Here is a 57,671-nt window from a genome sequence, read left to right as displayed (position 1 = left end):
GTACGAGCTGCTCACCGGCCGCCCGCCGTTCGCCGGCGGCACCGCGCTCGAAGTCCTGCACCGGCACCTCAGCGAGGAGCCCCGCCGCCCCAGCACCGTCCCCGCGCCGCTGTGGACGGTCGTCGAGCGCTGCCTGAGCAAGGACCCGGACCGCAGGCCGAGCGCCGAGAGCCTGGCCCGTGCCCTGCGTACCGTCGCCGCCGGCATCGGGGTGCACGCGAACGCCGCACAGATCGCGGCCGCCGACGGCGTCGGGGCCCTCCTCGCGCCCGACCCGGCGCCCACCGCCGTCCCGGAGGTCCCCGGGGCGGCCGACCCGACGCAGGTGCTGCCGAGCAACGCGGGCTCGTACGACGCGGGCTCGTACGACCCGGGCGCTGCCACCAGCGTCCTGCCGCACAGCGGCGGCCCGGGCGCCGGCTCCCAGGCCGACCCGACCGCCGTCCTGCCGCCCGTGCCGCCGAACGACAGCGTCCCGCGCCCCGACGAACCGCACCCCTGGCAGTCCCAGCTCCAGGCCGCCCGCGACCGCAACGAGCAGACGCAGGTCCAGTACCTCGACCCGAGCCAGGACCCGCTGCGCCGCCGCCCCCAGCGCCAGCAGCCGCAGCCGCAGGCGCAACAGCAGCAGCGCCGGCAGCAGCAGTACCCCCAGCAGCAACAACCGCAGCAGTACCCCCAGCGCCAGCAACGGCAGCAGCAGTATCAACAGCAGTACCAGCCGCAGCCCCAGCAGCAGTACCAGCCGCCGCAGCAACAGCAGTACCAGCCCCAGCCCCAGCCGTACGCGCCGCCCCAGCAGCCCCAGCAGCCCGCGCAGCGCCCGCCGCGCGAGCCGAGGCAGCGCAGCGCCAACCCGATGAAGATCCCCGGGCTCGGCTGCCTCAAGGGCTGCCTGTTCACGCTGGTCCTGCTCTTCGTGGCGAGCTGGCTGATCTGGGAGCTGACCCCGCTCAAGGACTGGATCGGAGAGGGCCAGAGCTACTGGCACGCGATCACCGACGCCGTCTCCACGGTGAAGGACTGGATCTCCGGGCTGGGCGGCAGCGGCGGCGGAGCCTGACCGGGCGGCCGCCGGCCGGCCGGAGAACCCCGGCCGGCCGCGCAACTCTGTAGCTATGTCGACTTCCGCGGGCCAATTCCGAGGCAATTCGCCCGCAGAAGTGAAGGTTGGCGCCAACCACGGCGCACAGCCCCCCGATCGCCGCGTAACTTTGTCGATCGGGGGTTGTTGAGCGAGGGTCCATCGCCAGCCGCTGAGGGAGCAGTCTTGGCACGGAAAATCGGCAGCCGGTACACCGCCCACCAGATACTGGGGCGCGGCAGCGCCGGCACGGTGTGGCTCGGGGACGGCCCCGAGGGGCCCGTGGCCATCAAGCTGCTCCGCGAGGACCTCGCGTCCGACCAGGAGCTCGTCGGCCGCTTCGTCCAGGAGCGCACCGCGCTGCTCGGGCTCGACCATCCGCACGTCGTCGCCGTCCGCGACCTCGTGGTCGACGGCAACGACCTGGCCCTCGTCATGGACCTGGTACGCGGCACCGACCTGCGCACCCGGCTCGACCGCGAACGCCGGCTCGCTCCCGAGGCCGCCGTCGCCATCGTCGCGGACGTCGCCGACGGCCTCGCCGCCGCGCACGCCGCCGGGGTCGTCCACCGCGACGTCAAGCCCGAGAACATCCTGCTCGACATGGAGGGCCCGCTCGGCCCCGGCAACGCACACCCCGCGCTGCTCACCGACTTCGGCGTCGCCAAGCTCATCGACACCCCGCGCCGCACCAAGACCACCAAGATCATCGGCACCCCGGACTACCTGGCCCCCGAGATCGTCGAGGGCCTGCCGCCGCGCGCCGCCGTCGACATCTACGCGCTGGCCACCGTGCTCTACGAGCTCCTCGCGGGCTTCACGCCGTTCGGCGGCGGCCACCCCGGCGCGGTCCTGCGCCGCCATGTCACCGAGACCGTCGTCCCGCTCCCCGGCATCCCCGACGAGCTGTGGCAGCTGCTCGTCCAGTGCCTGGCCAAGGCGCCGGCCTCCCGGCTGCGCGCCTCCGAGCTGGCCGCCCGCCTCCGCGAGCAGCTGCCGCACCTGGCCGGCATCCCGCCCCTGGACGTGGACGAGCCGGACGACGAGCCGGAGACCCCGCAGGGCTACGACGAGCAGCACTACACCCCGGTCGGCGACGAGCCCCGCAGGCGCGGCGCCGTACCGCTGGTGCCGGGTTCGTCCCCGGACTCCAACCGGGACACCCACACGAGCATGCGCGTCCCGGCCCCCGACGAGCTGTCCGGCGGCCCCCGGGGCACCGCCCGCGCCCCGCGCGCCCCCGGCCGGCCCCGCCCCGGCTCGGCCCGCAACAAGTCGGCCGCCATCCGCAAGCGCCGCATCACGCTGGGCGCCGCCGCGCTCGTGCTGGTGGCCGGGATCGGCGTGGGCGGCTGGTTCGCGCTGAGCGGGGACGACGCGGGGGACGGTCCGCAGGACACCAGGAACTCGGCCCCGGCGGCCCCCTGAGGCCCCCCGGGCCCCGCGCCCCGGACGGCCCTGCGGGCGGTGATCGGGCGGCCCGAGGAACGTACGCGCCGACAGCCGTTACGCTGGACCCGTGGCAGTCGTCGATATTTCCGAAGAGCTGAAGTCCCTCTCCTCGACCATGGGGTCGATCGAGGCCGTCCTGGACCTGGATGCGCTGAGGGGGGACATCGCCGTGCTCGAGGAGCAGGCGGCCGCCCCGTCCCTGTGGGACGACCCGGAGGCGGCGCAGAAGATCACCAGCAAGCTTTCGCACCTCCAGGCCGAGGTCCGCAAGGCCGAGGCCCTGCGCGGCCGGATCGACGACCTCGGAGTCCTCTTCGAGCTCGCCGAGGACGAGGGCGACGCCGACGCGCAGGCCGAGGCCGAGGCCGAGCTGGAGGCCGTCCGCAAGGCGCTGGACGAGATGGAGGTCCGCACGCTGCTGTCCGGTGAGTACGACGCCCGCGAGGCGCTCGTCACCATCCGGGCCGAGGCCGGCGGCGTGGACGCGGCGGACTTCGCCGAGCGGCTCCAGCGGATGTACCTGCGCTGGGCCGAGCGGCACAACTACAAGACCGAGGTCTACGAGACGGCGTACGCCGAGGAGGCCGGCATCAAGTCGACCACCTTCGCCGTCGAGGTGCCGTACGCCTACGGCACGCTCTCCGTCGAGCAGGGCACCCACCGGCTCGTCCGCGTCTCCCCGTTCGACAACCAGGGCCGCCGCCAGACCTCCTTCGCGGGTGTCGAGGTGCTGCCCGTGGTCGAGCAGACGGACCACGTCGAGATCGACGAGTCCGACCTGCGCGTCGACGTCTACCGCTCCTCCGGCCCCGGCGGCCAGGGCGTCAACACCACGGACTCCGCGGTGCGTCTGACCCACCTGCCGACCGGCATCGTCGTCTCCTGCCAGAACGAGCGCTCGCAGATCCAGAACAAGGCGTCCGCGATGAACGTCCTCCAGGCCAAGCTCCTTGAGCGCCGCCGCCAGGAGGAGCAGGCCAAGATGAACGCCCTCAAGGGCGACGGCGGCAACTCCTGGGGCAACCAGATGCGTTCCTACGTCCTGCACCCGTACCAGATGGTCAAGGACCTGCGTACGGAGTTCGAGATGGGCAACCCGGAAGCGGTCTTCAACGGCGAGATCGACGGCTTCATCGAGGCCGGCATCCGCTGGCGCAAGCAGAGCGAGAAGTAACCGGCAGGCTGCTCCCCGCGGGCCGGATTGCGGAGAAGGTGTGGCGGGTGCGTCACAGTCCTGGCTCTGAAACGCCGTCAACTCCCCATGAAACCGGGCATACGGTCCCGGAACCGCCTTGACGTTCTCCTTAACTCTGGAAAGGGTGCTGGGGCAGCGTGTGTACGTCTGGACGGTTGTGAGCGGGGGCGGGCGGCATGGCCACGGCACCACGTGAGCCGGCGCTCGGAGCGAACCCTGCCGGACGACCACACCCGTATACCGCTGCTCCACTGACGAGAACGGCTACTGGGGGTAGCAGTACATGACGAAGAAGACGCGCGTACGTATCGCGCGGATAGCGGCGGGCGCGGTCATCGCGGCGGGTGCCTCGCTGGCCGCCGCAGGCGCGGCGCAGGCCGTCAACATCAAGGTTCCGGGCGTGGACATCGGCGTCCAGTCGTCGGCCGACGACCCGGGTGACGACGACGGTGACCCGTGCAGCCCGCTCGACCCGCGGTGCGAGCCGACGGACCCGCCCACGGACCCGACCGACCCGAGCGACCCGCCGACCGACCCGACGGACCCCTCGGACCCGCCCACGGACCCGACGGACCCCTCGGACCCGCCGACCGGCCCGACCGACCCGTCGGACCCGCCCACGGGCCCGACCGACCCGAGCGACCCGCCGACCGACCCGACGGATCCCACCACGGACCCGACGGACCCGACGGTCCCTACGGACCCCTCGGACCCGACGACGGACCCGACCGAGTCGTCGGACCCGACCACGGGCCCCACGGACGCCGGTGACGGCAGCGCCACCGCCGGCCAGACCGGCGCGTCCGGCGGCAACACCGACACCGACTCGGTCGGCAACCAGCCGGTCGAGCAGGGCAAGGGCAAGGACGAGCTCGCCGAGACCGGTGCGGCCGAGACCACGTTCCTGCTGATCGGCGCCGCGACGATGATCGCCGGGGGCATCGGCTTCCGCATCCTGCCGCGCCTGGTGAACAGCCGCACGGCCGCCTGAGGGCGCTGAGACTCAGCTACGAGAGGGGCCCGGACCGCGCGCAGCGGTCCGGGCCCCTCACGTGTGGACCGGTGGCAGGTGTTCGGTTAAACGGTCTGGTGGGCCAGCAGGGCCAGGGCGCCCAGGAGCACCACCATCAGGACGGCCAGCATCGCGGGGCTGATCCCGGCGAACGGGCCCTGCCCCTGCTCCCGCATCCGCTCACGGCTCGCCCGGCACACGCGGCAGCGGCCCTCGGCCACGGGCGCCGCGCAGTTCGCGCACACCAATCGGTCATAGGTCATGCGCTTTCCTCCTCCCGCGCGGCGGAGCCGCACAAGCCTTCTCTCCGCACAACGCTCACGGAAACGCAACCGTTCCCCTACCACTGTGCCAGCTCGCGAGCCATCCGGCCCGTCCCGCCGGGCACGCCCCGGCCCGTACCCCGCCGCGCCGCCCCGGAATCGGGGCCGTTTCACCGTAAATCACCCATCCCGGTACGCGTGCCTGCACGCGTCAGCCCGGTTCGCGTATGGTCACGCTCACCTACTCCCGGCCGACCGTGGTGCATCCGTGATCCGATTCGACAACGTCTCCAAGACCTACCCGAAGCAGAGCCGTCCCGCTCTCCGGGATGTGTCTCTCGATATCGAGAAGGGCGAGTTCGTCTTCCTGGTGGGCTCGTCCGGCTCCGGCAAGTCCACCTTCATGCGACTCATCCTGCGCGAGGAACGTGCCAGTACGGGGGCGGTCCACGTCCTGGGCAAGGACCTCGCGCGCATGTCCAACTGGAAGGTGCCGCACATGCGCCGCCAGCTGGGCACCGTCTTCCAGGACTTCCGGCTGCTGCCGAACAAGACCGTCGCCCAGAACGTGGCGTTCGCCCAGGAAGTGATCGGCAAGCCGCGCGGAGAGATCCGCAAGGCGGTGCCGCAGGTCCTCGACCTCGTCGGACTCGGCGGCAAGGAGGACCGGATGCCCGGCGAGCTCTCCGGTGGTGAGCAGCAGCGCGTGGCGATCGCGCGGGCCTTCGTCAACCGGCCCATGCTGCTGATCGCGGACGAGCCGACCGGCAACCTCGACCCGCAGACCTCCGTCGGCATCATGAAGCTGCTGGACCGGATCAACCGGACCGGCACCACCGTGATCATGGCGACCCACGACCAGAACATCGTCGACCAGATGCGCAAACGCGTCATCGAGCTCGAAAAGGGCCGTCTCGTACGCGACCAGGCGCGCGGCGTCTACGGCTACCAGCACTGAGCACCCAGCACTGAAAGGACGCCATGCGCGCCCAGTTCGTCCTGTCGGAGATCGGCGTCGGCCTCCGTCGCAACCTCACGATGACCTTCGCCGTCGTCGTCTCCGTCGCCCTCTCGCTCGCCCTGTTCGGTGGCGCGCTGCTCATGCGCGAGCAGGTCAGCACGATGAAGGACTACTGGTACGACAAGGTCAACGTCTCCATCTACCTCTGCGGCAAGGGCGACGCGGAGACGGTGGTCCAGTGCGCCAAGGGTGCGGTCACCACCCAGCAGAAGAAGCAGATCGAGAGCGATCTCAACAAGATGGACGTCGTGGAGAAGGTGATCTACGAGTCCTCCGACGAGGCGTACAAGCACTACCAGGAGGAGTTCGGCGACTCCCCGATGGCCGGCAACATCACACCGGACCAGATGCCGGAGTCCTTCCGCGTCAAGCTGCACGACCCGACCAAGTACAAGGTGGTCGCCACCGCCTTCGCCGGGCGGGACGGGGTGCAGTCGGTCCAGGACCAGAGAAGCATCCTGGACAACCTCTTCGGCCTGATGAACGGCATGAACGTCGCCGCGCTGTTCGTGATGGCGCTGATGCTCGTCATCGCGCTGATGCTGATCGTGAACACCGTCCGGGTCTCCGCGTTCAGCCGGCGCCGGGAGACCGGCATCATGCGGCTCGTCGGCGCCTCCGGCTTCTACATCCAGGCGCCGTTCATCATGGAGGCCGCCTTCGCCGGTCTGATCGGCGGCGTGCTGGCCTGCGTCATGCTGCTGGCCGGGCGCTACTTCCTGATCGACGGCGGACTCGCCCTCCAGGACAAGCTGAATCTCATCGACTTCATCGGCTGGGACGCGGTCCTCACCAAGCTGCCGCTGGTGCTGGCGATCGGCCTTCTGATGCCCGCAGTTGCCGCCCTCTTCGCACTCCGCAAGTACCTGAAGGTGTGATGTGCGCCCCGTGAGGCGCGTGGCCAACCCGCCATGCGCCCCCGGGACGTTGTCCTAGAATCGGCGCCATGCCGGACCCCGAGTGTCGCGTCGGGCCCCGCGGTCTGCGCCGCGGGGCGGCCCTGACGTTGGTCTTCGCGAGCGTTCTCGCCGCCGGGGCCGCGACCGGTGCGCTGCCCTACGGGGAGAAACCGGAACCCCCGGTGCACGCCCGGTCCGTGGCCGCCACCGCCGACCGCGACGCGGTGGCCGAGGCCGCCGCCGAGGCGGTCGCCGACGGCAAGTCCGGTACGGAGGCGGCCGAGGAGGTCGTCAGCCGCAGCGGTGACCGCTGGGGCGCCGTCTACGACGAGCGGGAGTACCAGGAGTTCGAGCAGGCCCTCGACGGCACGTACACCGGCGTCGGGCTCGCCGCCCGGCGCTCCGCCGACGGCCAGGTCTCCGTCTCCCGCGTCCAGCCGGGCAGTCCGGCCGAGCGGGCGGGCATCCGCGCCGGCGACCTGCTCCGCACGGTCGACGGACGCCGCGTCGACCGCCTGCCGGTCTCCGACGTGGTGGCCCTGCTGCGCGGTGACGCCACCGCCGCCACGGCGGGGAGCACGGTGCGCCTGGGCGTCCGGCGCGGGAGCGTCACCCGGACCGAGACGCTGCGCCGGGCCCGGCTCGCCGTCGAGGCGGTGACCGTGCGGCGGATCGGGGCGGAGGGCTCCGGGGCGTCCGGGGCCGTGCTGATCGAGGTCGGCTCGTTCACCAAGGGCTCGGGCGCGGCGGTGCGCGACGCGGTCCGCCGGGCACCGGCGGGCGCCGGGGTGCTGCTGGACCTGCGCGGCAACCCGGGCGGGCTCGTCACCGAGGCGGTCACCGCGGCCTCCGCCTTCCTGGACGGCGGCCTGGTCGCCACGTACGACGTGCACGGCGAGCAGCGCGCCCTGTACGCGCGGGCGGGCGGCGACACGGAGCGCCCCGTCGTCGTCCTGGTCGACGGCGGCACCATGAGCGCGGCCGAGCTGGTGACGGGCGCCCTCCAGGACCGGGGCCGCGCGGTCACGGTCGGCTCGCGCACCTTCGGCAAGGGCTCCGTCCAGATGCCGAGCAAGCTGGCCGGCGGTTCGGTGGCCGAGCTGACCGTGGGCCACTACCGCACCCCGGCCGGGCGCGGGGTCGACGGCAAGGGCATCACACCGGACCTGGCGGTCAGCTCGCGGGCCCAGGAACGGGCCGAGACGGTATTGAGTGGCCTCGGGGGCGGGTCTTAGTGCGAAAATGGCCGCACTATGGCTAAGGAAAAGGACACCGGGCGCAAGCTCATCGCGCAGAACAAGAAGGCGCGCCACGACTACACCATCCTCGACACCTACGAGTGCGGCCTCGTGCTCATGGGCACCGAGGTCAAATCGCTGCGTCTGGGCCGGGCGTCCCTGGTCGACGGCTTCGTCCAGATCGACGGCGGCGAGGCGTGGCTGCACAACATCCACGTCCCGGAGTACGTCCAGGGCACCTGGACCAACCACTCCGCCAAGCGCAAGCGCAAGCTGCTGATGCACCGGGCCGAGATCGACAAGCTGGAGTCGAAGGCGCAGGAGACCGGTCACACGATCGTGCCGCTCGCCCTGTACTTCCGGGACGGCCGGGTCAAGGCCGAGATCGCGCTCGCGAAGGGCAAGAAGGAGTACGACAAGCGTCAGACGCTGCGCGAGAAGCAGGACACCAGGGAGACGAACCGCGCGGTCGCGGCGGCCCGCCGCCGTCAGCGGAGCGCCTGAGCGGGACCCGGCACCGGCCGTCGGCCGGTCCGGCAGGAATACGCTGGCATCGTCGTGCGTTGGTCACGTACGATGGCACTGCACCCCAGCGAGGGTGTGTACCACCTTTGAAAAATCAACATGGGGATGATCGGTTTCGACAGCGGATGTCGAAGCAGGGGAAGCGAGTCGAGGAAGCGGCAATGATCTCGTAAACCATATGTCGCAACCAATAATCGCCAATTCCAAGCGCGATTCCTCCGCCTTCGCCCTCGCTGCCTAATCAGCAGCTGAGCGAAGACTCTGCGGAGTGTCAGCCCGGGGGTGATCCCGACCCGGATCCTGGCATCATCAAGGGATCTAAACTTCTGAGTCCGGTCACGGGTCTCTGAAGGAAATCAAACAGTGACTGGGCCTGTCGGAGGCTTGTCCGCGTGACCTCCGAGGCCGAGAAAAGCGCAGCGGACTGCACTCGGAGAAGCCCTGGTTCCGCACCGTTGGACGCGGGTTCGATTCCCGCCATCTCCACAATTCCCATGTGAACGAGGACCCCGTTGCCACCCGGCAGCGGGGTTCTCGCGTTGCGCGCCCGCGCGTCCGTGCCGGCCGGTCCGGCCCGCACGGCGTGAGGGAGTGCGCGCCCGGCGTGCGCGCCCGGGGCGCGCTCCCGCCGCTCACCCGCGGGGGCCGGTGGCCGCAGCACGGTTCGAAAACAGATGTATCTCTCATGACGAACAACACCGGTCAGCGGGCTCGGGCTGTCCCCGGCGTGCGCTACATTCATGGACCGGGTGCACGTGGTAAGGGGCTCGTGGGCAGGGTGGGGGCCGTCCGGAGACACACGACCGGTCAGTTGTGCGCACCCGGTCCTGAGTGGGGGAAGTGTGTACAACAGTGGAAACTTGGCGTGAAGGTGCCCATGCAGGGCACACACACGAGCCGAACGAAGTCACCATTCAGCTGGACGGCCTGGGGCGGCAGCTCTCCGAGCTCCTCCCGGAACCCAGCGCTCCGGATGGCTCCGACGGCCCCGTCTTCGTCGACGAGAGCGGCCGGCGCGGCAAGACGCTGCGCCGGGTCGGATGGGTCCTGGCCGCGGTCTTCGTCTGTTACGCGGTGACCCTGGTCATCGCCATGCTCGGCGGCAACTCAAGCGCGCCGTCCCTCCCGATCTCCGGCCACGAGGAGCACCAGAAGACGGAAGAGGTGCAGGCGCCCGCCTCGCCCGGCGCGAGCCCCAGCACCGGGGCATCCGCCGGCACGGGCACCAGCACCTCGCCGTCCGCCCCGCAGCCGCAGGGCAGCGCGGCCCTGCCCGGCGGAACCGGCACCGAACGCTCCACGGCCCCGGGGGCCAGCTCCTCCGCCTCGACCCGCGTCCCGCCGAAGGGCGACACGGGCACCGCCGGGAGCAGCGGCGGCAGCACACCGGCCGGGGAGACGACGGCCTCGGGGCAGCCCGCCGACGCCGGCACCCCGGTCACCGATCCGGACCCGCCGGCCCCCGGCACCACGTCTCCCACCGCCGAGTCCCCGGACCCGCCCGCGCAAGAACGAGAAGGCGCCAACTAGATGACCTCTCCTGCCCCCCGGGGCAGGCGCAACAACCACAGGAAGAAGCAGAACCGGCGCAGACTTCCCATGCGCTACATGCTGCCGCTCCTGTTTCTCGTTGCCCTGCTCGCCATGCTGATGCTGCGCGGCTACGTGCACAGCGAAATCCTCGCCGACCACCGCATCCGGCCGCCGGTCGCCACCGACCGGGTGCCCGAACAGGTGCTGGAGGGCGGGCCGGTCATCGACGCACGGAGCACCACCGAGCCCGCGAAGACCCTGCGCATCCCGGACCACAAGATCGTGCTGACCTTCGACGACGGCCCGGACCCGGAGTGGACGCCGAAGGTGCTGGACGAGCTGAAGAAGTACCACGCCCACGGCGTCTTCTTCGTCACCGGCACCATGGCCTCGCGCTATCCGGACCTGGTCGAGCGCATGGTCAAGGAGGGCCACGAGGTCGGGCTGCACACCTTCAACCACCCCGACCTCTCCTACCAGTCCACCGGCCGCATCGACTGGGAGCTGTCCCAGAACCAGCTGGTGCTCGCGGGCGCGGCCGGCATCCGCACCTCGCTGTTCCGGCCGCCCTACTCCTCGTACGCCGACGCCATGGACAACAAGTCCTGGCCGGTCACCCAGTACGTGGGCAGCCGCGGCTACCTCACCGTCGTCAACAACACCGACAGCGAGGACTGGAAGCGGCCTGGCGTCAGGGCGATCATCAAGCGTGCCACGCCCAAGCACGGCAAGGGCGCGATCATCCTGATGCACGACTCCGGAGGCGACCGGTCGCAGACCGTCACCGCCCTGGGGAAGTTCCTGCCGAAGATGCAGGAGCAGGGCTATACGTTCGCCAACCTGACCGACGCCCTCGGCGCCCCCAGCGCGCACACCCCGGTCACCGGGTTCGACCTGTGGAAGGGCAAGGCGTTCGTCTACGCCGTGGACGTCTCGGACCACATCACCGATGTGATGGTGGCCGGCCTCGCGGTCATCGGTGTGCTGGTCTTCGCCCGCTTCGGGCTGATGCTGCTGCTGTCCTTCGCGCACGCCCGCCGGGTCCGCGGACGCGGCTTCCGCTGGGGCGAACCGCTCACCCGCCCGGTGACCGTCCTGGTGCCCGCGTACAACGAGAGCAAGTGCATCGCTAACACGGTGCACTCGCTCGTGGCAAGTGACTATCCGGTCGAAGTCATCGTGATCGACGACGGCTCCACGGACGACACCGCGGACATCGTCCAGCGGATGCGCCTGCCGAACGTCCGGGTGGTGCGCCAGCGCAACGCGGGCAAGCCCGCCGCCCTGAACAACGGCATCGCGCACGCCCGCAACGACATCATCGTGATGATGGACGGCGACACGGTCTTCGAGCCGTCCACCGTCCGCGAGCTGGTGCAGCCCTTCGCCGACCCGCGCGTCGGGGCCGTCGCCGGCAACGCCAAGGTCGGAAACCGCGACTCGCTCATCGGCGCCTGGCAGCACATCGAGTACGTGATGGGCTTCAACCTCGACCGCCGCATGTACGACCTGCTGCGCTGCATGCCCACCATCCCCGGCGCGGTCGGGGCGTTCCGCCGGGACGCGCTGGACCGCATCGGCGGCATGAGCGAGGACACCCTCGCCGAGGACACCGACGTCACCATGGCCCTGCACCGGGACGGCTGGCGCGTCGTGTACGCGGAGAACGCCCGCGCCTGGACCGAGGCGCCGGAGACCGTCCAACAGCTCTGGTCGCAGCGCTACCGGTGGTCGTACGGCACCATGCAGGCGATCTGGAAGCACCGCCGCGCGGTCATCGAGCGCGGGCCCTCGGGCCGCTTCGGCCGCGTCGGGCTGCCCTTCGTTGCCCTGTTCATGGTCGTCGCCCCGCTCCTCGCCCCCCTCATCGACGTCTTCCTGCTGTACGGGATCGTCTTCGGCCCCACCGAGAAGACCGTCATCGCCTGGCTCGGCGTCCTCGGGGTGCAGCTCGTCTGCGCCGCGTACGCCTTCCGGCTCGACCGGGAGCGCATGACCCATCTGATCTCGCTGCCCCTCCAGCAGGTCCTCTACCGGCAGCTCATGTACGTGGTGCTGCTCCAGTCCTGGATCACCGCTCTCACCGGCGGCCGGCTGCGCTGGCAGAAGCTGCGCCGGACCGGGGTCGTCGAGGCGCCCGGTTCGGTGCCTTCCCAGAGCAGGCGCAGCAACGACCGGAGGCCCGTCGCATGACCCACCCGGACTACCCCTCCGCGTATCCGCAGCAGCCGCACGGGGAGCCGCACACCGTGCCCTTCCCGGCGCAGCGGCCGCAGGAGTGGGCGCGGCCGCCGGCCGACCCGGCGCCGTGGGCCCGGCAGCCCGAGCCCTGGGTCCAGGAGCCGGCACCGTGGGTCCAGGAGCCGGAGCCCCGGTTCCAGGAGCCGGCGCCCGCGGCGACGCTCGCGCCCGCCCCCGAGCCGGAGCCCGCCCCGGCGCCGGCCAAGGGCGGCCGGGACCGCTACCTCGACCTGCTGCGGGCCGTCGCGCTGGTCCGTGTCGTGGTCTTCCACCTCTTCGGCTGGGCGTGGCTGACCGTCGTCTTCCCGTCCATGGGCGTCATGTTCGCCCTGGCCGGCTCGCTGATGGCCCGCTCGCTGTCGCGGCCCGCGTGGAGCGTCATCCGCAGCCGGGTGCGCAGGCTGCTGCCGCCGATGTGGGCGTTCGCCGCGGTCGCCGTACCGGTGGTCTTCCTGCTCGGCTGGAAGCCGGTGCGGGAGGAGGGCATCTGGTGGTTCCTCAAGCTGGCCTGCTACGTCTTCCCGGTCGGCACACCGCCCTTCCCCTGGGAGAACGGCTCCGAGGGCGGCTTCCTGGAGACCTCCTGGGCCGAGCAGGCGATCGGGCCGCTCTGGTACATCCGCGCCTACCTGTGGTTCGTGCTGGCCTCCCCGCTGCTGCTGAAGGCGTTCCGGAAGCTGCCCTGGGTGACGCTGCTCGCTCCGATCGGGCTCACCGCCGTCATCGGCACCGGCCTGGTCACCGTGCCCGGCACGGCCGGTGAGGGGCTGGTCGACTTCGCGGTGTTCGGCTCCTGCTGGATCCTCGGCTTCGCGCACAACGACGGGCTGCTGAAGACCGTTCCGCGCTACCTCTCGGTCTCGCTCGCCGCGATCCTCATGGCCTTCGCCCTGTGGTGGGGCTCGGGCCACCTCACCGAGGAGGGCTGGAACCTGGACGAGATCCCGCTCGCCCAGGCCACCTGGTCGCTGGGCTTCTGCGTGATCCTGCTCCAGTACGCGCCCTCCTGGCGGGAGCTGCCGGGCCGGCTGGCGGCCTGGGACAGCCTGGTCACGCTCGCCAACAACCGGGCGGTGACCATCTACCTCTGGCACAACCTGCTGCTGATGGCCGCCTTCCCGATCATCGACCTGCTGTGGGACGTGCCGTGGGTCGGCGACCACCTCGGCACGTACATCGACGCCTCGTACAACACGCTGGCGCTGATCCTCATCTGGCCGCTGATAGGGCTGATGATCCTCGCCGTCGGCTGGGTCGAGGACGTCGCCGCCAAGCGCCGCCCGCGGCTCTGGCCCAACGGGGCGGCCAGGCCCCGCGCCCGGCACTGACCTCTTCTCACCGGGCCGGCCCCGGCCCGGTGAGAGCAAGGTTGCCCACCGGTCACCTCGCGGCACCGCACCGAAACGCGCGCTTCCCAGGTTCGGGACAACACCCCCGAGCACCCGGTGGAGGCGCGCGATGGCCGGCCATTGGATCGAGCACCGGGACCCGGAGGACGAGACCTTCTGGCGCCAGGGCGGCGAGCGGATCGTGCGCCGCAACCTCTGGTTCTCCGTCCTGTCCGAGCACATCGGCTTCTCGGTGTGGACCCTGTGGTCGGTGATGGTCCTGTTCATGGGACCGGAGTACGGGGTGGACCCGGCCGGCCAGCCCTTCCTGATCTCCACCGCGACGCTGGTCGGGGCCCTCGCCCGGGCGCCGTACACCTCCGCGGTGGCCCGGTTCGGTGGCCGGAACTGGACGGTGTTCAGCGCGCTCACCCTGCTGGTACCGACGCTCGCCGCCCTCGTGGTGATGAAGCCGGGGACCTCGTACGCCGCCTTCCTGGCCGTCTCCGCGCTCACCGGGCTCGGCAACGGCTCGACGTACAAGATGATCCCCGGCATCTTCCACGCCCAGGCCCTCGCCCAGGGGCTGCGCGGCGAGGAGGCGGCGGCCCGGGGGCGGCTGTCCGGGGCGGCGATGGGCCTGATCGGCGCGGTCGGGGCGCTCGGCGGGCTCGCCGTCAACCCGGCCTTCCGGCAGTCCTTCCAGACCTCGGGCGCGGGAACGGCCGCGTTCTGGTCGTTCCTCGCCTTCTACGCGGTGTGTTCCGCGCTCACCTGGGCGGTATACCTTCGCCCCGCCGCGACCGCCCCGGCGAAGCCGCAGCTCAGCCACGCCGAGGTGTGATGATGAACGGGCGGCGCCCGGCGCCGTAACGAGCGGGAAATACGGCTGAACCGGGTCTGTCACGCGGCGTTGGCAGGCTCGGTCCTCCGCACCATCGAGCAGCAGCGGGACGAGAGCCGGGTAGAGACCTTATGCACGACGACGCACAACACGACGACGGGCAGCACGGCGACGCGCGGCACGGGCCCCTTTCGGGCTTCACGGTCGGTGTCACCGCCGCGCGCCGGGCGGAGGAGCTGGACACGCTGCTGCGGCGCCGGGGCGCCACCGTGGCGCACGCCCCGGCCCTGCGGATCGTGCCGCTCGCCGACGACGGCGAACTGCTCGCCGCCACCGAGGAACTGATCGCCGACGCCCCGGACGTGGTCGTCGCGACCACCGCGATCGGCTTCCGGGGCTGGATCGAGGCCGCCGACGGCTGGGGCATCGGGGACCGGCTCCTGGAGACCCTGCGCGGCGTCGAACTCCTGGCGCGCGGCCCCAAGGTGAAAGGCGCGGTCCGCGCCGCCGGGCTGACCGAGGCATGGTCACCGGCGTCCGAGTCCATGGCGGAGGTGCTGGAACGGCTCCTCGCGGAAGGCGTCCGGGGCCGCCGCGTCGCCCTCCAGCTGCACGGCGAACCCCTCCCCGGCTTCGTGGAGTCGCTGCGCGAGGCGGGCGGCGAGGTCGTCGGCGTCCCCGTCTACCGCTGGATGCCGCCGGAGGACATCGCGCCCCTCGACCGCATCCTGGACCTCACCGTCGCGCGCGGCCTGGACGCGCTGACCTTCACCAGCGCCCCTGCCGCCGCCTCGCTGCTGGGCCGGGCAGAGAAGCGCGGGCTGCTGGCCGAGGTGGTGACCGCCCTGCGCGGCGACGTCGTACCCGCCTGCGTCGGCCCGGTCACCGCCGTGCCGTTGCAGGCGCGCGGCATCGACACCGTCCAGCCGGAACGCTTCCGGCTCGGCCCGCTCGTCCAGCTCATCTGCCGTGAACTGCCCGCCCGCGCCCGTACGCTGCCCGTCGCCGGCCACCGCGTCGAGATCCGCGGCCACGCCGTCCTGGTCGACGACGAGCTGCGCGCGGTGCCGCCCGCCGGGATGGCCCTGCTGCACACCCTGGCCCGCCGGCCCGGCTGGGTGGTCTCCCGCGCCGACCTGCTGCGCGCCCTGCCCGGCAGCGGTACGGACGAGCACGCGGTGGAGACGGCGATGGCCAGGCTGCGCACCGCGCTGGGGGCGCCCCGGCTGATCCAGACCGTGGTCAAGCGCGGCTACCGGCTGGCCCTGGACCCGGCGGCCGACGCCAAGTACGCCGGCTCCTGAGCGGGGCGCGCCGGTCGTCGCTGCGCCCGAGCGCGGGGGCGGCCGGCCGGCCGGCCCGGGTGGTGGTCATGGGTCCAGTGCGGCGGCGGGGCCGGGCCCGCTCCACAGCCGAGACGCGCAGCCGCCCACGCGAGCGTCCACGCCACCGGCCGCCCGGATAGCGTGCGGTCATGATCGATGACGTCCACCCGCTCGGCGCGGGGATACGGCTCCGCCCCACCACGATGGCCGACGCCGCTTCCCGCGCCGCCTCGCTGACCCGCAGCCGTGCGTACATGAAGCCCTGGGAGCCCGAGCGCCCCGAGTCCTTCTACACCGAGGAGGGACAGCGCGAGCGGCTGGCCGGACTCCTCGCGGACCGGGCGGCGGGGCGCGTGATGCCCTGGGTGCTGTGCGACGGCGAGGACCGGGCGGTCGGCGGGTTCAACCTCAACGCCGTGGCGCTCGGCCCGTTCCGCAGCGCGACCCTCGGCTACTGGGTGGACGTCGCGCACGCGGGCCGGGGCCTGGCGACGGCGGCGGTGCGGCTCATCTGCGAGCTGGCCCGGGACGAGCTGCGGCTGCACCGGATCGAGGCGGGCACGGTGCTGGACAACACGGCGTCCCAGCGGGTCCTCGCCAAGTGCGGGTTCGAGGAGTTCGGCATGGCGCCGGCTTACCTCCACATCGACGGCGAGTGGCGCGACCACCGGCTGTTCCAGCGCATCCTGCACGATGGTCCGGTGACGGGCGCGGAGGACTGAGGGCGGCGACAGTACGTGCCAGGCGTCGCCTGAGAGCGGCGAGAGTGCGTGCCAGGCGTCGCGGGCCCACGAAGATCCGCCGGACGGGGCCCTACGCCTCGCGCGTGTGGCGGTGGCCCTCGTCCTGGGCCCGCAGCCACTGGGCGCCCGCCGCCTCATCCGCCACGGGTGCGCGCGAGCCCGCCCGGATCGCCGGATCGCGGTAGGCGTCGAGCAGCGCCCCGAGATCGTCCGGCAGTCAGGGGCGGAGCACCAGGGAACCGGCCCGGAGCCGGGCATCGCGCGCATCGGCGTTCATCCGGTCATCGTACGAGGGGAGTTGGCGCGGCCGCCCCGGCACCGTCGGCGCGCCCCGGGGCCCCGTCACGCGATCGATATCCGGACGCGCCCCGCGCGGGCGGGGCGGCAGGTGCGCGAAGGCCCCCCGTCGCATAGGGTTGACGGCTGCCCAATGCACGTCAGAAGGGGGCCTCGGTGGCCGCGCAGGATGCCGCTGTCGATTCGTTGCGGGACCGGGAGATCGGTGTCGAGCAGGAACATCTCGACCGTGTGTACCACCGCCTTGAGGAGAAGATCCACGAGGCGGAATTTCTCATGAACGATGCCGTCAAACGCGGCCAGGTGGGGACGCCGGGGGCGCTCGCCGAGCGCGACGCCCAGGTGTTCCGCGCCGGAATCCACCTCAACCGGCTGAACAGCGAGTTCGAGGACTTCCTCTTCGGGAGGATCGACCTGCTGCTCGGCAAGGACGGCGAACGCGGCCCGGACGGCGCCTTCACCTCCGTCGAACCCGCCGACGACGTCGTACGCCCGGACGGCACCGCCGACATCGCCGAGACGCTGCACATCGGCCGCATCGGGGTCCTCGACTCCGACTACGCCCCGCTCGTCATCGACTGGCGCGCCCCGGCCGCCGCGCCGTTCTACCGCTCGACGCCCAAGGAGCCGGGCCGGGTGGTCCGCCGCCGCGTCATCCGCTCCAAGGGCCGCCGGGTCCTCGGCGTCGAGGACGACCTGATGCGCCCCGAGCTGACCGCGTACCTGGGCGGCGACAAGCTCCCGGTCGTCGGCGACGGCGCCCTGATGGCGGCGCTCGGGCAGGCCCGCAGCCACACCATGCGGGACATCGTCTCCTCCATCCAGGCCGAGCAGGACCTCGTGATCCGGGCGCCCGCCGCCTCCGTCACCGAGGTCTCCGGCGGCCCCGGCACCGGCAAGACCGCGGTCGCCCTGCACCGGGCCGCGTACCTGCTCTACCAGGACCGGCGGCGCTACGCGGGCGGCATCCTCGTCGTCTCGCCGACGCCGCTGCTGGTCGCGTACACCGAAGGCGTGCTGCCCTCGCTCGGCGAGGAGGGCCAGGTCGCGATCCGCGCCGTCGGCTCGCTCTCCGACGAGGCGGCGGGGCCCGAGGGCGCCACCGCCTACGACGAGCCGGCCGTCGCCCGGATCAAGGGCTCCTCGCGGATGCTCCCGGTGCTGCGCAAGGCGGCGCGCGGCGCGCTGGAGCAGCCCGCGGCCCGGCCGACCGCGTCCGGTGACGGGCAGCTGGAGTTCGGGGAGGAGGAGGCCCCGCAGCGGACCGGCACGCCCACCCGGCTGCGGGTGGTGGCCTTCGGCGCCCGCGTCGAGCTGCTGGAGGACGAGCTGCGGCGCATCCGCAACAACGTGCTCAGCGGCACCGCACCGGTCAACCTGCTGCGCCCGCGCGCCCGCCGGCTGCTGCTCGACGCGCTGTGGAACCGTTCCTCCGGCCGGGGCCGCTACACCGACCCCCAGCTGGCGGCCGAGCTGCGCTCCTCCTTCGACGAGGACGTGTCCACCGACACGCCGTTCCTCGCGTTCCTGGACGCCTGGTGGCCCGAGCTCACCCCGCGCGGGGTGCTCGCGGCGATGGCTGACGAGAAGCGGCTCGCCCGGTGGTCGCGGCGCACGCTGAACCAGGGCGAGGTGCGCCGGCTCGCGCGCTCCCTCAAGCGCCTGGACGAGGCGGGACAGGGGCCGCTCTCGGTCCATGACGTGGCGATCCTGGACGAGCTCCAGACGCTGCTCGGCACCCCCAGCCGCCCCAAGCGCAAGCGCGAGGCGGACCCGCTGGACCAGCTCACCGGCCTGGAGGAGCTGATGCCGAGGCGCGAGGAGACCCAGTGGGAGCGGGCCGAACGGCTCGCGGCCGAGCGCACGGAGTACGCCCACGTCATCGTGGACGAGGCGCAGGACCTCACGCCCATGCAGTGGCGGATGGTCGGCCGGCGCGGCCGGCACGCCACCTGGACGATCGTCGGGGACCCGGCCCAGTCCTCCTGGTCCGACCCGGACGAGGCGTCGGCCGCCCGTGACGAGGCGCTGGGCAACCGTCCGCGCCGGCACTTCACGTTGACGGTCAACTACCGCAACCCGGCGGAGATCGCCGAGCTGGCCGCGAGGGTGCTGGCGCTCGCGATGCCCGGCATGGAGTCCCCGGCGGCGGTCCGCTCCACGGGCGTGGTGCCGCGCTTCGAGACCGTGCGCGGCGGCGACCTGGCCGGCACCGTGCGCGAGGAGGCGCGGCGGCTGCTCGGCGAGGTGGACGGCACGGTCGGCGTCGTCGTGGCGATGAACCGGCGCGCGCAGGCCCGCGAGTGGCTCGCTGAGCTGGGCGAGCGGGTGGTGGCGCTGGGCAGCCTGGAGGCGAAGGGCCTGGAGTACGACGCCACGGTGGTCGTCTCGCCGGCGGAGATCGCGGACGAGTCCCCGGCGGGGCTGCGGGTGCTGTACGTGGCGCTGACCCGGGCGACGCAGCAGCTCACGGTGGTCTCGGGGGAGCGGGACCTGCCGGACGAGGACGGGGTGCCGGACCTGCTCAGGGACTGAGGCCCCGGGGCCGCTCGGTGGCCTTTCGCGGCCGACCCGCGCTGGGGGAATCACTTTTCCAGGTGGTTTGTTAGCCTGGTAGTGGCACCGGCTCGATCCAAGCCCCCGGGCCCAACCTTAGTCGCTTCGAGCGACCACTTGCCGCGAGGCGAGCATGGCGGGTCGGTGCCGTTCAACTGAAGAAGAGGCCCGCGTCACCTTCCGGTGGCGCGGGCCTCTTCGCGTTCCCGGGCCTCTTCACGCTCGCCTCTTCGCGTTCCCGGGCCTCTTCGCGCTCGCCTCTTCGCGTTCCCGGACAGGGGTTCCACTGCGCCCCCCACTTCTCGTATGGTGGAAAACAGTTTCCGCGCTGCGACAGTCATTAACGGCTACTCGTCGGTAGGTGCGAATATCGGAAGGCATGTCCGCTGCCGGGGGTTGCCCGGGTTTCGGACACGCATAGCAATGAAGCTAAGGAAAGCGAAGGACTCGGCCATGGCAACGGCGCCCAGCGTCTCGTACTCGATGACGGTCAGGCTGGAGGTGCCCGCGAGCGGCACAGCGGTCTCCCAGCTCACCACGGCCGTGGAGTCCTCCGGGGGTTCGGTCACCGGCCTCGACGTGACCGCTTCCGGCCACGAGAAGCTGCGGATCGACGTCACGATCGCGGCCTCCTCCACCGCGCACGCGGACGAGATCGTCGTGGGCCTGCGCGCCATCGAGGGCGTCGTCCTCGGCAAGGTCTCCGACCGTACGTTCCTCATGCACCTCGGCGGCAAGATCGAGATGGCGTCCAAGCACCCCATCCGCAACCGCGACGACCTCTCGATGATCTACACCCCCGGGGTGGCCCGGGTCTGCATGGCGATCGCCGAGAATCCCGAGGACGCCCGCCGCCTCACCATCAAGCGCAACTCCGTCGCAGTCGTGACGGACGGCTCCGCGGTGCTCGGCCTCGGCAACATCGGCCCCAAGGCCGCGCTGCCCGTGATGGAGGGCAAGGCGGCCCTCTTCAAGCGCTTCGCCGGCATCGACGCCTGGCCGATCTGCCTGGACACGCAGGACACCGACGCCATCGTGGAGGTCGTCAAGGCCATCGCGCCCGGCTTCGCGGGCATCAACCTGGAGGACATCTCCGCGCCGCGCTGCTTCGAGATCGAGGCCCGGCTGCGCGAGGCCCTGGACATCCCCGTCTTCCACGATGACCAGCACGGCACCGCCATCGTGGTCCTCGCCTCGCTGACCAACGCGCTGCGCGTGGTGGGCAAGGCGATCGGGGACGTGCGGGTCGTGATGTCGGGGGCCGGCGCGGCCGGTACGGCGATCCTCAAGCTCCTCATCGCCGCCGGCGTCAAGCACGCCGTGGTCGCCGACATCCACGGCGTGGTGCACTCGGGCCGCGAGGACCTGCGGTCCGCCGACCCCGACTCGCCGCTGTGCTGGATCGCCGACAACACCAACCCCGAGAACGTCACCGGCACCCTCAAGGAGGCCGTGGTCGGCGCGGACGTCTTCATCGGCGTCTCCGCCCCCAACGTGCTGGACGGCGACGACGTGGCGGCCATGGCGGACGGCGCGATCGTGTTCGCGCTCGCGAATCCGGACCCGGAGGTGGACCCGGCGATCGCCCGCCGCACCGCGGCGGTCGTCGCCACCGGCCGCTCCGACTTCCCCAACCAGATCAACAACGTGCTGGTCTTCCCCGGTGTCTTCCGCGGACTGCTGGACGCCCAGTCCCGCACCGTCAACACGGAGATGATGCTCGCCGCCGCCCGCGCCCTGGCCGGCGTGGTCGCCGAGGACGAGGTCAACGCGAACTACATCATCCCGTCGGTCTTCAACGACAAGGTCGCCGGAGCGGTAGCCGGGGCCGTCCGGGACGCCGCCAAGGCGGCCGGAGTCGCTGTGACGGGGCCCACGTCCGTCTGACGTACGGCGCGTCGCGGGTCGCGGTGCCCCAAACGCCCCTTTAGGGTGGGCGGGCGACGCGTCCCGCAGAGCCCCGCACCCGCTGCGGACGCTTTGGGGGAGTCGACGGGACGTCACCACGACGAGGCAGTGGCGCTTTTCGTACGGCTCCCGGAGGGTGCCGGATTGGCTTTCCCGCCGCAGGTGGGGGCAGGATGCTTCCTCAAGGACTACGTCCAGGGGAGACCCCACAGGGCGCGAGGTCTGGGACATCCGAAGGACAGACCCGGGTACGGGGACTGTCCGAGGGTCCTGGCAGCATCGGCTTCGATCTCACGCCTCACAGGCAAGAAGAACACGGGAGTAACAACATGAACCGCAGTGAGCTGGTGGCCGCCCTGGCCGACCGTGCCGAGGTGACCCGCAAGGACGCCGACGCCGTGCTGGCCGCGCTCGCCGAGACCGTCGGTGAGATCGTCGCCAAGGGCGACGAGAAGGTCACCATCCCCGGTTTCCTGACCTTCGAGCGCACCCACCGTGCCGCTCGCACCGCTCGTAACCCGCAGACCGGCGACCCGATCAACATCCCGGCCGGCTACAGCGTGAAGGTCTCCGCGGGCTCCAAGCTCAAGGAAGCCGCCAAGGGCAAGTAAGACCCCTGGGTACGACGGAGGGCGGTCACCCCGACCAGGGTGGCCGCCCTTCGGCATTCGGCTCGCCAGAGCCCTCAGCAGGCCGTGTGGCGGGCGACGGCGGTGTCCCGGAGGCCCGGGACCGGGGCCCCCGGAACAGCGCCGCTCAGACCAGTGAGCCGCCCGGCAGCTCCACCTTCGCGCCGAGCTTCTCCAGCTTGTCCATGAAGTTCTCGTAACCCCGGTTGATCAGGTCGATCCCGTGCACCCGGGACGTGCCCTGGGCCGCCAGCGCGGCGATCAGGTACGAGAAGCCGCCGCGCAGGTCCGGGATGACCAGGTCCGCGCCCTGGAGCTTCGTCGGGCCCGAGACGACCGCGGAGTGCAGGAAATTGCGCTGGCCGAAGCGGCAGTCCGAGCCGCCCAGGCACTCGCGGTAGAGCTGGATGTGCGCGCCCATCTGGTTCAGCGCGGAGGTGAAGCCGAGCCGGGACTCGTACACCGTCTCGTGCACGATCGACAGGCCCGCGGCCTGCGTCAGCGCCACGACCAGCGGCTGCTGCCAGTCGGTCTGGAAGCCGGGGTGCACGTCCGTCTCCAGCGCGATGGCGCTCAGCGCGCCGCCCGGGTGCCAGAAGCGGATGCCCTCGTCGTCGATCTCGAAGGCGCCGCCGACCTTGCGGTAGGTGTTCAGGAACGTCATCATCGAGCGCTGCTGGGCGCCCCGGACGTAGATGTTGCCCTCGGTCGCCAGCGCGGCGGACGCCCAGGAGGCGGCCTCCAGGCGGTCCGGGATGGCCCGGTGCGTATAGCCGTCGAGGCGGTCCACACCGGTGATCCGGATGGTCCGGTCGGTGTCCATCGAGATCATCGCGCCCATTTTCTGCAGGACGCAGATCAGGTCCTCGATCTCCGGCTCCACGGCCGCGTTGGACAGCTCCGTGACGCCCTCGGCGAGCACCGCAGTCAGCAGCACCTGCTCGGTGGAGCCCACCGACGGGTACGGCAGCCGGATCTTGGTGCCGCGCAGCCGCTGCGGGGCCTCCAGGTACTGCCCGTCCGCCCGCTTCTCGATCGTCGCGCCGAACTGGCGCAGCACGTCGAAGTGGAAGTCGATCGGCCGGCCGCCGATGTCGCAGCCGCCGAGCCCGGGGATGAACGCGTGGCCCAGGCGGTGCAGCAGCGGCCCGCAGAACAGGATCGGGATGCGCGACGAGCCGGCGTGGGCATCGATGTCGGCGACGTTCGCGCTCTCGACATGGGTGGGGTCCAGGACCAGTTCGCCCGGTTCGTCACCGGGGCGGACCGTCACCCCGTGCAGCTGGAGCAGCCCGCGCACGACCCGCACGTCACGGATGTCGGGCACGTTGCGCAGCCGGCTGGGCCCGCTGCCGAGCAGCGCGGCGACCATCGCCTTGGGCACCAGGTTCTTGGCGCCTCGGACGCGGATCTCGCCCTCCAGCGGGGTGCCGCCGTGGACAAGCAGGACATCGTCTGTGCCGGTCATGAATCTCGCGTTCCGGAGTGGTCGGGCAGGGGGCCAAACGAAAGGGTAATGGCCCCGCACCCCCCTTCCGTAAGGGAACGGGCGGTGTACGAACGTCGCGGAAGCCCCGAAACACGCTCTGCTGTGCGGCTCTTGCGGAGGGTCACCGTCCGGGTGGGCGGACCGGCCGTGCGCTCCTCATGCACCCGTGCGCCCTGAGCTGCGCTCGGGCACCGAGCGCGACGACCGGGTCACTTGGCCCCCGCGAGGTCCGAAGATGCGGGATCATTTCCGCCATGACCGAGGTGTCCTCGCTCACAGGGCGGCTGCTCGTGGCCGCGCCCGCCCTGGCGGACCCGAACTTCGACCGCGCGGTCGTGCTGCTCCTCGACCACGACGAGGAGGGCTCCCTCGGCGTGGTCCTCAACCGCCCCACCCCGGTGGGCGTCGCGGACATCCTGGCGGCCTGGGCCGGCCTGACCGGCGAGCCGGAGGTCGTCTTCCAGGGCGGCCCCGTCTCGCTCGACTCGGCGCTCGGCGTGGCGGTGATCCCGGGCGAAGAGGGGCCTTCCCCAAGCTCTCGGCTTCGCTCGAGCAGGGGAGACCCCATTGGCTGGCGCCGGGTGTACGGGGCGATCGGCCTGGTGGACCTGGAGGCGCCCCCCGAGCTGCTGGCCGCCGCCGTCGGATCGCTGCGGATCTTCGCGGGGTACGCGGGCTGGGGGCCGGGGCAGCTGGAGTCGGAGCTGTCCGAGGGCGCCTGGTACGTGGTCGAGTCGGAACCGGGAGACGTCTCGTCGCCGCGCCCGGAGGGCCTGTGGCGTGCGGTGCTGCGCCGCCAGCGCAGCGAACTGGCCATGATCGCCACGTATCCGGACGACCCTTCGCTGAACTGATGTCCCGTCTTTCAGTACGCTTGGCGGTTATGAGCACTCTTGAGCCCGAGCGCGGGGCAGGTACCGGAACCCTCGTGGAGCCGACGCCGCAGGTGTCGAACGGCGACGGCGACCACGAGCGCTACGCCCATTACGTCCAGAAGGACAAGATCATGGCGAGCGCCCTGGAGGGCACCCCCGTGGTCGCACTGTGCGGCAAGGTCTGGGTGCCGGGGCGCGACCCCAAGAAGTACCCGGTGTGCCCCATGTGCAAGGAGATCTACGAGTCCATGGGCGCCGGCGGCGACAAGGGCAAGGGCGGCAAGGACAAGAAGTAGGCGCAGCGGCCGGTACCGGCAAGAGCTGAACGACCCGGGAGAACCCCCGGGGCACGCGTCCGCGTGCCCCGGGGGTTCTCCGTCGTCCGGGGCCGGGTGCGTCCCGTTGCACGGGCTGCTCCGCCGGGTCACAGAGTGGTGGAGACCACTTGTCGCCGTCCGGGTCCGCACCTACTCTCCTGCCTGTTGTGCAGAACGAAACGAGCGTTGCGCATGCTGCAACGCCTACCGGTAGGGGTTCCCGGATGAAGCTTTCAGCCCGAATCGCCGCCCCGGCCGCGGCGCTCGTCCTGGCGGGCCTCACGGCCACCGCCTGCGCGCCGCAGACCTCCGACACCGGCGCCAAGGGGGACGAGAAGACCGGCACGCTGCGCGTCTGGCTGTTCCAGGAGGTCGGCAACAAGCCCAAGGAGAAGGTCGTCGACACCGCCGTCGCCGCCTTCAGGAAGGCGCACGAGGGCGCGAAGGTCGAGATCGAGTACATCCCGGTCGAGACCCGCGCCCAGCGCGTCAAGGCCGCCTTCAACGACCCGAAGAGCGCCCCCGACCTCATCGAGTACGGCAACACCGACACCGCCGGCTACGTCAAGGACGGCGGACTCGCCGACATCACGGCCGAGTTCGGCGCCTGGGCGGACGCCAAGGACACCGACCCGACCGCCAAGCAGTCCGTGACGGTCGACGGCAAGGTCTACGGGGCCCCGCTCTTCGTCGGCGTACGCGCGCTGTACTACCGCACCGACGTCTTCGATGACCTGGGCATCGAGGCGCCCAAGTCCCAGGCCGAGCTGATCTCCACCGCCAAGAAGATCCACAAGAAGAAGCCCGGCATGTACGGTCTCGCGGTCGGCGGCGCCTACACCTACGGCGCCATGCCGTTCATCTGGGCCAACGGCGGCGAACTGGCCGACCGGGACGGCTCCTCGTACAAGGCGGCCATCAACAGCGCGAAGGCCCGCAAGGGCATCGAGGCGTACACCTCGCTGTTCGGCGACAGCAACTGCCCGCCCGCCAAGTGCGCGGCCATGGGCGGCAACGCGACCGTCACCGCATTCGCCTCCGGCAAGGCCGCCATGGCCATCGGCGGCGACTTCAGCCACGCCGCCGTCGAGGCCGGCAGCGTCAAGGGCAAGTACGCGGTGGTGCCGCTGCCCGGCGTGACCGAGGGGTCCGTCGCCCCGGCGTTCGCGGGCGGCAACAACATCGGCGTGCTCAAGAGCAGCGAGCACCGCACCCTGGCCGTCGACCTGATGAAGGAGCTGACCGGCAAGGAGGCCCAGGCGCGGATGTTCGACGCGATGGGCTTCCTGCCGACCTACACCGACGTGCGGGCCGCCGCCGCCAAGCGCGAGCCGTTCGTCGAACCCTTCGTCAGGACGCTCGGCGCCGGCACCGAGTTCGTCCCCGCGTCCCCGGCCTGGGGGCAGATCGACTCCTCGCTGATCCTGCCCACGATGTTCCAGGAGATCGTCAGCGGCCGCAAGGACGTGGCGCGGGCCTCGGACGACGCCGCGAAGAAGATGGACGCGGCGTTCGCCGACGTGGGCTGACGATGACCGCGAACAGCACGGCGTACCAAGCGCCCCCCACCCCCGCGCCGGGCCGCCCCGCGCGCGGCCCGCGCCGCCGCCCGGTCTCACCGGCCCGGCGGCCGGGCTGGACCCCCTGGCTCTACCTGCTGCCCGCGCTCGTCCTGCTCGGCGGGCTGCTGGTCTACCCGATCTACCAACTGGGCCTGATCTCCTTCCTGGAGTACACCCAGGCCCAGGTCAGCGGCGGCGAACCGGCCACCTTCCAGGGCCTGGGCAACTACACCACGCTCTTCGGCGACAGCCAGTTCTGGCAGGTCCTCCTCGCCACCGTGGTCTTCGCCGCCGCCTGCGTCCTGGCCACCCTCTTCGTCGGCTGCGCCCTGGCCGTCCTGCTGACCCGGATACGGGCCGTGCCCCGGCTCGCGCTCATGATGGCCGCGCTCGGTGCCTGGGCGACGCCCGCGATCACCGGCTCCACCGTCTGGGTCTTCCTCTTCGACGCCGACTTCGGCCCCGTCAACCGGATCCTCGGCCTCGGCGACCACTCGTGGACGTACGGGCGCTACAGCGCCTTCACGCTGGTGCTCCTCGCAGTCCTGTGGTGCTCGTTCCCGTTCGTCATGGTGACCGTGTACGCGGGCATCCGGGCGATCCCCACCGAGGTGCTGGAGGCGGCCGCCCTGGACGGCGCCTCGCAGTGGCGGATCTGGCGGTCGGTCATGGCCCCGATGCTGCGGCCGATCCTGACCGTCGTCACCATCCAGTCGGTCATCTGGGACTTCAAGGTGTTCACGCAGATCTACGTCATGACCAACGGCGGCGGCATCGCCGGGCAGAACCTGGTGCTCAACGTGTACGCGTACCAGAAGGCGTTCGCGTCCTCGCAGTACAGCCTCGGTTCGGCGATCGGCGTCGTGATGCTGCTGATCCTGCTCGCCGTCACGCTCGTCTACCTGCGCCTCGTGCGGCGCCGTGGGGGAGGAACTGTGAGCCTGCCCAGCCTGTCGCGCGTCCGCCGGCCCGGCCGGCTCGCCGCCGAGGCGGCGGCCCTGCTGATCGCCGCCGCCGTCGCCTTCCCGCTCTACTGGATGGTGCTCTCCGCCTTCAAACCGGCGGGCGAGGTCCAGTCCACGCACCCCAGGCCCTGGACCCTGTCGCCGTCCCTGGACTCCTTCCGGCGGGTCTTCCAGCAGCAGGACTTCGGGCGCTACTTCCTCAACAGCCTGCTCGTCGCCGGCACGGTCGTCGTCGCCTCCGCGCTCATCGCCTTCCTGGCGGCGACCGCGGTCACCCGGTTCCGCTTCCGCTTCCGCACCACGCTGCTGATCATGTTCCTGGTGGCGCAGATGGTGCCGGTCGAGGCGCTGACCATCCCGCTGTTCTTCCTGATGCGGGACTTCGGTCAGCTGAACACGCTCGGCTCGCTGATCCTGCCGCACCTGGCCTTCTCGCTGCCGTTCGCCATCTGGATGCTGCGCGGCTTCGTACGGGCCGTGCCCGAGGCCCTGGAGGAGGCCGCGTACATCGACGGGGCGAGCCGCACCCGCTTCCTGTGGCAGATCCTCTTCCCGCTGGTCTTCCCCGGCCTCGTCGCGACCAGCGTCTTCTCGTTCATCTCCACCTGGAACGACTTCCTGTTCGCGAAGTCCTTCATCATCAGCGACACCTCCCAGTCGACGCTCCCGATGGCGCTGCTGGTCTTCTTCAAACCCGACGAGAACGACTGGGGCGGGATCATGGCAGCCTCGACGGTGATGACCGTGCCCGTGCTGGTCTTCTTCGTACTCGTACAGCGACGCCTGGTCTCCGGACTCGGCGGAGCGGTTAAGGACTGACGTCATGGACATGGAACTGATCCCGGCGCCCCTGCGCGCCGACGACCGGGGACGGTGCGGATTCGTCCTCGATCCGTCCACCACCATCGCGGCGGCCCCCGGAACCGCGACCACCGAACGCTGGCTGCGCACCACCCTGGGCGCCGCCTTCGGCCTGCCCCTGGCCCCCGGCACCGACACCACCCCGCGCGCGATCGTCCTGCGTACCGACGAAACCCTGGCGCCCGAGGGCTACCGGCTGACCACCCGGCCCGACGAGAGCGTCGTCATCACCGGCGGCAGCCCCGCCGGGGTCTTCTGGGGCGCCCAGACCCTGCGCCAGCTGCTCGGCCCCGAGGCATTCCGCCGGGCGCCCGTCGGCGACGCCACGACGACCGGTTTCGGGTCCGCCGACATCGAGGACGCGCCCCGCTTCGGCTGGCGCGGCCTGATGCTCGACGTGGCACGGCACTTCATGCCCAAGGACGACGTCCTGCGCTACCTCGACCTGCTCGCCGCCCACAAGCTGAACGTCTTCCACTTCCACCTCAGCGACGACCAGGGCTGGCGCGTCGAGATCAAGCGCTACCCGCGCCTGACCGAGGTGGGCGCCTGGCGGGCGCGCACGAAGTACGGCCACCGCGCATCCGAGCTCTGGGACGAGACGCCGCACGGCGGTTACTACACCCAGGACGACATCCGCGAGATCGTGGCCTACGCCGCCGCCCGGCACATCCGGGTCGTCCCCGAGATCGACGTCCCGGGCCACTCGCAGGCCGCCATCAGCGCCTACCCGGAGCTCGGCAACACCGACGTCGTCGACACCGCCGCCCTCACCGTCTGGGACAACTGGGGCGTCACCCCGAACGTCCTGGCCCCCACCGACCACGTCCTGCGGTTCTACGAGGGCGTCTTCGAGGAACTCCTCGGCCTCTTCCCGCCGGAGACCTCGCCGTTCGTCCACATCGGCGGCGACGAGTGCCCCAAGGACCAGTGGAGGCAGTCGCCCACGGCGCAGGCCCGCATCAAGGAGCTCGGCCTCGCCGACGAGGACGAGCTGCAGTCCTGGTTCATCCGCCACTTCGACACCTGGCTCACCGCGCGCGGCCGCCGCCTCATCGGCTGGGACGAGATCCTGGAGGGCGGCCTCGCCCCCGGCGCCGCCGTCTCCTCCTGGCGCGGGTACGCCGGCGGCATCGCGGCCGCCGAGGCCGGGCACGACGTGGTGATGTGCCCCGAGCAGCAGGTGTACCTGGACCACCGTCAACACGGCGGTCCCGACGAGCCGATGCCCATCGGGTACGTCCGCACCCTGGAGGACGTCTACCGCTTCGAACCCGTGCCGCCGGCCCTGAGCGAGGAGGCCGCCCGGCACGTCCTCGGGACCCAGGGCAACGTCTGGTCCGAGGTCATGCAGAACCGCTCCCGCGTCGACTACCAGGTCTTCCCCCGCCTCGCGGCCCTCGCCGAGGTCGCCTGGTCGGCCCTGCCCGCCCCCGCCGAGCGGGACTTCGCCGGTTTCGAGCGCCGGATGAACGCGCACTACGCCCGGCTCGACGCGCTCGGCGTCGGCTACCGGCCGCCGTCCGGCCCGCTGCCCTGGCAGAAGCGCCCCGGCATCCTCGGACGCCCGATCGAGGGAGCACCCCCGAACGTGTGAGCCCGGCCGCAACCCCCTCTCCCGCCACCACGGTCCCTGCGACCGTGGTGGCGGCGCCGTTCCACGGGGCGCCGCTCGGAACGGAGAAAGCCGTACGGGCATGCAGAAGACCGGCAAAGGGCACGCACCGCCGAACAGGCGGGAAACCGGGACCATTACCCTGACCGGGGACGGATGCTCCCTTCGCGGACCTGCGCGTCGGGCCGGTTGGAAGATGTGCCAGAGTTGCCACGTCCGGGCTTCGAGCACGTACCGTACGGCGAAACAGGCGGGAGCGCCGGGACACCGGGAAGGGGCAGCTGGGTTGACCACGCACGCACCGCAGGCGACGCAGTCCGTCACGCTGCCTGCCTCGCTGGACGAGGCCGTGGCGGCACTCGGCGCCATGCCGGCCGCCGTCCCCGTGGCAGGCGGCACGGACCTGATGTCGGCCGTCAACAAGGGGCTCCTGCGCCCCTCCGGCCTGGTCGGTCTCGGCCGGATCAGCGAGCTGCGCGGCTGGCACTACCAGGACGGCCACGCGCTGCTGGGCGCCGGCCTGACCCACGCCCGCATGGGACGGCCCGACTTCGCCGCCCTCATCCCCGCGCTCGCCGCGTCCGCGCGCGCCGCGGGCCCCCCGCAGATCCGCAACGCCGGCACGCTCGGCGGCAACATCGCGACCGCCGCCCCGACCGGCGACGCGCTGCCGGTGCTCGCCGCGCTGGAGGCCGAACTCGTCATCGCGGGCCCCGGCGGCGCCCGCCGCGAGATCCCGGTCTCCCACCTGCTGGCCGGCCGCGAGATGCTGGAGCCCGCCGAGCTGATCGGCTTCGTCCGGGTACCGCTGCTGCACGCCCCGCAGGTCTTCCTCAAGGCCACCGGCCGCACCGGCCCGGGCCGAGCCACCGCATCCGTCGCGATCGTCCTCGACCCGGCCAGGCGCGGGGTGCGCTGCGCGGTCGGCGCCATCGCGCCGATGCCGCTGCGCCCGCTGGAGGCCGAGCGCTGGATCGCCTCGCTGATCGACTGGGACGGGGCGCGGGGCCTGGCGCCCGACGCGCTGGCCGCCTTCGGCGAGTACGTCGCGGCCGCCTGCATCCCGGACCAGGAACCACCCGCCGACGGGGGCCAGGCACCGCCGCTGTCCCCCGCCGTTCTGCACCTGCGGCGCACCGTCGCCGCGCTGGCCCGACGCGCACTGGGGAGGGCACTGTCGTGAGCAAGGAGAACCCCGCCGAGCAGCACGGCGGCTGGGAGCCGACCCCGCAGGGCGGCGAGTACGACGGCGAGGCGACCGCCTTCGTCCACCTGCCGCCGGAGGACCTGGCGGACATCCCGCTGGCCGCGCCCGGCCACGGGTACGTGCCGCCGATGATCCTGCCGCTGACCCCCGCCGCCGGGCTCGACCCGGCCGCCACCGGCAACTGGGTCGTGCAGACCCCGGAGCCGCGGGCCGACCAGCACGAGCACGGCACGCGGGCGGAGCAGCCGGCGCCCGACGCGGTGCACTGGCCCGACCCGAACCAGCAGTCCGGCTACGGCTACCCGCACCCCGGGACGCAGCAGCACCCGAGTCCGTACCAGGAGCCGTACGCCGCCGACCCGGCCGCCACCGGCCAGTGGCCCGCCGACACCTCGGCGCCCTGGCCGCCCGCCCCGGCCGGCGAGCTGTCCGACGACTCCGGCGAGCTCTACACCGCCCCGCCCGCCGCCGACTGGTACGCGGACCGCCCGGCGACCCTGCCGGGCGGCGCGGCCGCCCCGTGGGCGACGTGGGAACCGGAGGCCCGGACCCCGGCGGTTGAGCCCTCGGCGGCGGAGGCCCCGGCGGCGGAGGCCCCGGCCGGGGAGCCCTCGGCTGCGGAACTTCCGGCCGTGGAGCTCCCGGCCGTGGAGCCGGAACCGGAAGCGGAAGCGGAAGCGGAACAGCCTGCCGAGGCCGGTCCCGAGGCCGGTCCCGAAGCCGTGCCCGAGGCCGTCGCGGACGCCCCCGCAGAGGTCCCCGAGGACGCCCCCGAGGACGCCCCCGAGGCGCGGCCCTCCGCCGATGAGCAGCCCGGCGCCGAGCAGGCGGCCCCCGTACCGGCGGGCGAGGACGTGCTCCCGGACCCCGGACCGGAACCCGCCGCGGAGGCGTCCGACGCGCCGCCCGCCGCCGGGCCCGCGCTGCCCAGCGAGCACCCCGCCGCCTCGTACACGCTGCATGTCAACGGCGTGGACCGGCCCGTCACCGACGCCTGGATCGGCGAGTCGCTGCTCTACGTGCTGCGCGAGCGCCTCGGCCTCGCCGGTGCGAAGGACGGCTGCTCGCAGGGCGAGTGCGGGGCGTGCAACGTCCAGGTGGACGGCCGCCTCGTCGCCTCCTGCCTGGTCCCGGCCGCCACGACGGCGGGCAGCGAGGTCCGTACGGTCGAGGGCCTGGCCGTCGACGGCGAACCCTCCGACGTGCAGCGGGCGCTGGCCTCCTGCGGGGCCGTCCAGTGCGGCTTCTGCATCCCCGGCATGGCGATGACCGTCCACGACCTCCTGGAGGGCAACCACGCCCCCAGCGAACTGGAGACCCGCCGGGCGCTGTGCGGCAACCTCTGCCGCTGCTCCGGCTACCGGGGCGTCCTGGACGCCGTCAACGAGGTCATCGCGGGCCGCGAGGCCGCCGCCGAAGCGGCCGCGCCCCCCGCGCCGGAAGCGGAACCGGACGAGGCCCGCATCCCGCACCAGGCGGCCCCCGGCGCGGGTAGTGTGCAGGCCCACCAGCAGGACGGAGGCATGGCGTGAGCAACGACGCGGCCACGGCGATCAGCATCCCGTCACTGGACGGCCCGGGCGGCCCCGCGGCCGAGCGGCCGCTGCTGGGCATCGGAGCCTCGCTGCCGCCGGCCGACTCCCGCGCCAAGACCGAGGGCACCTTCCCGTACGCCGCCGACCTGTGGGCCGAGGGCCTGCTCTGGGCGGCCGTCCTGCGCTCCCCGCACGCGCACGCCCGCATCCTGTCCATCGACACCTCGGCCGCCGCCGAGATGCCCGGCGTACGCGCGGTCGTGACCCACGAGGACGTTCCCGGCGAGGCCCTGTACGGCCGCAAGGTCGTGGACCGCCCGGTCTTCGCCTCCGACCTGGTCCGCCACCACGGCGAGCCGATCGCCGCCGTCGCCGCCGACCACCCGGACACCGCCCGGCTGGCCGCCGCAGCCATCGCCGTCGAGTACGAGGTGCTGGAAGCGGTCACCGACCCGGAGAAGGCGTTCGCCGCCGAACCGCTGCACCCCGACGGCAACCTGATCCGCCACATCCCGCTGCGCTACGGCGACCCGGAGGCGGCCGGCGAGGTCGTCGTGGAGGGCCTGTACCGCATCGGCCGCCAGGACCCGGCCCCGATCGGCGCCGAGGCCGGGCTCGCCGTGCCCCGGCCGAACGGAGGCGTGGAGCTCTACACCGCCTCCACCGACCCGCACACCGACCGCGACCTCGCCGCCGCCTGCTTCGGCCTCGAACCGGACCGGGTCAAGGTCGTCGTCACCGGCGTGCCCGGCGCGACCGGCGACCGCGAGGACCCCGCCTTCCAGCTGCCGCTCGGCCTGCTCGCCCTGCGCACCGGCTGCCCGGTCAAGCTGGCCGCCACCCGCGAGGAGTCCTTCCTCGGCCACGCCCACCGCCACCCGACCCTGCTGCGCTACCGCCACCACGCGGACGCCGAGGGCCGCCTGGTCAAGGTCGAGGCCCAGATCCTGCTGGACGCGGGCGCCTACGCGGACGCCTCATCGGAGTCGCTGGCCGCCGCGGTCGCCTTCGCCTGCGGCCCGTACGTCGTCCCGCACGCCTTCATCGAGGGCTGGGCCGTCCGCACGAACAACCCGCCCTCCGGCCATGTCCGGGGCGAGGGCGCGATGCAGGTCTGCGCCGCCTACGAGGGCCAGATGGACAAGCTGGCCGCCAAGCTGTCCATCGACCCGGCCGAGCTGCGGCTGCGCAACGCCCTGTCCACCGGCGACATCCTGCCCACCGGCCAGACCGTGACCTGCCCCGCCCCCGTCGCCGAACTGCTCGGCGCGGTACGGGACTTCCCGCTGCCCTCGCTGCCCAAGGACGCCCCGCAGGACGACTGGCTGCTGCCGGGCGGCCCCGAGGGCGCGGGCGAACCGGGCGCGGTGCGGCGGGGCGTCGGGTACGCGCTCGGCATGGTCCACATGCTCGGCGCGGAGGGCGCCGACGAGGTGTCCACGGCCACGGTCCGGGTCCACGACTCGGTCGCCACCGTCATCTGCGCGGCCGTCGAGACGGGCCAGGGCTTCACCACGCTGGCCCGCCAGGTCGTCCAGGAGACCCTGGGCGTCGAGGAGGTCCACGTCGCCTCCGTCGACACCGACCAGCCCCCGGCGGGAGCGGCCACCCACGGGCGCCACACCTGGGTCTCCGCCGGCGCCGTCGAACGCGCCGCGAAGATGGTCCGCACCCAGCTCCTCCAGCCGCTGGCCCACAAGTTCGGCATGTCCACCGAACTGCTCCAGATCGCCGACGGCAAGATCACCTCGTACGACGGGGTGCTCTCCACGACCGTCACGGAGGCGCTGGACGGCAAGGAGCTCTGGGCCACCGCCCAGTGCCGCCCCCACCCCACCGAACCGCTGGACGAGTCCGGCCAGGGCGACGCCTTCGTCGGCCTCGCGTTCTGCGCGGTCCGCGCGGTGGTGGACGTCGACATCGAGCTCGGCTCGGTCCGGGTGGTCGAGATGGCGGTCGCCCAGGACGTCGGCCGCGTCCTCAACCCCTCCCAGCTGGCGACCCGCATCGAGGCGGGCGTCACCCAGGGCATCGGCGCCGCCCTCACGGAGAACCTCCGCACCGCCCGCGGCCTGGTCCGCCACCCCGACCTCACCGGGTACGCCCTGCCGACCGCGCTGGACACCCCGGATATCCGCATCGTCAAACTGATCGAGGAGCGCGACGTGATCGCCCCCTTCGGCGCCAAGCCCGCCTCCGCGGTCCCGGTCGTCACCTCCCCGGCCGCGGTCGCCGCCGCGGTCCGCGCGGCAACGGGCCGCCCGGTCAACCGCCTCCCGATCCGGCCGCAGGCGGCGGTGGCGGCGCCGAAGGGCTGAGCCGCCCCGCACACGACACCGCCCGCCCCTCGTCGCGAGGGGCGGGCGGTGGTGTGGAGACCGTGACCGGATTCGAACCGGTGTAACTCGAGTTGCAGTCGAGCCCCTGAGCCTCTCGGGCACACGGTCCTGCGTGGCGTCGCTGAGACGACCGTAGGGGCGGGCCCGGGCGCCGCTCAAGGGTTCGGGGCGGTGTGCAACGCGACTGCCATACGGCGTTCACGTTCCACGCGGCGGGTCTACGACCAAGGGCGGAGCGCGGGGGCGACTTCCGACAGGGCTCAAGGCGGGTTTCGCCCCTTACCCTTGGCTCATGACCGCCCTGGAACCGCGTGACGCCGATGTCTCGCCCCTCATCGAAGCCACCGACGGCACCGGCCCCCTCGACCAGACGGACCACACCGGCCCCGCATCGCCGGAGGGGATTCTCGGGCGGACCTACCGGGCGCTGAGCATCGGCATCGTCTCCGTGGTGTTCCTGATCGCCTTCGAGGCGACCGCCGTGGGGACCGCGATGCCGGTCGCCGCCCGGGAGCTGCACGGCGTCCCGCTGTACGCGTTCGCGTTCTCGGCGTACTTCACCACCAGCCTCTTCGCGATGGTGCTGTCCGGGCAGTGGGCCGACCGGCGCGGACCGCTGGCGCCGCTGGCCACCGGGATCAGCGCCTTCGCGGCGGGGCTGCTGCTGTCCGGGACCGCGGGCTCCATGTGGATGTTCATCGCGGGCCGGGCCGTGCAGGGGCTCGGCGGCGGCCTGGTGATCGTCGCGTTGTACGTGGTGATCAGCCGGGCCTACCCGGAGCATCTGCGGCCGGGGATCCTGGCCGCTTTCGCCGCGAGCTGGGTGATCCCCTCGGTCGTCGGGCCGCTGGCCTCCGGAAGTGTCACCGAGCACCTGGGCTGGCGCTGGGTCTTCATCGGCATCCCGGTCCTGGTCGTCTTCCCGCTGGCGCTCGCGCTGCCCGAGATCCGGCGCATGGCGTCCGGGCCCGCCGACCCGGCGGCGCCCGTCGAACCGTACGACCGCCGGCGCATCGCGCTCGCGCTGGGCATCTCGGTGGGCGCCGGGCTGCTCCAGTACGCCGGTCAGGAGCGGAACTGGTTCTCCCTGCTGCCGGCCGCCGCCGGGGTCGCGCTGCTCGTCCCGGCGATCCGGGGCCTGCTGCCCCCGGGCACGGCACGCGCGGCGCGCGGACTGCCGGCGGTGGTGCTGCTGCGCGGGGTGGGGGCCGGGTCCTTCATCGCCGCCGAGTCGTTCGTCCCGCTGATGCTGGTCACCGAGCGCGGCGTCTCCCCGACCCTGGCCGGCCTCTCCCTCGCCGCCGGCGGCGGTACGTGGGCGCTGGGCTCCTACGTACAGTCCCGGCCGCGCATGGAACCGCACCGCGAGCGGCTGATGGTCGGCGGCATGGTCCTGGTCGCCGCCGCCATCGCGGCGGCCCCCGCCGTGCTGGTCCACTCCGTGCCGGTGTGGACGGTGGCGGTCGCCTGGGCCTTCGGCTGCTTCGGCATGGGTGTGGTCATCGCCTCGACCAGCGTCCTGCTCCTGAAGCTGTCCGCACCCGAGGAGGCGGGCGCCAACTCGGCCGCCCTCCAGATCTCCGACGGCCTCTCCAACGTCCTGCTGCTCGCCGCGGGCGGCGCCGCCTTCGCGGCCCTGGGCGGCGGCACGGTGGACGCGGCCCACGAGGCGGTGAGGGCCACCACCGCCGCCTCCCACCCGGCCGCGTTCGCGATGGTCTTCCTGCCGATGGCGGCGGTGGCCCTGGCGGGGGCGTGGGTGGCGGGGCGGGTGCGGACGTCGTAACTGGTACCGGTTCGGCCCCATGCGGTGGTAACCGTTTTGGTATGGCTATGAACGTGCGCCTCCGTGGACGACCAGACCGAAGCCCTCAAGCGGCGCGCCGAGCAGGAGGGCACGAGCATGCACGCCCTACTGCTCCGGGCCGTGGACGGCTACCTGGCCCGGACCGCTCAGCAGGCCATCGTCCGCCGGGCCGCCAAGGAGCAGGCCGCCAAGTGGGGCGAGCTCATGGAGCGGCTCAAGTGAGCTGCGTCTACCTGAGCTCCGAGGACATCCTCGTCATCGCCGAGCACGCCTGCCCCGACATGCAGATCGTGGTCCGCGACGCCGGCCTCCTGGAGTCGGCGGCCCACCGGCCGTCGGCGTCCATGTTCGGCCAGGAGGCATATACGGACGTCATCGACAAGGCGGCCGCACTTCTGCAGTCCCTGGCGATCAACCGCCCGCTCTTCGACGGCGACAAACACACCGCCTGGCTGTCCTGCGTCACCTTCCTCGCCATGAACGGGGTCGATCTCCGCCCCGATATCGACGCGGGGAACGCCTGGTCATCGCCGTCGCGACGGGCGGGACGGACGAGGTGAAGGTCATCTCCCAGGGCCTGCGCGACCTGGCGACCGGCCCCGTGTGAGAGCCGTCGCAATTCCGTGCGGGGCGGTGCGGTACGCGGCGGGGCGGGGCGCCGGCCCCGGTAGGGTGGCCCGGTTGTCGTATCGCGTGCGGGGCCGGCCCGGCCCGTGCGGACAGCGCCACACGTACCCGAGAGACCCGAACCGGAGACCGTGACTACTACCGCCTCCCACCACCTCTCACCCGCCTTCCCCGGCCGCGCCCCCTGGGGCACCGCCGGCAAGCTGCGAGCCTGGCAGCAGGGCGCCATGGAGAAGTACATCCAGGAGCAGCCGCGCGACTTCCTCGCGGTCGCCACCCCCGGCGCGGGGAAGACCACCTTCGCGCTGACCCTCGCGTCCTGGCTGCTGCACCACCACGTCGTGCAGCAGGTCACCGTCGTCGCTCCCACCGAGCACCTGAAGAAGCAGTGGGCGGAGGCGGCCGCCCGGATAGGGATCAAGCTCGACCCCGACTACAGCGCAGGCCCGCTGAGCAAGGAGTACCACGGGGTCGCCGTCACGTACGCGGGCGTCGGCGTGCGCCCGATGCTGCACCGCAACCGGTGCGAGCAGCGCAAGACCCTGGTGATCCTGGACGAGATCCACCACGCCGGTGACTCGAAGTCCTGGGGCGAGGCATGCCAGGAGGCGTTCGACCCGGCCACCCGGCGGCTCGCGCTCACCGGTACGCCGTTCCGGTCGGACACCAACCCGATCCCGTTTGTCGTCTACGAGGAGGGCAACGACGGCATCCGCCGCTCCTCGGCCGACTACACCTACGGCTACGGCAACGCGCTGGCCGACGGCGTCGTGCGTCCGGTGATCTTCCTCAGCTACAGCGGCAACATGCGCTGGCGCACCAAGGCCGGGGACGAGATCGCCGCCCGGCTCGGCGAGCCGATGACCAAGGACGCCATCGGGCAGGCATGGCGCACCGCCCTGTCGCCCACCGGCGACTGGATCCCCAACGTGCTCAGCGCCGCCGACAAGCGGCTCACCGAGGTCCGCAAGGGCATCCCGGACGCGGGCGGGCTCGTCATCGCCACGGACCAGGAGTCGGCGCGCGCGTACGCCAAGATCCTGAAGAAGGTCACCGGCGAGTCGGCCACCGTCGTCCTCTCCGACGAGAAGGCCGCGTCGAAGAAGATCGACAAGTTCAGCGAGGACGAGTCGCGCTGGATGGTCGCGGTCCGCATGGTGTCCGAAGGGGTCGACGTGCCGCGCCTGGCCGTCGGCGTGTACGCCACCACCATCTCGACCCCGCTGTTCTTCGCCCAGGCCGTCGGCCGCTTCGTGCGCTCCCGCAGGCGCGGCGAGACCGCGTCCGTCTTCGTGCCGACCATCCCGATGCTCCTCGACTTCGCCAACGAGATGGAGGTCGAACGGGACCACGTCCTCGACAAGCCCAAGAAGGGCAGCGACGAGGAGAACCCGTTCGCCGAGGAGGACCAGCTCCTCGCCGACGCCGAGAGGCTGGAGGACGAGGAGACCGAGGAGCAGTTGCCGTTCGAGGCGCTGGAGTCCGACGCGGTCTTCGACCGGGTGCTGTACGACGGCGCCGAGTTCGGCATGCAGGCGCACCCCGGCAGCGAGGAGGAGCAGGACTACCTCGGCATTCCCGGGCTCCTCGAACCCGACCAGGTGCAGCTGCTGCTCCAGAAGCGGCAGACCCGGCAGATCGCGCACAGCAGACAGAAGCCCTCGTCGGAGGCCGACCTGCTGGAGAAGCCGGCCCAGGACCGGCCGGTCGTCACGCACAAGCAGCTGCTGGGCCTGCGCAAGCAGCTGAACACCATGGTGTCGGCCTACACCCACCAGAGCGGCAAGCCGCACGGCGTCATCCACACCGAGCTGCGCCGGGTGTGCGGCGGGCCGCCGAGCGCGGAGGCCACGGCCGGGCAGATCGAGCAGCGGATCAAGAAGGTCCAGGAGTGGGCCACCCGGATGAGGTGAGTCGCCGTACGGCACGGGCACGCACCGGCCCGGGGCGGGGACAGCCGTCCTCGCCCCGGGCCGGCGTCATGCTGGGCCCGCTACCAGACGAACGGCGCGGACAGGGCGGACGTCGCCACGCACGGCACGGTGGCGGACGTCGGGGACGAGGCCACGATCTGCAGTGACCAGTTGGAGGTGCCCGGGGGAGCGGGCAGCACCACGGAATCGGTGCTGTCCCCGGCCGCGAGCGTGCCCGAGGTGAGCTTCAGCGGTCCGAGTGTGATCGGATTGCCGCCGCTGAGACCGGGGTTGGTCTTCGCGGAGAACTGCACCTGACTGGTGACGCCGCCCGAGGTCTTGGTGAGCTTGAGCGTCGTCGTGATGCTGTTCGGGTCGGCACTCGTGCCGGACGGCATCGTGATCGCCGTGGACGTGACCTTGACGGTCTTGCCGGAGGCGCCGTTGGCCGCGGTCAGGGTGGCCAGACCGCTGCCCCAGGAGCCGCAGTCGTAGGTGGCCGTCGCGGTGAGCGGGGTCACCGCCGAGGCCGTAGGGGCGGACAGGGCGAGCAGCGCTCCGGACGAACACGCCGCCGCCAGGACCAGCGGTAAGCGTCTTCGGCCCGGCGCTCTCGAAGCGCGTGAAGAGATCGACATGACGGGTGGAACTCCTTCCGGTTGAATTCCGCGGATTCGCCGTACGCGCCGTGTGCGATGCCTTGCTCGTACGTACGGATCTGCGTGCCGGGCCCGGCATGTCGGGTGCAGTGAAACGGTGATCTTCGAAGAAGTCAACAGGTGTGCGGGAAGCGGTGCGGAAACCAGTCGGAAATTCATTTCGGGGGACGGGTGGTGCGGGTCCGAAAGGATCAATTCGGTGTCTCTTGACTTCTCTGGACGCGGCCTCCTCAATGTGCGCAATCAATGGTCCAGGAAAGGGTGTCAGGTGATCCGACGACGAAGACCCGGAGTGACCGGGCTGCTCGCTGCCTGCTTCGTGCTGTCGCTGGGCTGCGCCGGAGCCTCGGCGTCCCCGCGCCCCGCGCCCGTCCCCGACTCGGCCGCCGGGACGGCCGCCCCGACCGTCCACTGCATCCTGCCGGCCGGTCAGGGCGAGGCGACCGGGCCGCAGCAGATGGACGTGGAGCTGTCGCCCGCCGTCGTGGAACCGGGCGGCAAGGTGCACGCGAAGGTGACCCTGGGCCCGTCCCCGGCCACCAGCGCCCTCGCCCTGGCCGACGTGCCGACCATCCCCAGCCTCGACCTCGCGATGTCGGGCGGCGCCACGGGCACGGTCACCGTGCGCGGCCCCGAGGTCGTCATGGACATCCCGGCCGGGGTGCCCATCGAGATCCCGGCGTACGAGGGCGACTTCCTGCTCCCGGCGGACGCGTCGGGAGACATCTCGTTCGCGGTGGTCCGCACGCTGACGCAGACCAAGGTACTCGGCTCGGTCTTCGAGACGCCCTGCGACATCGTCGGCGGCGAGGCCGGCGTCGGCACCGTCACGGCGGAGGGCTCCACCTCCGACCCCGCCACCCTCACCGCCCCCGCGGACCCGGTGCGCCCGCACACCGCGGTGAAGCTGAGCGGTTCGGGCTGGACCCCGGGCGCCTCGCCCGCCCCGTCGCTCTGCGCGGCCGGCGGCGGTGGCTGCGATCCGCTGAAGTTCACCTCGCACGCCCTGCGGATCGACGCCTACGGGACGCTGTCCGGCACCGCGACCCTCGGCGAGGCCGGGGCGGTGCCGAACGGCTCGTACCTCGTCAAGGTCAACGACGGTACGAGGGAGGCCACCGCCCCCCTCACCGTGGAGGCGGTCGCGGCCGGCAACCGGGAGATCGCGCTGACCCCGGACCGCGGCCCGGTCGGCAGCGTGATCACGGTCAGCGGCCGCAACTACAACCCGGACCGCTGGATCAACGTCATCGGCCTCGACGCCTCGGGCGCCGTGCTCGACGACAGCGCGGTCTACGTCAAGAGCGGCACGGACGGCGCCTTCGCCGTGGACTTCACCGTCATCTCGGACGACGTGGTGGCCGTCCAGGCGGACGAGGGCAACGACCCGGCGACCGTACGCACCGCCCCGTTCACCGTCACCACCGAGGGCGGCGGGGACGGCGGCGGCACGGCCGAGCAGCGCCTGACCACCGAGATCAGGGCCGGGACGCTGTCCATGACCCAGGACGGCGACTCCGTCGACTTCGGTACGACGGTGCTCGGCGAAGGCGGCGGGGTGCAGCGCGCCCGGCTCAACCGGGTGGAGGTGCAGGACGCCCGGGGCGTCAACAGCGGCTGGTCCCTGACCGGCACCCTCACCGCCTTCACCAGCGCGGGCGGGGACACCATCCCGGCCGGAGCCGTGCGCTGGGCACCGGCCTGCACCCCGCAGGACGGCAGCGTGGGCACACCGGTGGCCGGATCGCCCACCACGCTCGGCAGCGAGGCGGCGAGCCTGTGCCGGATGAATCCGGACGGATCACGTCCGTTCACCGGCGGAAAGTTCGACACCGACGCGGGCCTCACGCTCACCGTTCCCGAATTCACCCGCCCCGGAGATTACAGCGCCACGCTCACCCTGACCCTGCTGTAAAAGGGCCGCACCCCGGCCCGGGGAAAAGCCCGCCGACGCCCGCCTGTTCCGTCGCCCGTTCCGTACGGCAATGGAACGGGCGGGCGCCGTCATTTCGCCTCGCATTCGGGGGCCTTCGCATTCCCTTTCCCTTTGGAGGAGCCGTATGTTCGCGCACCGCAGACCCACCGGAGGCCCGGGCCGCCGACGCCCGGCCCTGCGCCGGGCCGTCGCCCTCGGCGCCGGAGCCGTCCTCGTCTGGACCGGCTCCGCCGTCGCCCTCGCCCCGCTCGCCCACGCCGGCACCATCACCCCCACCGTCCACTGCACCCTGCCCGCCGGTCAGGGCCAGGCGGACGGGCCGCAGCAGTTCGGCGTGGAGCTGACCCCCGACGTGGTCGACCCCGGCGGCAAGGTCCACGCCAAGGTGACGCTCGGCCCGTCCCCCGCCACCAGCGGGCTCAGCCTCAGCGACGTGCCGACCACCCCGAGCCTCGACCTCGCCATGTCCGGCGGCGCCACCGGCACGGTCACCGTCACCGGGCCGCAGATCAACCTGGACGTCCCGTCCGGGAAGCCGATCGAGATCCCGCCCTACGAGGGGGACTTCCTCATCCCCGCCGACGCGAGCGGCCCGATCACCTTCACCCCGCTGCGCAACCTCACCCGCACCAAGGTCCTCGGCTCCACCTACGAGACCGCCTGCACCGTCACCGCGGGCGGCGGGCCAGTCGGCACCGTGACGGCGGAGGGCAGCGCCGGGAAACCGGCCACCCTGATCGCCCCCACCGCGCCCGTCCGGCCGTCCACGGCCGTCACGCTGGCCGGGAGCCGGTGGACCGCCGGCGCCACCCCCGTGCCCTCGCTCTGCGCGGCGGACGGCGGCGGCTGCGACGCCGGGAAGTTCGCCGATTCCAGCCTCGCCATCGACGGCTCGGGGCAGCTCACCGGCAACGCCGTCCTCGCGGCGGCCGGTGCGGTGCCGGACGGCTCGTACCTGGTGAAGGTGGGCGACGGTACGAAGGAGGCGACCGCGCCCCTGACCGTCCGGGCCTTCGCCCCCGCCGGGCCCCGCACGATCGCGCTCTCCCGGAGCAGCGGACCCGTCGGCAGCGTCATCACCGTCACCGGCAGCGACTACTACCAGGACCGGTGGATCAACACGGTCGGCCTCGACGCCACCGGGGCGACGCTGGACGACACCGCCGTCTACGTGAAGAGCCGCCCGGACGGCACGTTCTCGGCCGACTTCACCGTCTCAGATCCGGCCGTCGCCGCGATCCAGGTGGACGAGGGCAACGACCCGGCGACCCTCCTGACCACGCCGTTCACCGTGACCGAGGCCACCGCGACACTCTCGGCCGGCGCCGCCAAGGTGAAGCCGGGCTCCACGATCGGGGTGTCCGGTGACGGCTGGCCCTCCGGCGTCACCCCCTCCGCCGCCCTGTGCGCGGTCGACGGCACCGGCTGCGACGCGGCCGGGATCAGCGGCTCCACCCTGCGGATCGCCGCAGACGGGACCCTCGCCGGTACGGTCACCCCGGCCGGATCCACCCCGCGCGGTGTCTACGCCCTCCGCGTCACCGCCGGCGTCTCCGAGGCGCTGACCCAGCTCACCGTCTCCCCGACGTTCGTCGTCCTCACCCCGGCGGCCGGGCCGAAGGGCACCGCGGTCACCGTGCTCGGCCAGGGCTTCGCGAAGGTGGCCACCGTGTCGATCACCGGGCTGCGCGCGGACGGCTCCAGGACCTCCGACCCGGTGCGGACGAAGGTCGTCGGGCTCGACGGGGCGTTCTCGCAGACGTTCACCGTGGGCGCGGCCGACACCGTGGCGATCCAGGTCCGCGAGGTCCTCGTCAACCCCCGCACCGAGACGGCCGCGTTCACCGTGCAGGACGGCACCGCCCCGGCCGGCGCGGCCTTCGCGCTCTCGCCGCCCGAGGGGCCGCCCGGCACGGTCGTCCAGGTCACCGGCAAGGGCTTCGCGCCCGTCGCCACGGTCTCCGTGACCGGCCGCACCGCCTCCGGCGCCCGGACCTCGGACCCGTACGTCACCCGGGTCATCGGTCTCGACGGCACCTTTGCCCTCAACTTCACCGTGCGGGACCCCGCGACGGCGTCGATCAGGGCCTGCGAGGTCCTCGTCAACGGAAAAGTCGTCCAGAAAATGTTCACGGTGAGTTAACGCCGGTTCACCTCCCGTCTACAGAGCGTCGCGGGGGAGTCGGCCGACATGGACGCGCGTAGATGCGCCATGATCGGCCGACGCCCCGCTGACCGGCCCTTATGCCCGCGTGGCGCAATCGCGTTTGTGGAGGAGACCGGATTCTGGACGAGGTCTTCCGCTGAGCGGACTCCCTCGCTACTGTCCAAAAATGTGAACGCCCCGTGGCAATGTGGCCGCGGAGCAGCCGGTGCCTTGGCCAGGCCGGCGGCCTCTCCGTGCGTCGCCGCTGGGACCGGTGGCGCACAACCCACGGGATCCAGCCGCCGCCGCTCACCACAGAGGAGAGGGCGTCGTGACCGCGGAGACCTCCCAGACGCTCGACCGAGGACTGCGTGTCCTCAAACTGCTCGCCGACACCGATCACGGCCTGACGGTCACCGAGTTGTCCAACAAACTCGGCGTCAACCGCACCGTGGTCTACCGTCTGCTCGCCACCCTGGAACAACACACCCTGATCCGACGCGACTTGGGCGGCCGGGCACGGGTCGGCCTCGGCGTCCTGCGCCTGGGCCGCCAGGTGCATCCGCTCGTACGCGAGGCCGCGCTGCCGGCGCTGCGCTCGCTGGCCGAGGACATCGGGGCGACCGCCCACCTCACGCTGGTCGACGGCTCCGACGCGTTGGCGGTCGCGGTCGTCGAACCCACCTGGACCGACTACCACGTGGCCTACCGGGCGGGCTTCCGCCACCCCCTCGACCGGGGCGCGGCCGGCCGTGCGATCCTCGCCGCCCGCCAGAAGCCGGTGGGCGAGACGGCCTTCACCCTCACCCACGGCGAACTCGAAGCGGGGGCCAGCGGGGCGGCGGCCGCGCTGATGGGCGTCACGGGGGTGGAGGGCAGCGTCGGCGTGGTCATGCTCGCGGACTCCGTCCCCGAACGGGTCGGCCCCCGCGTGATCGACGCGGCCCGAGAGGTCGCGGACGCGCTTCGCTAGCGCGGGCGTGGGGGCGGGGCTTTCCGCGGCGCGGGGCCGCGGCGGGGCGCGGGTTGTCCGGCGGCCCGGTTCCGCCCTCAATCGCCGGGCGGGCTTGATGGGTAAACCCAGCCTGTCCGGCGTTTGAGGGCGGAATCGGTGCGGGGGAGGGCCCGTGCCCCGGGTAAACCCAGCCTGTCCGGCGTTTGAGGGCGGAATCGGTGCGGGGGAGGGCCCGTGCCCCGGGTAAACCCAGCCCGTCCGGCGTTTGAGGACGGAACCGGTCATCGGGTGTTCCCGAGCCCTGGGTCCGGGCCCACGGAAGGGCGCCGGCCCCCGGCGAGCCGGTTCCGCCCTCAAACGCCGGGCGGGCTGGAGTTGCCGGGCGGGCTGGAATTGCCGGCGCCGGCCAGCCAGGTGCCGGACGGGCTGGAGACGGCGCCCGGGTTAGATTGGGCGGGTGTCCACACCCCGCACCCGCCCCCGCACCCTCGCCCTCTGCGCCCTCCCCGTCCTCGCCCTCCTCGGCGTCGCCGGCTTCGCGCCGTTGCCGTTCACGCTGGCGCAGCCGGGGACGACCGCGAATGTGCTGGGGGACGATCACGGCACCCCGGTGATCAGCATCGAGGGCGGCACGCCCACCCGGCCCACCAAGGGTGAGCTGCGGATGACGACGATCGTGGCGACGGGGCCCGAGGCCGACGTCGGTATCCGTGACGTGGTCGACAGCTGGTTCCGTACGGACCGGGCCGTGCTGCCCCGCGACTCCGTGTACCCGACCGGCGGCTCCGAGAAGGAGATCGAGAAGCACAACCTGGACGACATGGTGAAGTCCCAGGACGCCGCCGTCGACGCCGCGCTCAACTACCTGGGCAGGAAGCCCGGTTCGGTGGACGTGACCCTGCACCTGGCCGACGTGGGCGGCCCCAGCGCCGGCCTCTTCTTCGCGCTCGGCATCGTGGACAAGCTCGACGGCGACGGCTCGGGCGGCGACCTGACCGGCGGCCGCACCATCGCGGGCACCGGCACCATCGACGCGGACGGCGAGGTCGGCGCGGTCGGCGGCGTCTCGCTGAAGACTCAGGCGGCCCGGCGGGACGGGGCGACCGTCTTCCTCGTACCGAAGGCGGAGTGCGGCGAGGCGAAGTCCGAGCTGCCGGAGGGGCTACGGCTGATCCCGGTCACGACGCTGAAGGGCGCGGTGAACTCACTGCGGGCCCTGGATCACGGGGGCAAGGTCCCGAGCTGCTGACCGGGTCCGCCGATCAGCGCGGAGACGACGATCGGGAGCGTCGCGCAGAAGGCGACCAGTCCGGCCTTCCCCGCGCTGCCGGTCGTCTCCAGGACGAACCACGGGACGCCGATCAGGGTGAGTGAGGTCCCCGCCGTCGAGATGGAGTTGGCGGCCAGGACCGCGATGAGCGGCACCCGGTCGTGCGTGTTCTTCCCCCCGTCCACGGCGCTACGCCGTGCGAGGGGTGCGGGCGGGGCGGGCGACGCCGGCCGGTATCAGGCGCAGGCCGAGCCCGATCATGGTCCACCCCAGCCTGCTCCGCAGGGCCTGGCGCCGGGCGGCGCGGCGGGCGAGGCGGAGGGTCTCGGTGTGGCGGCGCAGTTCGGCGTTGTGGACGCGGTACATGGCGAGGTGGGTCTCGGGGTGCATGGCGGGTGGTCCCTTCAGTCGGTGGGGAGCATCAGTGGGTGGGGAGCGTCAGCGGGTGGGGAGCGTCAGTCGGTGGGGAGCGTCAGTCGGTGGGGCGCGGGAAGATGTGCAGGTGGGTGCGGACGACGGCCGATCCCTCGGTGTCCTCGGGTACACGGCCGCGGTAGCTGTTGATCAACTCGTGGACCTCGTCGGCGAGTTCGCGGGAGAGCTCAGGGGTGAGCCGCACCTTGAAGTCGCTGAGGTCCGAGCCCTCGTACCACTCCCGCGACCACTCGTGCATGGTGCCGAGCCAGGTGTTCAGCTCCTGTGCGTGCAGCGTCGCGATCTCGTGCAGGACGACGCCCATGGCGCCGCGCACCTCGGGGTCGGCGTCGTACAGGAACTGCGCGTTGAAGGAGGCGCCGGCGTGCACGGCCCGCCACCAGCGCTCGCGGCCCTTGCCGCGCGTCGGGTCGTCCTCGACGAAGCCGAACGAGGCCAGTTGGCGCAGGTGGTAGCTGGTGGCGCCGCTGGACTCGCCGAGGCGGTCGGCGAGGCCGGAGGCGGTGGCGGGTCCGTACTCCCGCAGGGCGCTGAGCAGCCGCAGGCGCAGCGGGTGGGCGAGTCCGCGCAGGGCGCGGGTGTCGATGCTGAGGACCTTGGGCTCGGCCGCCGTCGCGGTGTGGTCGTCGTTCGGTTCCGTGGTGGACATGGCTCAACCGTAGAGTTGCAAAGGAGCTTTTGCAACATGTCTTTGCAAAGAAGCTTTGCGACTTCTCGGCCGGGGCGCCGCCCTCACCCCTCCTTGATGAACCCCTCCTGGACCAGCCAGTCCTTCGCCACCTCGTGCGGGTCCTCGCCGTCCACGTCCACCTTGGCGTTCAGGACCTGCGCGACCTCCGTCGTCAGCCGCCTGCTCAGCGGGTCCAGGAGGCCGGCGATCTCCGGGTACTTCTTCAGAGTCGCGGTGTGCACGACGGGCGCCGCGTCGTAATTGGGGAAGAAGTGCTTGTTGTCCTCCAGGACGTCCAGGTGCATCGCCTCGATGCGGCCGTCCGTGGTGAACACCTCGCCCAGCAGGCAGGAGTCGGACTTGGAGACCTGGGTGTAGATGATCCCCGCGTCCATCTTGCGGATGTTGGCGGCCGGCAGGGACATCCCGTACGCCTTCTCCATGCCGGGCAGCCCGTCGTCGCGCGAGGCGAACTCGTTCTCCACGCAGACCGTCACCGCCGACGGGTTCTTCTTCGCCAGGGCGGCGACGTCGGAGAGCGTCCTGAGGTGGTACTCCGCGTTGTTCTTCCGGCTGATGGCGAGCGCGTAGGTGTTGTTGAGGGTGGAGGGCCGCAGCCAGGTCACCCCGTTCTTGAGGTCGGCGTCGCGCACCGCCCGCCACTGCTCCATCGGGTCGGCGATCGGCTTCGCGTGCCCGAGGTACGTGATCCAGCCGGTGCCCGTGTACTCGTACTCCGCGTCCGCGTCGCCCTGGATGACCGCCTCACGGGCGCTGATCGAGCTGGGCAGGTTCGTCCGGTCCAGGACCTCCGCCCCGGCCGCCTTGAAGACCAGGCCGATCATCTGGCCCAGGATGATGTTCTCGCTGAAGTTCTTCGAGGTGACGGTCAGCGACGCGCCGTCCAGCGGCTGCCCCCGCCCGACCGACCCGGGCACCACGTCGTCCACCATCGGCGAACCGCTCTTCAGCCCGCACCCGGCCAGCACCAGGGCCAGCGCCGCCCCGCCCGCCAGGGCCGTACGCGTCCGCCGCGTCGTCCGCCGCGTCCTCATCGCCCCACCTCCAGACCGCGTGGGGTGAGCGCCACCTCGGCCAGTGAGGCCAGCCAGTCCACCAGGAGCGCCAGCACCACGGTCAGGACGGAGCCGAGGATCAGGACCGGCATGCGCTGGGTCTGGATGCCCGAGGTGATCAGGTCGCCGAGCCCGCCGCCGCCCCCGAAGGTCGCCAGGGTCGCCGTGCCGACGTTCAGCACCAGTGCGGTGCGCACCCCGGCCAGGATCAGCGGGACGGCGAGGGGGAGTTCGACCTTCGTGAGCGTGCCCATGGCCGACATCCCGATGCCGCGCGACGCCTCCACCATGCTCGGCTCGATCGCCTTGAGACCGGCGACCGTGTTGGAGAGCACCGGCAGCACCGCGTAGATCACCATGCCGGTGATGGCCGTCGAAGGGCCGATGCCGAGCCAGATCACCAGCAGGGCCAGCAGACCGATCGCCGGGGTCGCCTGCCCGATGTTGGCGATCGCCGTGACCACAGGCGCCGCCCTGCTCACGCCGCGCCGGGTCAGCGCGATGCCCAGCGGGATGGCGATGATCAGCACCCAGAACGTCGAGATCGCGGTCAGCTTCACGTGCTGCCACCAGCGCAGCTGGACCGTGCCGCCGGCCAGCGAGTTCTCCGCGATCGAGTCCAGGTGCACGTGGGTGATCCAGACGTACGTGAGGACCAGCACCACCGCGAGCGCCGCCGGGAGCACCACCAGCTTGCGCCAGGTGATCCGGCGCGGCGGTCGCGACGGCGGCGGGGCCGGCTCGTCCTCCTCCTCGTCACGGAAGGCGTGGCCCTTCACGTCGTGCTCGCCCGGCGGCCGGTCCCGGCCGGGGGCGCGGGAGGAGCCGGAGGGGGAGTCGGGGGTCATGCGCCCGCACCGCCCTCCTGCTCCTGGGCGGTCTGCTGGACCCGCAGCTCCTCCAGGTCGTGCTGGTGCTCGATGGCGGTGAGCCGGTCGGCTTCGAGGAGTTCGTGCACCGAGTTCATCAGGGTGTGCATGTCCACGACCCCGGTGAACTCGCCGCGCCGGCCGGTCACCGCGACCCGGCCGCCACTGTCGGTGAGCACCGCCTCCAGCGCGTCGTGCAGGGTCGCGTCCCTGGTCACCGTGTCGTGGACCAGCTGCCCGGCCCGCGCCAGCGAACCCCTCGCCCGCATCAGGTCGCCGCGCCGCAGCCACTTGTACGGGCGGTTCCTGCGGTCCAGCATCAGCAGCTCGTTGTGCGGACCGCTGCGCAGCTTGTTGAAGATCGACTGGAGCGGGTCGTCCACCGTCACGGTCGGGAAGTCGGCGATCTCCACCTCCCGCACGCGCGTCAGGTTGAGCCGCTTCAGCGCCGCGCCCGCGCCGACGAACCCGGAGACGAAGTCGTCCGTCGGGTTGGTGAGGATGGCCTCCGGGGTGTCGAACTGCGCGATGTGCGAGTGCTCGCGCAGCACCGCGATCCGGTCGCCCAGCTTGATCGCCTCGTCGAAGTCGTGGGTGACGAAGACGATCGTCTTGTGCAGTTCGTGCTGGAGCCGGATCAGCTCGTCCTGGAGGTGGTCGCGGGTGATCGGGTCGACCGCGCCGAACGGCTCGTCCATCAGCAGCACCGGCGGGTCGGCGGCCAGCGCCCGCGCCACGCCCACGCGTTGCTGCTGACCGCCGGAGAGCGCACGCGGATAGCGGCCGTGGAACTCGCGCGGGTCGAGCCCGACCAGGTCGAGCATCTCCTCGACCCGCTCCTTCACCCGCGACTTCGACCAGCCCACCATCTTGGGGACGAGGGCGATGTTCTCGGCGACCGTCATGTGCGGGAAGAGCCCGGACGACTGGATCGCGTACCCGATCTTGCGGCGCAGCTTCACCGGGTCGATGTCCGTGACGTCCTCGTCGCCGATCCTGATCCGGCCCGACGTCGGCTCGATCAGCCGGTTGATCATCTTCAGCGTGGTCGACTTCCCGCAGCCGGACGGGCCCACGAAGATCACCGTCTCGCCGGCCCTGATGTCCATCGAGACGTTGTCCACGGCCGGGCTCGGGTTGCCCGGGTAGCGCTTGGACAGGTTCTCCAGCTGGATGGGGGCGCCGGAGGCGGCGTCGGCGGCGGGCTGCCGCCCGGTGTCCGCTGCGGTCTCAGACACGGATCCCCCTCGGGATGGTGAGCCGCCCCAGCAGCACGTACGCGGCGTCGAAGAGCAGGGCAAGAACAACGATGCCGAGCGTGCCCGCGAGCACCTGGTTGATCGCGTTGGCGCTGCCCAGCGAGGCGATGCCGCGGAAGATCTCGTTGCCGAGCCCGGGTCCGGAGGCGTACGCGGCGATGGCGGCGATCCCCATCAGCATCTGCGTCGAGACCCGGATGCCGGTCAGGATCGGAGGCCAGGCCAGCGGCAGCTCCACCCGGCACAGCCGCGCGGTCCGCGACATCCCGATGCCCTTCGCCGCGTCCACCAGCGAGGGGTCCACGCCCCGCAGCCCCACGATCGAGTTCCGGACGACCGGCAGCAGCCCGTACAGCGTCAGGGTGATCACCGTCGGCGCCACACCGAGGCCGACCAGCGGGATCAGCAGACCGATGGCGGCGAGGGACGGAATGGTCAGGACGGTCGCCGTCGAGGTGATCGCCACCGAGGAGCCCCAGCCGCTGCGGTAGCTGACGACCCCGATCAGGACGCCGAGCACGGTGGCGATGACCATGCACTGGAAGACGGCGCTCACGTGCTGGAACGCGTCGGTGAGCAACTGCTGGTGCCGGTTGGCCAGGTACTCCCAGAAGCTCACCCGTCACTCCTCGGCTCAGTCGGTGTCCTGCGCCGCCTGTTCGACGAGCGGGATGACGCGCAGCGGCACCGGGTTCTCCATGACGATGGCCGTGGAGGCCCGGACAATGCCATCAAATCCGACAACCCGGTCGATCACCCGCTGGAGATCCGCGTTGGACCGGGCCACGAGCCGGCACAGCATGTCCCCGTGCCCGGTGGTGGTGTGCAGCTCCAGCACCTCCGGTACGCCCCTCAAGTGCGCCCTCACGTCCGCGCCTTGACCCTGCTTGATCTCCAGCGTCGCGAACGCGGTGACCGGGTAGCCGAGCGGCGCCGGATCGACGTCGGGGCCGAAACCGCGGATGACGCCATTGGACTGAAGGCGGTCGAGCCGCGCCTGCACCGTCCCGCGCGCCACGCCCAGCCTGCGCGACGCCTCCAGGACGCCGATCCTGGGTTCACGCGCCAGCAGCACGATGAGCCGCCCGTCCAGTCGATCGATCGCCACGGGTCCGCCTCCGGGGGTCGGTGTGATGGGCACCATGTACAGATAGCCCGCTCATCATGGGCAGGCGCTGCGCACATTGACCAGTGATTGCGCGAACTGTTGCGCACCTTGCGGAGCGGCGGGAACCTTCGGACATGACAGAGACGATGCACAGCACCCCGGAGACGTCCCGGCAGGCCGATCCCTTCCCGGTCAAGGGAATGGACGCCGTCGTCTTCGCCGTCGGCAACGCCAAGCAGGCCGCCCACTACTACTCGACGGCCTTCGGCATGAAGCTGGTCGCCTACTCCGGGCCCGAGACCGGCAGCCGCGAGACCGCCGGCTACGTCCTCACCAGCGGTTCCGCCCGCTTCGTCCTCACCTCCGTCGTCAAGGCGTCCTCCGACTGGGGCCACTTCCTGGAGGACCACGTCGCGGCGCACGGCGACGGCGTCATCGACCTCGCCATCGAGGTGCCCGACGCGCGCGCGGCGTACGCCTACGCCGTCGAGCACGGCGCCACGGGCATCGAGGAGCCGTACGAGACGAAGGACGAGCACGGCACCGTCGTGCGCGCCGCCATCGCCACGTACGGCAAGACCCGCCACACCCTCGTCGAGCGCTCCGGCTACGACGGCCCGTACCTGCCCGGCTACGTCGCCGCCGCCCCGATCGTCGAGCCGCCGGCCAAGCGCTTCTTCCAGGCCATCGACCACTGCGTCGGCAACGTCGAGCTCGGCCGGATGAACGAGTGGGTCGAGTTCTACAACAAGGTCATGGGCTTCACGAACATGAAGGAGTTCGTGGGCGACGACATCGCGACCGAGTACAGCGCCCTGATGTCGAAGGTCGTCGCGGACGGCACGCTCAAGGTCAAGTTCCCGATCAACGAGCCGGCCGTCGCCAAGAAGAAGTCGCAGATCGACGAGTACCTGGAGTTCTACGGCGCCGCCGGCGTCCAGCACATGGCGCTCGCCACCAACGACATCGTCGCCTCGGTGAAGGCGATGCGCGCCGCCGGTGTGCAGTTCCTCGACACCCCGGACTCGTACTACGACACGCTGGGCGAGTGGGCGGGCGAGACCCGGGTGCCCGTGGAGACCCTGCGCGAGCTGAAGATCCTGGTCGACCGCGACGAGGACGGCTACCTGCTCCAGATCTTCACCAAGCCGGTCCAGGACCGCCCGACCGTCTTCTTCGAGATGATCGAACGCCACGGCTCGATGGGCTTCGGCAAGGGCAACTTCAAGGCCCTCTTCGAGGCGATCGAGCGCGAGCAGGACAAGCGCGGCAACCTGTGACGCCCGAGGCATGAGTGAGGGGCGGGCCGGATTCCGGCCCGCCCCTCCGGTCGGACGACGGGAATCTGACGACAGGCCCTCGTCCTGTGCGTCAGCCTGCCGCGGCCGATGGCGCGGCGGACGGCTGTACGGGTGCCTGCGCGCCGCCTCCCGCGGGCGCCGGGGCCGCCTGCGGGCCCGCCGCGGGGGCCGGGACGCCACCGGAGGTCTGCGGGCCGCCGGCGGACGCGGTCGGCTCCGGCGCGGGTGCCCGCGGCGGCTCCGGGACCGGGTCCCGCCGCATGTCCTGCGGGCCGCCCGCCGGGGGCTGCCCCAGCGTGTCCAGGGCCTCCTGCGCCAGCGGCGCGTCCAGCGGCGAGAACTCCGGGTTGGTCCGCAGCGCCTCCTCCAGATGGCGGCGGGCCGCGCCGTAATCGTGCAACGCGCGCTGCACCATGCCCAGGTGGTACGAGTACGAGGCGTTCCGGCCGCCCGAGTCGACCGCCCGCCCGGCGTACTCCAGCGCCCCGTCCGAGTCACCCGACCGGTGCAGCGCCCAGCCCAGCGCGTCGGCCACCGCCGCGCTGCGGTGCCCCCGGTCCCACTCGGCCCGCAGCAGCTCCACCGCCGAGTCCGCGTCCCCGTGCGCCGCCTCGAACCGGCCGAGCGGCAGCGCCTCGTCCACGCCCCGCGCCTCGCCCGCGTCCAGCGCCGCGCGGAGCTTGTCGTACTGGTCCACCGAGTCGCCGTCCAGCCCCAGCGACTCGTACAGCTCACCCAGCTCCAGCAGATACGCCGGACGCGGCGACTTCGCCAGCGCCGCCCGGTAGTCCCGCAGCGCCTCGTCGGTGCGCCCCAGGGCCGCCAGCGCACGCGCCCGCCCGGCGAGCGAGGCGTGGTGGCCCTTGTCGATGCGCAGCGCCGCCCCGTACTGCGCCACGGCCTCCTTCGGCTCGCCCCGCTCCCAGGCCAGTTCGCCGAGCCGGGCCAGGCAGGCGGCCTTCTCGGCGGGCGCCGTCGCCCGGTTCGCCGCGTCCTGGGCGGTGGCCAGCGCGTCCTCGCGCCAGCCCCGGTCCCGGTACATCTCGGCCGCCCGGCCCAGCGCCGGCACCCCGGCCCGCAGCGCGGTGAACCTCTCCACCGCCGTGATCGCCGACTTCCGGTCGCCGAGGCCGTTGTACGCGTCGATCAGCTGCGGGTAGACCGTCCACTCCTTGGGCTGCCGCGCCCGTACCGTCTCGCCCCACTTCTTCGCCGTCACGAAGTCGTGCCGGGCGTTGGCCAGCGAGGCGAGGCCCACCCAGGCCGCCGTGTTGCCGCTCTCGCCGGGCCGCACGTCCAGCGACCGCTTCAGCGCCTGCTCGGCCCGCGTGTAGTACGCCGGGTCGGCGGCCCGCCGCCCCCACTCCACGTACGCCGACCCGAGCACCGCCCACGACCCCGCGTCCGAGGGGTGCGTGCCCACCCACTTCTGCCGGTCCCCGATGAGCGCGGTCAGATCGGCGAGCGAGGCGGGGGAGCCGGCGGCCGTCGCGGTCATCGCGCGCGAGACCGGGCCCGGCACGGGCGGCGCCGCGTCCTGGTCGTCGTCGGGCACCGCGACCACCGCACCCGTCACCAGCACCGCGCCCGCCACCAGGCCGAACGCGGCCCTGCGCAGGGTCGTACGCATCGGGGCGGGCGGCGGCTCGGCCAGGGACACGGGGTCCGGCGCAGGCCCCGGCGGGGAGCCGCCGGGCGGGGGCCAGTCGGCGTCGGGGGCGTATTCCGGCCGGAGGGCCGGCGGTGGCTGCTGAGGCGTGACGTCCATGCCGATCACTGTGCGTCAGTACGAAGATCACACCGCGCCTTGGGAACGCCGCCGCAGACGGGTTCACACCAATGGGCCCGGGTGCCACGCTTGGATCATGGACGATCTCCTCGAACTCCTGCGGGCGGGCCTCCCGGCCGACGCCCTGATCACCGATCCGGACGTCACCGCCTCCTACGCGAACGACATGGCGAGCTTCTGCGAGGCGGGCACCCCCGCCGTCGTCGCGCTCCCACGCACCGTCGAGCAGGTCCAGCACGTCATGCGCACCGCCACCGCGCTGCGCCTCCCGGTCGTCCCCCAGGGCGCCCGCACGGGCCTGTCGGGCGCGGCCAACGCCATCGACGGCTGCATCGTGCTCTCCCTGGTGAAGATGGACCGCATCCTGGAGATCAGCCCCGTCGACCGCATCGCCGTCGTGGAGCCCGGCGTCATCAACGCCGTGCTGTCCCGCGCGGTCGACGAGCACGGCCTGTACTACCCGCCGGACCCCTCCAGCTGGGAGATGTGCACCATCGGCGGCAACATCGGCACCGCGTCCGGCGGCCTGTGCTGCGTGAAGTACGGAGTCACCGCCGAATACGTCCTCGGCCTCGACGTCGTCCTCGCGGACGGGCGCCTGCTCACCACCGGCCGCCGCACCGCCAAGGGCGTCGCCGGATACGACCTGACCCGGCTCTTCGTCGGCTCCGAGGGCAGCCTCGGCATCGTCGTGAAGGCCGTGCTGGCGCTCAAGCCGCAGCCGCCCCGGCAGCTCGTCCTGGCCGCCGAGTTCCCCAGCGCGTCGAGCGCCTGCGACGCCGTCTGCCGGATCATGGAGCGCGGACACACCCCGTCACTCCTCGAACTGATGGACCGTACAACCGTCCAGGCCGTCAACCGAATGGCGCACATGGGCCTCCCCGAGACCACCGAGGCCCTGCTGCTCGCCGCCTTCGACACGCCGGACCCCTCCGCCGACCTCGCCGCCGTCGGCGAGCTGTGCACGGCCGCGGGCGCCACCGGGGTCGTCCCCGCGGAGGACGCGGCCGAGTCCGAGATGCTGCTCCAGGCCCGGCGGATGTCGCTGACCGCGCTGGAGACCGTCAAGCCGGCGACGATGATCGACGACGTGTGCGTACCGCGCTCGCAGCTCGGCGCCATGCTGGAGGGCACGGCGGCCGTCGCCGAGAAGCACGGCCTCACCATCGGCGTCTGCGCCCACGCGGGCGACGGCAACACCCACCCCGTCGTCTGCTTCGACCCGGCCGACGCCGACGAGTCCCGGCGGGCCCGGGAGTCCTTCGACGAGATCATGGCGCTCGGCCTCGGCCTCGGCGGCACGATCACCGGCGAACACGGCGTCGGCGTACTGAAGAAGGAGTGGCTCGCCCGCGAACTGGGCGAGGTGAGCGTGGAACTGCACCGGGGCATCAAGCAGGCATTCGACCCGCTGGGACTGCTCAACCCGGGCAAGGTCTTCTGACCGCACCCCGGCCACGCCCCTCAGCCCTCCCCGTCCTGCGACTCGTCCGAGGGCCACGGGTCGCTCATCCACAGATCGTCGGCCGGCAGCGGCGCGAGCAGTTCCGCCAGACCCTCGTCGATGCCGAGCCGCCCGGTCTCCGTACCCGGCGGCACCACCCGCAGCGTCCGCTCCACCCACACCGCCACCGCCGCGGACGGGACTTCGAGCAGGGCGTTGCCGTCGGGAGACGTCAGCGCCACACAGATGACGCTGCTCCCGTCGATCCTGGTCGGCCAGATCCGCACGTCCCCCTGCCCGCACGGCCTGAACACCCCTTCCACCAGCAGATCGCGGGCGAACGTCCAGTGCACCGGCGAGTCGGAGCCGACGTGGAAGGTGATGTGCACGGCGTACGGGTCCTCCGTGCGGTACGTCAGCCGGGCCGGCACAGGGATGCTGCGCTCGGGGGACAGGACCAGCTTGAGCTCCAGCTCGCGCTCCACGACGGTGTGCATGACGGCGTCCTTTCGTTGCCCGCGACCGGTCCCACGACCGGCCGGCACAGGCAGAGAGCGCCTTCCCCGTCATCCATGACGCGACTTCCCGGAAAAGTTTTTTTGGTTGACCGGAAAGTGGTCCAAACACCGGGACCGGCCCGGGGGTACGCGCCTGTCTGATAGATGTGGACCCTTGTACTGAGGCCACGAAGAGATACGGGACCACGGTGATGAGCGCCCCAACCCCGGCACCCGGTGACGAAAGCCCCCGCGAGGGGTACTACCCCGACCCGTCCATCCCCGGCTACGTGCGGTACTGGAACGGCGCCTCCTGGGTGCCCGGCACGAGCCGCCCGGCCCCCGAGCAGGGCGAGGCGCCGCCCGCGGCCACCGCCGCTCCCACGCCCGCTCCGGTGGACGAGACCGGTCCGGTCTTCCTGGACGAGGGGCGGTACGAGGCCGACCGCCCCGAACCCGCCACCGCCTGGCAGGCCGACGCCTCCCGCCAGGCCGGCTTCGGCGGCGACCGCGACCGCCGGGTCTCCTGGGGCGGCACGGGCGGGGAAGCGGATTCCGGTACGACCGCGGACGCGGCGCCCGACTCCGCGTCCGCCCCGCCCTCTTCCCCCGCCCCCTCTCCCCCCGGCCCCTCCGCCGCACTCGCCCGCCGGAGCCCCGCCTCCGCCGAGGTGGCCCGCCGCGTCCCGGCGGGCGGCGAGCCGGCCGACCGCACCCCGGTGGACCCGCGCCGCCCCTCGGCGCCCGGCGCGCCCACCACTCCCTCCGCACCCGAGCCGGCCGACGGCAGGGTGCCGGGCATGCGGAAGGGCGGGGCCCCGAAGCCCGAGAACACCGTCGCCATCCGCGTCAACCGGCCCGGCCGCACCGGCGCCACGGGCGGGGACACCGGGCGGCCGCCCGCCGAGAACACCGTCGCGATCCGGGCCCTGCGCCGCCCCGGCGGCGGTCAGCAGCCGCCCGCCGAGGGCACGATGACCATCCGCGCACTGGGCGCGGGCCCCGCCGCCGACCCGCAGACCCCCGCCGCGCCCGCGCCCCCGCGACAGATC

The 57,671-nt window shown here is 72.3% G+C and carries 46 protein-coding genes, 1 tRNA gene, 1 other RNA gene and 4 pseudogenes (1 of these 52 running past the window's edge); 38 read left to right on the top strand and 14 right to left on the bottom strand.

Translation table 11 applies throughout. From position 1 onward, the window contains the following. The 4 genes from E6R18_RS18980 to E6R18_RS18965 all read left to right on the top strand — a co-directional run. Positions 1 to 1,063 carry the 3' portion of a serine/threonine-protein kinase gene (locus tag E6R18_RS18980; RefSeq protein ID WP_136318087.1) on the top strand. It extends 632 nt beyond the left edge of the window, so only the last 1,063 of its 1,695 coding nucleotides appear in the window; its start codon lies beyond the left edge, outside the window; it ends in the stop codon at positions 1,061 to 1,063. A gap of 207 nt (positions 1,064 to 1,270) precedes the next feature. Then, entirely contained in the window at positions 1,271 to 2,512 is a 1,242-nt protein-coding gene (locus E6R18_RS18975; protein WP_136318086.1) for a protein kinase, read from the top strand. Positions 2,513 to 2,603: 91 nt separating this feature from the next. Further along, positions 2,604 to 3,710: a peptide chain release factor 2 gene (prfB, locus tag E6R18_RS18970; RefSeq protein ID WP_136318085.1), complete on the top strand. Its 1,107-nt coding sequence runs from the start codon at positions 2,604 to 2,606 to the stop codon at positions 3,708 to 3,710. A gap of 304 nt (positions 3,711 to 4,014) precedes the next feature. Next, on the top strand, positions 4,015 to 4,722 hold the full coding sequence (locus E6R18_RS18965) for an LPXTG cell wall anchor domain-containing protein (protein WP_136318084.1): 708 nt from the start codon (positions 4,015 to 4,017) through the stop codon (positions 4,720 to 4,722). Positions 4,723 to 4,808: 86 nt separating this feature from the next. Here the strand turns inward: E6R18_RS18965 and E6R18_RS18960 are convergent, their stop codons facing one another. Next, complete coding sequence (locus E6R18_RS18960; RefSeq protein ID WP_136318083.1) at positions 4,809 to 5,006, bottom strand: hypothetical protein; 198 nt, start codon at positions 5,004 to 5,006, stop codon at positions 4,809 to 4,811. Between the two features lie 268 nt (positions 5,007 to 5,274). On the opposite strand from E6R18_RS18960, the gene ftsE reads away from it, so the two are divergent. The 14 genes from ftsE to E6R18_RS18885 all read left to right on the top strand — a co-directional run bounded on the left by ftsE (position 5,275) and on the right by E6R18_RS18885 (position 22,075). Next, positions 5,275 to 5,964, top strand: coding sequence for a cell division ATP-binding protein FtsE (ftsE, locus tag E6R18_RS18955; RefSeq protein ID WP_026242629.1), 690 nt, complete (start codon positions 5,275 to 5,277; stop codon positions 5,962 to 5,964). A gap of 23 nt (positions 5,965 to 5,987) precedes the next feature. After that, a complete protein-coding gene (ftsX, locus tag E6R18_RS18950) occupies positions 5,988 to 6,905 on the top strand; it encodes a permease-like cell division protein FtsX (RefSeq protein WP_136318082.1) in 918 nt (305 codons plus the stop codon). A 68-nt stretch (positions 6,906 to 6,973) separates the two neighbouring features. Further along, positions 6,974 to 8,161 carry a S41 family peptidase gene (locus tag E6R18_RS18945; RefSeq protein ID WP_136318081.1) on the top strand — a complete coding sequence of 396 codons (1,188 nt, stop codon included), beginning with the start codon at positions 6,974 to 6,976 and terminating at the stop codon, positions 8,159 to 8,161. A gap of 18 nt (positions 8,162 to 8,179) precedes the next feature. Further along, entirely contained in the window at positions 8,180 to 8,668 is a 489-nt protein-coding gene (gene smpB, locus E6R18_RS18940) for an SsrA-binding protein SmpB (protein WP_136318080.1), read from the top strand. A gap of 122 nt (positions 8,669 to 8,790) precedes the next feature. After that, positions 8,791 to 9,178: a transfer-messenger RNA gene (gene ssrA, locus E6R18_RS18935) on the top strand. Positions 9,179 to 9,541: 363 nt separating this feature from the next. Further along, a complete protein-coding gene (locus tag E6R18_RS18930) occupies positions 9,542 to 10,219 on the top strand; it encodes a hypothetical protein (RefSeq protein WP_136318079.1) in 678 nt (225 codons plus the stop codon). Then, positions 10,220 to 12,415, top strand: a complete 2,196-nt coding sequence (locus E6R18_RS18925) for a glycosyltransferase (RefSeq protein ID WP_136318078.1) — start codon at positions 10,220 to 10,222, stop codon at positions 12,413 to 12,415. Continuing rightward, a complete protein-coding gene (locus E6R18_RS18920) occupies positions 12,412 to 13,791 on the top strand; it encodes an acyltransferase (protein ID WP_136318077.1) in 1,380 nt (459 codons plus the stop codon). The genes E6R18_RS18925 and E6R18_RS18920 overlap by 4 nt, the downstream gene beginning before the upstream one ends. A gap of 130 nt (positions 13,792 to 13,921) precedes the next feature. Next, a complete protein-coding gene (locus tag E6R18_RS18915; protein WP_136318076.1) occupies positions 13,922 to 14,635 on the top strand; it encodes an MFS transporter in 714 nt (237 codons plus the stop codon). Between the two features lie 131 nt (positions 14,636 to 14,766). Next, positions 14,767 to 15,939, top strand: a complete 1,173-nt coding sequence (locus E6R18_RS18910; RefSeq protein WP_136318075.1) for a uroporphyrinogen-III synthase — start codon at positions 14,767 to 14,769, stop codon at positions 15,937 to 15,939. Positions 15,940 to 16,109: 170 nt separating this feature from the next. After that, positions 16,110 to 16,682: a GNAT family protein gene (locus E6R18_RS18905; protein WP_136318074.1), complete on the top strand. Its 573-nt coding sequence runs from the start codon at positions 16,110 to 16,112 to the stop codon at positions 16,680 to 16,682. 474 nt (positions 16,683 to 17,156) lie between these two features. Further along, positions 17,157 to 19,535 carry a UvrD-helicase domain-containing protein gene (locus E6R18_RS18895; RefSeq protein ID WP_136318073.1) on the top strand — a complete coding sequence of 793 codons (2,379 nt, stop codon included), beginning with the start codon at positions 17,157 to 17,159 and terminating at the stop codon, positions 19,533 to 19,535. Positions 19,536 to 20,009: 474 nt separating this feature from the next. Beyond that, on the top strand, positions 20,010 to 21,443 hold the full coding sequence (locus E6R18_RS18890; protein WP_136318072.1) for an NAD-dependent malic enzyme: 1,434 nt from the start codon (positions 20,010 to 20,012) through the stop codon (positions 21,441 to 21,443). A 350-nt stretch (positions 21,444 to 21,793) separates the two neighbouring features. Further along, complete coding sequence (locus tag E6R18_RS18885) at positions 21,794 to 22,075, top strand: HU family DNA-binding protein (protein ID WP_003968811.1); 282 nt, start codon at positions 21,794 to 21,796, stop codon at positions 22,073 to 22,075. A 145-nt stretch (positions 22,076 to 22,220) separates the two neighbouring features. Here E6R18_RS18885 and murA read toward each other — a convergent pair whose 3' ends face one another. After that, the gene (murA, locus tag E6R18_RS18880; protein WP_136318071.1) at positions 22,221 to 23,561 is read right to left on the bottom strand and encodes a UDP-N-acetylglucosamine 1-carboxyvinyltransferase; all 1,341 of its coding nucleotides are present in this window, start codon (positions 23,559 to 23,561) and stop codon (positions 22,221 to 22,223) included. 275 nt (positions 23,562 to 23,836) lie between these two features. Here murA and E6R18_RS18875 point away from each other — a divergent pair, with 275 nt between their 5' ends. From E6R18_RS18875 to E6R18_RS18840, 9 genes and pseudogenes are all read left to right on the top strand, one after another. Continuing rightward, positions 23,837 to 24,436 carry a YqgE/AlgH family protein gene (locus tag E6R18_RS18875; RefSeq protein ID WP_136318070.1) on the top strand — a complete coding sequence of 200 codons (600 nt, stop codon included), beginning with the start codon at positions 23,837 to 23,839 and terminating at the stop codon, positions 24,434 to 24,436. Between the two features lie 29 nt (positions 24,437 to 24,465). Continuing rightward, complete coding sequence (locus E6R18_RS18870; protein WP_026171211.1) at positions 24,466 to 24,753, top strand: DUF3039 domain-containing protein; 288 nt, start codon at positions 24,466 to 24,468, stop codon at positions 24,751 to 24,753. 245 nt (positions 24,754 to 24,998) lie between these two features. Further along, the gene (locus E6R18_RS18865; RefSeq protein WP_136318069.1) at positions 24,999 to 26,303 is read left to right on the top strand and encodes an extracellular solute-binding protein; all 1,305 of its coding nucleotides are present in this window, start codon (positions 24,999 to 25,001) and stop codon (positions 26,301 to 26,303) included. A gap of 2 nt (positions 26,304 to 26,305) precedes the next feature. Then, positions 26,306 to 27,262, top strand: a pseudogene (locus E6R18_RS34435) (sugar ABC transporter permease); the annotation flags it as partial. Positions 27,263 to 27,271: 9 nt separating this feature from the next. Beyond that, positions 27,272 to 28,120, top strand: coding sequence for a carbohydrate ABC transporter permease (locus E6R18_RS34430; RefSeq protein ID WP_206308319.1), 849 nt, complete (start codon positions 27,272 to 27,274; stop codon positions 28,118 to 28,120). 4 nt (positions 28,121 to 28,124) lie between these two features. Continuing rightward, complete coding sequence (locus E6R18_RS18855) at positions 28,125 to 29,759, top strand: beta-N-acetylhexosaminidase (protein WP_136318067.1); 1,635 nt, start codon at positions 28,125 to 28,127, stop codon at positions 29,757 to 29,759. 304 nt (positions 29,760 to 30,063) lie between these two features. After that, entirely contained in the window at positions 30,064 to 30,960 is an 897-nt protein-coding gene (locus E6R18_RS18850) for an FAD binding domain-containing protein (RefSeq protein WP_136318066.1), read from the top strand. Then, positions 30,957 to 32,516, top strand: a complete 1,560-nt coding sequence (locus E6R18_RS18845) for a 2Fe-2S iron-sulfur cluster-binding protein (protein WP_136318065.1) — start codon at positions 30,957 to 30,959, stop codon at positions 32,514 to 32,516. The genes E6R18_RS18850 and E6R18_RS18845 overlap by 4 nt, the downstream gene beginning before the upstream one ends. Beyond that, complete coding sequence (locus E6R18_RS18840) at positions 32,513 to 34,837, top strand: xanthine dehydrogenase family protein molybdopterin-binding subunit (protein ID WP_136318064.1); 2,325 nt, start codon at positions 32,513 to 32,515, stop codon at positions 34,835 to 34,837. Before E6R18_RS18845 ends, E6R18_RS18840 begins: the two co-directional genes overlap by 4 nt. Positions 34,838 to 34,891: 54 nt before the next feature. Here the strand turns inward: E6R18_RS18840 and E6R18_RS18835 are convergent. Then, positions 34,892 to 34,966, bottom strand: a tRNA-Cys gene (locus E6R18_RS18835). Between the two features lie 184 nt (positions 34,967 to 35,150). On the opposite strand from E6R18_RS18835, the gene E6R18_RS18830 reads away from it, so the two are divergent. From E6R18_RS18830 to E6R18_RS18815, 4 genes and pseudogenes are all read left to right on the top strand, one after another. Further along, entirely contained in the window at positions 35,151 to 36,644 is a 1,494-nt protein-coding gene (locus E6R18_RS18830; RefSeq protein ID WP_136318063.1) for an MFS transporter, read from the top strand. Positions 36,645 to 36,685: 41 nt separating this feature from the next. Then, positions 36,686 to 36,887, top strand: a pseudogene (locus tag E6R18_RS18825) (CopG family transcriptional regulator). Next, a pseudogene (locus tag E6R18_RS18820) lies at positions 36,884 to 37,272 on the top strand (Fic family protein). Before E6R18_RS18825 ends, E6R18_RS18820 begins: the two co-directional pseudogenes overlap by 4 nt. A 151-nt stretch (positions 37,273 to 37,423) precedes the next feature. After that, positions 37,424 to 39,205 (top strand): DEAD/DEAH box helicase, encoded by a 1,782-nt coding sequence (locus E6R18_RS18815; protein ID WP_136318062.1) that lies wholly within the window; start codon positions 37,424 to 37,426, stop codon positions 39,203 to 39,205. 80 nt (positions 39,206 to 39,285) lie between these two features. Here E6R18_RS18815 and E6R18_RS18810 read toward each other — a convergent pair whose 3' ends face one another. Then, positions 39,286 to 39,843, bottom strand: coding sequence for a hypothetical protein (locus E6R18_RS18810; protein WP_206308316.1), 558 nt, complete (start codon positions 39,841 to 39,843; stop codon positions 39,286 to 39,288). Positions 39,844 to 40,156: 313 nt separating this feature from the next. Here E6R18_RS18810 and E6R18_RS34085 point away from each other — a divergent pair, with 313 nt between their 5' ends. From E6R18_RS34085 to E6R18_RS18790, 4 genes are all read left to right on the top strand, one after another. Further along, positions 40,157 to 41,779 (top strand): hypothetical protein, encoded by a 1,623-nt coding sequence (locus tag E6R18_RS34085; RefSeq protein ID WP_168712391.1) that lies wholly within the window; start codon positions 40,157 to 40,159, stop codon positions 41,777 to 41,779. Positions 41,780 to 41,924: 145 nt separating this feature from the next. Further along, the gene (locus tag E6R18_RS18800; protein ID WP_168712390.1) at positions 41,925 to 43,943 is read left to right on the top strand and encodes a hypothetical protein; all 2,019 of its coding nucleotides are present in this window, start codon (positions 41,925 to 41,927) and stop codon (positions 43,941 to 43,943) included. Between the two features lie 334 nt (positions 43,944 to 44,277). After that, positions 44,278 to 44,919 carry a helix-turn-helix domain-containing protein gene (locus E6R18_RS18795; RefSeq protein ID WP_136318059.1) on the top strand — a complete coding sequence of 214 codons (642 nt, stop codon included), beginning with the start codon at positions 44,278 to 44,280 and terminating at the stop codon, positions 44,917 to 44,919. Positions 44,920 to 45,358: 439 nt separating this feature from the next. Further along, on the top strand, positions 45,359 to 46,150 hold the full coding sequence (locus E6R18_RS18790; protein ID WP_136318058.1) for a S16 family serine protease: 792 nt from the start codon (positions 45,359 to 45,361) through the stop codon (positions 46,148 to 46,150). Between the two features lie 2 nt (positions 46,151 to 46,152). On the opposite strand, the pseudogene E6R18_RS18785 reads toward E6R18_RS18790, so the two are convergent. From E6R18_RS18785 to E6R18_RS18750, 8 genes and pseudogenes are all read right to left on the bottom strand, one after another. Then, a pseudogene (locus E6R18_RS18785) lies at positions 46,153 to 46,356 on the bottom strand (MFS transporter); the annotation flags it as partial. A 4-nt stretch (positions 46,357 to 46,360) separates the two neighbouring features. Beyond that, positions 46,361 to 46,561 (bottom strand): hypothetical protein, encoded by a 201-nt coding sequence (locus tag E6R18_RS18780; RefSeq protein WP_136318057.1) that lies wholly within the window; start codon positions 46,559 to 46,561, stop codon positions 46,361 to 46,363. A gap of 82 nt (positions 46,562 to 46,643) precedes the next feature. Next, entirely contained in the window at positions 46,644 to 47,255 is a 612-nt protein-coding gene (locus E6R18_RS18775) for a winged helix-turn-helix domain-containing protein (RefSeq protein ID WP_136318056.1), read from the bottom strand. A gap of 83 nt (positions 47,256 to 47,338) precedes the next feature. Continuing rightward, a complete protein-coding gene (locus E6R18_RS18770; protein WP_136318055.1) occupies positions 47,339 to 48,331 on the bottom strand; it encodes a glycine betaine ABC transporter substrate-binding protein in 993 nt (330 codons plus the stop codon). After that, positions 48,328 to 49,200, bottom strand: coding sequence for an ABC transporter permease (locus E6R18_RS18765; RefSeq protein WP_136318054.1), 873 nt, complete (start codon positions 49,198 to 49,200; stop codon positions 48,328 to 48,330). The genes E6R18_RS18770 and E6R18_RS18765 overlap by 4 nt, the downstream gene beginning before the upstream one ends. Beyond that, entirely contained in the window at positions 49,197 to 50,459 is a 1,263-nt protein-coding gene (locus tag E6R18_RS18760; RefSeq protein WP_136318053.1) for a betaine/proline/choline family ABC transporter ATP-binding protein, read from the bottom strand. Before E6R18_RS18760 ends, E6R18_RS18765 begins: the two co-directional genes overlap by 4 nt. After that, positions 50,452 to 51,099, bottom strand: coding sequence for an ABC transporter permease (locus E6R18_RS18755; protein WP_136318052.1), 648 nt, complete (start codon positions 51,097 to 51,099; stop codon positions 50,452 to 50,454). Before E6R18_RS18755 ends, E6R18_RS18760 begins: the two co-directional genes overlap by 8 nt. Positions 51,100 to 51,114: 15 nt before the next feature. Then, positions 51,115 to 51,588 carry an Lrp/AsnC family transcriptional regulator gene (locus tag E6R18_RS18750; RefSeq protein ID WP_136318051.1) on the bottom strand — a complete coding sequence of 158 codons (474 nt, stop codon included), beginning with the start codon at positions 51,586 to 51,588 and terminating at the stop codon, positions 51,115 to 51,117. Positions 51,589 to 51,722: 134 nt separating this feature from the next. On the opposite strand from E6R18_RS18750, the gene hppD reads away from it, so the two are divergent. Beyond that, on the top strand, positions 51,723 to 52,868 hold the full coding sequence (hppD, locus tag E6R18_RS18745) for a 4-hydroxyphenylpyruvate dioxygenase (protein WP_136318050.1): 1,146 nt from the start codon (positions 51,723 to 51,725) through the stop codon (positions 52,866 to 52,868). A 91-nt stretch (positions 52,869 to 52,959) separates the two neighbouring features. On the opposite strand, the gene E6R18_RS18740 is transcribed toward hppD, so the two are convergent. After that, complete coding sequence (locus E6R18_RS18740) at positions 52,960 to 54,657, bottom strand: tetratricopeptide repeat protein (protein WP_136318049.1); 1,698 nt, start codon at positions 54,655 to 54,657, stop codon at positions 52,960 to 52,962. Between the two features lie 97 nt (positions 54,658 to 54,754). Between E6R18_RS18740 and E6R18_RS18735 the strand changes: the two genes are divergently transcribed. After that, complete coding sequence (locus tag E6R18_RS18735; protein ID WP_136318048.1) at positions 54,755 to 56,122, top strand: FAD-linked oxidase C-terminal domain-containing protein; 1,368 nt, start codon at positions 54,755 to 54,757, stop codon at positions 56,120 to 56,122. A 20-nt stretch (positions 56,123 to 56,142) separates the two neighbouring features. Here E6R18_RS18735 and E6R18_RS18730 read toward each other — a convergent pair whose 3' ends face one another. Further along, a complete protein-coding gene (locus E6R18_RS18730) occupies positions 56,143 to 56,619 on the bottom strand; it encodes an SsgA family sporulation/cell division regulator (protein ID WP_136318047.1) in 477 nt (158 codons plus the stop codon). Between the two features lie 212 nt (positions 56,620 to 56,831). Between E6R18_RS18730 and E6R18_RS18725 the strand changes: the two genes are divergently transcribed. Next, positions 56,832 to 57,671, top strand: an 840-nt coding sequence (locus E6R18_RS18725) for a DUF2510 domain-containing protein (protein WP_136318046.1), incomplete at its 3' end; no start/stop codon positions are given.

Source organism: Streptomyces sp. A1277 (assembly GCF_004795015.1).
Taxonomy (GTDB): Bacteria; Actinomycetota; Actinomycetes; order Streptomycetales; family Streptomycetaceae; genus Streptomyces.
This window is presented reverse-complemented; position numbering and strand designations above follow the sequence as displayed.

Excerpts from the sequence above, each read along its gene's own strand:
- E6R18_RS18965 (WP_136318084.1), top strand. The coding sequence starts at position 4,015 with ATGACGAAGAAGACGCGCGTACGTATCGCGCGGATAGCGGCGGGCGCG.
- E6R18_RS18960 (WP_136318083.1), bottom strand. The coding sequence starts at position 5,006 with ATGACCTATGACCGATTGGTGTGCGCGAACTGCGCGGCGCCCGTGGCC.
- ftsX (WP_136318082.1), top strand. The coding sequence starts at position 5,988 with ATGCGCGCCCAGTTCGTCCTGTCGGAGATCGGCGTCGGCCTCCGTCGC.
- E6R18_RS18945 (WP_136318081.1), top strand. The coding sequence starts at position 6,974 with ATGCCGGACCCCGAGTGTCGCGTCGGGCCCCGCGGTCTGCGCCGCGGG.
- smpB (WP_136318080.1), top strand. The coding sequence starts at position 8,180 with ATGGCTAAGGAAAAGGACACCGGGCGCAAGCTCATCGCGCAGAACAAG.
- E6R18_RS18925 (WP_136318078.1), top strand. The coding sequence starts at position 10,220 with ATGACCTCTCCTGCCCCCCGGGGCAGGCGCAACAACCACAGGAAGAAG.
- E6R18_RS18920 (WP_136318077.1), top strand. The coding sequence starts at position 12,412 with ATGACCCACCCGGACTACCCCTCCGCGTATCCGCAGCAGCCGCACGGG.
- E6R18_RS18915 (WP_136318076.1), top strand. The coding sequence starts at position 13,922 with ATGGCCGGCCATTGGATCGAGCACCGGGACCCGGAGGACGAGACCTTC.
- E6R18_RS18910 (WP_136318075.1), top strand. The coding sequence starts at position 14,767 with ATGCACGACGACGCACAACACGACGACGGGCAGCACGGCGACGCGCGG.
- E6R18_RS18905 (WP_136318074.1), top strand. The coding sequence starts at position 16,110 with ATGATCGATGACGTCCACCCGCTCGGCGCGGGGATACGGCTCCGCCCC.
- E6R18_RS18890 (WP_136318072.1), top strand. The coding sequence starts at position 20,010 with ATGGCAACGGCGCCCAGCGTCTCGTACTCGATGACGGTCAGGCTGGAG.
- E6R18_RS18885 (WP_003968811.1), top strand. The coding sequence starts at position 21,794 with ATGAACCGCAGTGAGCTGGTGGCCGCCCTGGCCGACCGTGCCGAGGTG.
- murA (WP_136318071.1), bottom strand. The coding sequence starts at position 23,561 with ATGACCGGCACAGACGATGTCCTGCTTGTCCACGGCGGCACCCCGCTG.
- E6R18_RS18875 (WP_136318070.1), top strand. The coding sequence starts at position 23,837 with ATGACCGAGGTGTCCTCGCTCACAGGGCGGCTGCTCGTGGCCGCGCCC.
- E6R18_RS18870 (WP_026171211.1), top strand. The coding sequence starts at position 24,466 with ATGAGCACTCTTGAGCCCGAGCGCGGGGCAGGTACCGGAACCCTCGTG.
- E6R18_RS18865 (WP_136318069.1), top strand. The coding sequence starts at position 24,999 with ATGAAGCTTTCAGCCCGAATCGCCGCCCCGGCCGCGGCGCTCGTCCTG.
- E6R18_RS18855 (WP_136318067.1), top strand. The coding sequence starts at position 28,125 with ATGGACATGGAACTGATCCCGGCGCCCCTGCGCGCCGACGACCGGGGA.
- E6R18_RS18830 (WP_136318063.1), top strand. The coding sequence starts at position 35,151 with ATGACCGCCCTGGAACCGCGTGACGCCGATGTCTCGCCCCTCATCGAA.
- E6R18_RS18810 (WP_206308316.1), bottom strand. The coding sequence starts at position 39,843 with ATGTCGATCTCTTCACGCGCTTCGAGAGCGCCGGGCCGAAGACGCTTA.
- E6R18_RS18800 (WP_168712390.1), top strand. The coding sequence starts at position 41,925 with ATGTTCGCGCACCGCAGACCCACCGGAGGCCCGGGCCGCCGACGCCCG.
- E6R18_RS18780 (WP_136318057.1), bottom strand. The coding sequence starts at position 46,561 with ATGCACCCCGAGACCCACCTCGCCATGTACCGCGTCCACAACGCCGAA.
- E6R18_RS18775 (WP_136318056.1), bottom strand. The coding sequence starts at position 47,255 with ATGTCCACCACGGAACCGAACGACGACCACACCGCGACGGCGGCCGAG.
- E6R18_RS18770 (WP_136318055.1), bottom strand. The coding sequence starts at position 48,331 with ATGAGGACGCGGCGGACGACGCGGCGGACGCGTACGGCCCTGGCGGGC.
- E6R18_RS18765 (WP_136318054.1), bottom strand. The coding sequence starts at position 49,200 with ATGACCCCCGACTCCCCCTCCGGCTCCTCCCGCGCCCCCGGCCGGGAC.
- hppD (WP_136318050.1), top strand. The coding sequence starts at position 51,723 with ATGACAGAGACGATGCACAGCACCCCGGAGACGTCCCGGCAGGCCGAT.
- E6R18_RS18740 (WP_136318049.1), bottom strand. The coding sequence starts at position 54,657 with ATGGACGTCACGCCTCAGCAGCCACCGCCGGCCCTCCGGCCGGAATAC.
- E6R18_RS18735 (WP_136318048.1), top strand. The coding sequence starts at position 54,755 with ATGGACGATCTCCTCGAACTCCTGCGGGCGGGCCTCCCGGCCGACGCC.
- E6R18_RS18730 (WP_136318047.1), bottom strand. The coding sequence starts at position 56,619 with ATGCACACCGTCGTGGAGCGCGAGCTGGAGCTCAAGCTGGTCCTGTCC.